This window comes from Pseudomonas sp. BGI-2 (genome assembly GCF_004310295.1).
GTDB lineage: Bacteria > Pseudomonadota > Gammaproteobacteria > Pseudomonadales > Pseudomonadaceae > Aquipseudomonas.
Genome location: NZ_SISB01000007.1, coordinates 1 through 57,201, shown reverse-complemented (window position 1 = coordinate 57,201; position 57,201 = coordinate 1). Strand labels below are relative to the sequence as shown.

Sequence of the window (57,201 nt, the reverse complement as noted above, 5' to 3'; positions counted from 1 at the left end):
CGTGGTGGCCGATGAAGTGCGCAGCCTGGCCCAGCGCACGGCGGCGTCGATCATCGAGATCAACCAGATCATCCAGACCGTGCAAACCGGTGCGGTGGACGCGGCTCAGGCGATTGAAAGCGGGCAGTCGCGCAGTGAAGAAAGCGTCGAGCAAGTGACCCAGGCCGGCGCGATGCTGGAGCGGATCACCCTCGCCGTGGAAGCCATTCGCGACATGAACCGCCAGATCGCCACCGCCGCCGAAGAGCAGACCTCGGTGGCCGAGGACATCTCGCGCAACCTCACCGAAATCACCAGCATCGCCAGTACCAATCTGGACAACGTGCAGCGCACAGAAGCGGCCGGCCGCAATTTGCACGGGTTGTCGGGGCAGTTGAATGAAGTCACGGCGCGTTTGAGCGCGTAATGGAAAGGGCTGTGTACCGGTTTGCTTGCCGAATCGGTACACAGTCGATCCAGTACGTCGGGGTCTCTGGTCAGCACGACCGCCTGAGTCTTGCGTGAATCCGACATGCAAAAAAGCCGCACGATCCGAAGATCGTGCGGCTTTGTTTTATACGGGTATCAGGTGTCTTGTTTGTCGCTCAGGACTTTGCCAGTGGTGGCATCGAAGTCCACGTCAAACTCTTTGCCGTCAGCGGTTTTCAGTTCCACTTCGTACTCGTAGTTGTTGAAGTGGTTGTCCAGGTCGGTGTCGGTGATGGTCGCACCCGGATGCAGTTTCAGAGCCGCCTGGTTCATTTCTTCCAGTGGCTTGATCTTCCCGCTCTTGACCAGCTCAGGGATCTGGTCGACGCGAACGTCAGCCTGCGCCAGGCCAGCAGTGAGGGTCAGGGCAGCGGCAGTGAACAGGGCAGTCAGGGTTTTCATGAGATTCTTTCCTTGGGGTGATCTGTTTAAGTGGGGCCAGATTAACGACGGCAACTTAATTCAGCCTTAATTCCAATGACCGTGTCGTTTGGAAGATTTCGCGGGCAAGTCGGATCGCCGCCCGCTCGCTCCTACAGGTTCCGGGTTTGCCACAAAAATATCGGCATCCAAAAATCCTGTAGGAGCGAGCGGGCGGCGATCCGACTTGCCCGCGAAGAAGTCGACGCGGTGTCGTGTCAGCGACCGATTAGTAGCCGTTGTTCTGCAGCAATTGCGCGACGGTGCCCGCCGCCGGGCGTTTATAAAACTTCAGCAATTCGCTGGCGCGGTTGGTGAAGATGCCATCGACGCCGGCCTCCATGACTTTCTGGTAATCAACCGCTTCGTCGATGGTGTAGACGTGTACCAGCAGGCCCTGATCGTGGGTGTACTGGTTCATCCACGGTTGCACCAGGTCCGAATAGCTCTGATCGCCACCCTTGGTCAACGCGGCCGAAGGGCCGGTACCGATTGCACCCTGGGCCTTGGCGTACTCGACCCACTGCTGGAATTCGGCTTTGTCTTTCGGTTCCTGTTTGGCGTAGTAAGTCGCCTTGTCCTTGTCGCCGGACTCGGCAAACGTCACGTTGGATTTCGGTTCGATACTGCCTTCGCCGACCCACAGCAACAGGATCTTCGGCACTTGCGGCATTTCCTTCTCAAGCAGTTCGAGGCTGCTCTTCTCGAAGGTTTGCAGCACGACTTTGCCTTTGCCCTGGCCGACGGCCAGATTGCTTTTCGCCAGTTTGGAACCGGCCGGGCTCAGCCAGCCGCGATCCTGCAATTTATCCTTGAGGTCGCTTTCGATACCGGGGAATTGCTTCGGCTCTTTGGTCTCGATGTACAGGCCTGGCTTGTGCAGCGGATTGCCCTGGGCGATGTCGATGATTTCGTCGAGGGTCAGAATTTTCAGGCCAACGTAGGAAGGACGCGCGCGATCCGGGTAGGCGGTGTTGAACCAGCTGCCGGCATCCAGGGTTTTCAGTTCGGCGATGGTGAAGGCGTTGGCCGGGCTGTCTTTGCGATCGGGGAATTTTGTGGCGACGTCGGTGGTGCGTTGCAGGTTGTTGTCGTGCAGGGCGAACAGCACGCCGTCCTTGCTGCGTTGCAGATCCATTTCCAGGTAGTCGACGCCCAGATCACGGGCCAGTTTGTAGGCCGCCGCGGTGGATTCCGGTGCATCGAACGAAGCGCCGCGGTGGGCGATGACCGCAGGATGCGGGATGCCCAAATGGGTCGCCAGAGCTGTGGGGCTGGGCTCGTTGGCGGCCTGTGCCTGGCCGAGGCCGAGCAGCATGCTCAGCAGCAGGGCGCTTTTGGTGAAGGTAACAGGCATGGTCGAGGTCCTTTCGCGTTGAGTTTTCAAAGACGTCTCTTTTAACAACTGAGCGCCGCCAGCGCTATCGCCAGACCGACATAAACGTGTTTAAAGCAGATTTTTTCAGCGCTTTTGTGCAGTTCTTTGCAGTACTCTTGGCCCTGGCGTTTCCCCGGCAGAGGGAAATCCGATTGCTCCCCTTGCGTGTAAACCATCGTTCACCGGTCGTTAACGACCTTTTGTGAGGTTTATATGCGCATCACTTCCGAGCTTATCTGCCAGGCCGCCGACCAACTCAAAGGCTTCGTCGGCCTCAATCGCAAGACCGGCCACTACATTGTGCGTTTCAGCGAAGACTCGTTTGGTATGGACGTGGCTGATGACGGGATTATTCCCACCAGTGAATTTGTCTGGTCAGAGGGGCCGGCGCAGGTCATGACGCTCAAGCGTGAGTTGATTCAGTTGTTGCTGGATCAGAATATTGATGACCGGATCAATGTGACCGAGCCGTTGCGGGTGTACATGAATCGGCGGGAAGTGCCGGAGATTTCGGCGGTGCGGAGTCTTGTTCAGGGCTGAGGTTTTTGTGGTGTTTGCTCTGGCCTCTTCGCGGGCAAGTCGGATCGCCGCACCGCTCGCTCCTACAGGTTATCGGTGCCCTCTGTAGGAGCGAGGCTTGCCCGCGAGACGGCCTAAAGAACACCGCATCATGTTGCTGTCTTGAACGCATACGCCCGCTCAACCCTGCACACCCGCGTATGACACGCCGAATACCACGTCGACCGCCCACGCTCGCGAATCTCACTGTGCTCGGGATGATGCTTCCACGCCAATATCGCCGCCTCGCTGGCCCAGTAAGACACCGTAATCCCCAGCCCATCCCCGCCCCGAGCCGATTCCACACCGAGAAATCCCGGCTGCTCACGGGCGAGTTCCACCATGCGTTCGGCGGCCTCGGCGTAACCGTGATCGCCGTCGGTGCGCAGCGAAGTAAAAATCACCGCGTAGTAAGTCGTCGATGGCGTATCGGCGATCATGATTTTTGCCTTTTGCAGGCTTCGATCAAGGCGCGGACCAGCGGCGGCAGCGTGCCTTTGAGCGCGGCGCGTTCAGGTTGGAACAGGGTGGCGACAAAGAACGGATGACCTATGAGTTCCACCGCCCGCAAGTCGCCGGTCGAGTCATGGCCAACGGCGTACAGTTTTTGCGTCAATAACTCACGTTCGAATTGCGGATTCACGCCATAGCGGCAGCGATATCCCTCAACGATATCAGCGCTTTCATACGCCTTGGCGATCAACGAGCTATCAACCAGGTGAATGCTGTCCGTCGCTTCCACCAATGAACAGGCCAGCGGCGTGAGTAACGGGCGCGTTGCATCGGGATGGGTTTCGCCGTGTTCGGCGTCTTCCCAACCCAGCACATTTCGAGCGAACTCAAGCACGGCGTGTTGAAACCCGCCACAGGTGCCGAGGAACGGTCGCTGCTGTTCACGGGCAAAACGGATCGCCCGTAACGCGCCGTCCATGTCGCGGTAAGGGCTGGCGGGCACGCACCAGAAGCCATCGAAATCCTTCAGGGGCGTGTCGGCATTGATGCTGTCGGTGGCCAGCCATTGGAATTGCACGTCCAGCTTCAGCCGTTCGGCAGCCATGCCGAGGGCCACGGGAATGGCTTGGTGGGCGGTGACCTGTGGGTCGTAGTCACCGATCAGGGCAATGCGGATTGCGGTGGTTTCCATGAGTGATCTCGACGCTTGTTGATTCCTGGCACCCACTATAGATTGGCGTTCACGCATTCAATATTGGCGTTATCCCAAGTGATTAATGCAGCGACGCACTATCGACTCGACTATCCAGACCTAGCGCTGATCCTCGCCTTGGTGCGCGGCGGCTCTCTGGCCCGGGCATCCGCGTTGTTGAAGGTTGACGTTTCGACGGTGTTTCGCGCCGTTCGCCGACTGGAAGCCGCGCTGGGCCAGCAACTGTTCGAAAAAAGCCGCGCCGGTTACCTGCCGACCACGCTCGCACAGACCTTGTCCGAACAAGCTGAGCGGGCGGAACAAGCGCTGGAAGCGGCGCGTATTGGCGTGGAGCAGGGCGGTGAAGTCATCAGTGGCACGGTGCGGTTGACCTGTACCGATTCTGTCCTGCAAGGGTTGTTGCTGCCGGCGCTGGCGCAGTTCATGCCGTCCTACCCGGCGCTGACCCTCGAGCTGAGCACCTCCAACGACTTTGCCAACCTCAGCCGTCGCGATGCCGACATCGCCTTGCGCCTCACCCGCACGCCGCCCGAGCATCTGGTCGGTCGACGTCTGGCGGATATTTCCTATCGGGTCTGTGCCAGCGCGGCGTACTTGAAATCGGTCGATCCTGAAGACTTGGCCTCACTGACCTGGATCGCGCCGGATGACTTTCTTCCCGACCATCCCACCATTGCCTGGCGGCGCCAGCAATTGCCCGGCGTGACGCCTGGTTATCGCTGCAACAGCATGCTGTCGGTGACCGAATTGGTGCGGGCCGGACTGGGCGTCGCGGCGTTGCCAGACTTTTTGATCGGTGACGAATTGCAACCATTGACTGGCCCGTTGCACGGTTACGACACCGCACTCTGGTTGCTCACCCGACCGGACTGCCGTGCGTTGCGCTCGGTGGTGACGTTGTTCGATGAGTTGGGGCGGGCGCTTCGATTGCCGTGACCGGGCGCTAAACTTTTGGCTGATCCTTGCGCACGAAATGCTGATGCATTTCCGACGTCAGGTTTTCGATGCGTTCAGTCAGGGTCTTGGTCATTTCCGTCAGCCGAGTGTTCTGCTCGAGCAACGCCATCAGTTGCGCGGTGTTCTGCGCCGCTTGTGCCAGGCGTCCGGTGTTGGCTACCGCGAGGGATTCCCGGTGTAGGGCGTCGGCGTCGGACTGGGCTTTGTCCCGCGCCGCCTGCCGTGTCTGGGCCAACAGAATCAGCGGGGCGGCGTAAGCCGATTGCAGGCTGAAGGCCAGGTTGAGCAGGATGAATGGATAAACGTCGAAGTGGGTCACGCCAAAGATGTTGAGACACACCCAAAGCACCACGATCAGCGTCTGGGCGCCAAGAAAGGTCGGCGTGCCGAAGAACCGCGCAAATGCCTCGGCGCGCAGGGCAAACTTGTCGTTGCCGAACGTCGGCGCCAAGTGAGCATGAGCGCGGTGAAAACGCAGGTGGTCGACGGGAGCGGCGGGGGCGGTTTCGTTGGTCGTCGTGGTCATGATGCTCTCTGCAGGGCGCTGGGACTGAGGCTCACTATAGCCCCAGCGTCAGTTTCATCCTGAAACACATTGCAGCGTTGTATTCAGAGCGACCCTTGACCGGTCAATCGGCAGACGTTGTCATTTATTGCAGATCGATTCAGCGCTGATAACAGGCGAGGAACATGTCCAGCGCCGACTCCACCACGGTTATCTGCATCTCGTCCGACAGCGCCGGGAGCCCCATGGAAATCTGCGGCCAGAACGCAAAGGATTTGAGCATTCCCTGAATTTGCTGCGCGGCAAACTCGGGATCGACCGGTTTCAATCGACCGTCTGACTGGGCGGCGCGGATCCACACGGTCAGGCCTTCTTCACGCTCACCCATTCGGGCAACCATGTTCTGCGCGCGCTCGGGAGAATGAATGGTGGCGGCGATCGCCACACGCGCCAGGTCGAGGAAGTTGTCATCGCCCAGCATCTGCAGTTTGGCCTTCAACATCAGGCTCATTTGATCGCGCAGCGGCAGGTCAGGGCGGTAGGACGTTTCCTGCTCTGCGGTCACTCGTGCCCACAATTGATTGAGGATTTCGGCGAACAACTCTTCCTTGCTGGGGAAGTGGTTGTACACCGTGCGCTTCGACACGCCGGCAGTGGCGGCGATCTTGTCCATGCTGGTGATGTCGAAACCGTTGGCGCGGAATTCGGCAATCGCCGCCTGGATGATGGCTTCGCGTTTACGGTCGGTGAGGCGCTGTGGAGCTGTCATAAGTACGCTTCGGCAGGAAGATAAAGAGAATTACACTCAGCAGTTTACTTGTGATCGGGTTTGATGCAACCTTGAAACTACACTGTGCAGTGTAATATTTTGTTAATCCTGCACAGGGAAAAATAGAATCTCCGGCTGATGCGTGCGTGCTTTGGCCATTTATTCCCACCGTGAAAAACCGCTTTGTGCGGTTTTTCTGGAGTTACTCAGTCATGGCCAACTCGATTTCCCCTACGGACAACGCCTCCACGCCTGAAGCATCCCGTCAGGCAGAAGGGCTCTTCCGCAATCATGCGCCCGTGCAACGTGAAGGCTTTCGGAAAATGGTGCGCATCATGTGGAGCATGATTTTCCACAAGCCGCGCAACACTCGCCCGACAGCGCCCGTCCCGGTGCAAGCCCTGACCCAGGCCGCGCTGATCGCTGCACCCAACCACAGCGTCTATCGCCTCGGCCACTCCACCGTCCTGCTGAAACTGCGAGACAAATTCTGGATCACCGACCCGGTCTTCGCCGAACGCGCCTCCCCAGTACAGTGGGCCGGTCCCAAGCGTTTCCACCAACCGCCGATCAGCCTCGAAGAATTGCCGCCGATCGAAGCGGTGATCCTGTCGCACGACCACTACGACCACCTCGATTATCAAGCCGTGCTCAAACTGGCGGACAAGACCAAGTACTTCCTGACGCCACTGGGCGTGGGCGACACCCTGATCAAGTGGGGAGTCGATGCCAGCAAAGTGCGCCAACTGGATTGGTGGCAGGGCACGGAAGTCGATGGCATGCAGTTCATCGCCACACCGTCGCAGCACTTCTCCGGTCGTGGCCTGTTCGATGGCAACAGCACGCTCTGGGCCTCGTGGGTGATGATCGACGGCGACACGAGGATCTTCTTCAGCGGCGACAGCGGTTATTTCGATGGCTTCAAACGCATCGGCGAACAGTACGGCCCGTTCGACCTGACCCTCATGGAAAGCGGCGCCTACAACGTCGAGTGGCCTCACGTTCACATGCAGCCTGAAGAAACCCTGCAAGCGCATATCGACCTCAAAGGGCGCTGGTTATTGCCGATTCACAACGGCACCTTCGATTTGTCGATGCACGCCTGGTTCGAGCCTTTCGACCGGATACTCGCATTGGCCTGGGAGCGCAATGTGTCGATCACCACACCGCAAATGGGTGAGGCGTTCAACGTGAAGTACCCGCAGAGGGGGAACGCATGGTGGTTGGAAATGGAAAGTACGGTGAAGGAAAAAGGGCATTTGGCTTGTAGCGGCTACAAGTATTGATGAAGTTTCCTACATAGGCGGTTCCTTGTAGCTGACAGCCGTTTCCTATGGCTTCGGTAGGCTTTGCAGCGGGTGAAATGACTCACTCGTGATTAGCCATAACAAGGAAGCTGTAAATGAAGGACTTTTTAAGAAACCGCATGACGGCACTGGCGCAGATCGTTCTGCTATCGGCCACCGGGTCTGCATTTGCAGACAGCAAAGGGGCAGTCACTGCTCAGACGCTCGAATATGCGAGCGTCAGCGAGCTCACTGAGCGGATGGAACGTAACGAACTTACCTCAGTAACGCTGGTGGAATATTTGCAGGCGCGCATCAGCACGCTGGATAAGCAAGGGCCGATGATCAACGCGATCATTGAGCTCAACCCTCAAGCCATCGACATTGCCACCGCGTTAGACCTGGAGCGTCAGGCTGGAAAAGTGCGTGGCCCGCTGCACGGCATTCCAGTTCTGCTCAAGGACAACATCGACACTGCGGACCAGATGCAAACGAGCGCGGGCTCATTGGCCATGGTCGGCCAGCCTGCGGCAAACGATGCGTTTGTCGTAAAACAACTGCGCGATGCAGGTGCCGTCATTCTCGGTAAAACCAACATGAGCGAATGGGCCTACGTTCGGGAAATGGGCTTGCCACATGGTTGGAGTGGCCGAGGTGGCCAAGGTAAAAATCCCCACGTGTTAAGTGGCGAAATCTGCGGGTCCAGCTCTGGTTCAGCAGCAGGTGTAGCTGCCGGTTTTGCACCGTTGGCCATCGGCACTGAAACCAACGGCTCGATCACTTGCCCTGCTTCGGCCAACGGGGTAGTTGGCGTCAAGCCGACACTGGGATTGTTCAGCCGATCAGGCATCATTCCCATCACACGTCTGCAAGACACCCCCGGCACCCTTACGCGCACCGTTCGTGACGCCGCACTGATGTTCAATGCCCTGCAAGGCGCCGATGTCACGGATGCCGCAACCGGCGATGCTCCGATGGGAGTCGACTACACCACGCTGCTCGCCACGGATACATTGAAAGGCAAAAGAATCGGTTACCCGACCGAGTACGTCGGTACGAACGGCTCTGTTCTTCAACCTGGCGTTAAGTTCCTGATGGCATTGGCCACACTGGAAGAGCAAGGCGCTACCCTGGTGCCGTTGAAAGTACGACTGCCGGATATCGATGGCTACTTCAACACCCTCATGGCTGGCATGAAACATGAACTGCCCGAGTACCTCGTCAGCCGGCAAGGATTGCCGATCCAGACCCTTCAACAGTTGATCGACTTCAACGTACTCAATCCGGGCACCGAAGGATACGGGCAGCAGATGCTGAAGGACATCAACGAACTGGACATGACCCACTCGCAGGCAACTGAGTTGTTCGGCATCCTCAATGCCAGTTTCAAGGCTGCCATTGATGAGCAATTGGCTGAACATAATCTGGATGCGTTGTTCGCCGATGCCGATGGCTATTCGCAATTCAGCGCCGCAGTGGCTGGCTACCCTGGCATTACCGTCCCGTCGGGCATGAACAACGATGAGTTGCCGACCTCTGTGTTCTTTTTCGGCCAGCGCTGGAGTGAACCTCAACTGCTGGCGCTGGCTTACAACTATGAACAAGCATCGTTAGAACGCCAGAATCCGGCGTTTAAAGAGCAGTAGGATCTAGTGATGTTGGCGATACGGGTCTGGCATCGTGCATGGGCAGGGAGGCCATCTCACCCTACTCATGGAGGCGTGATCAATTACGCCTCAGAACGCTTGATCCGCCGCCGTCGGGTCGCTCGCCATGGAGCGGCCCGCGATCTTCGCCACGGTCAGATCGCGCACGTTCCCATCGAGAATTTCATCCAGTTCACTCGCTGACAGCCCCAGCCTTTGCGCCGCTTCCGCCTTGCCCAACTGACCGGTGTCGAGCAGCATGCCAATCTTCATGAGGTATTCGGCCTTGGCCCTCATCTGCCCCGCATCGGCATCACCCAAAGACGGATTGCCGCGCCTGTCGCATTCATCGATTCCATTCATCAGTTGACCCCTCACTCGACCATCGCATAGTCCGCCCGACCCACCGGATCAGGCGTCGACCCTTTAATATTCATCCCCCGACCCGGCGCAAATCCCGGGAAGAACACCAACCCCTCCGATTCAAACCGATACGCCAACGCCAGTCGGGTGACATCCAGTACATCGCGTTCGTCCTCAAAACGCAGAATGGCGTCCACGGAGACCCCGGATTCCTCCGAGAGCTCTTCCACACTCCAACCCAGCATCGCTCGGGCCTGGGCGCAGTGGGCCGGGGTGAATTGGAAAAGGGCGATACGTTCCAGGGTGATTTTCATCGCAAGAGAGGCCATGGTGTTCTCCGGGTTCGAGAGTGCTAATCCAAAAAGTACTGTTGTTTTGTACAGTTGTTTTGCGCCCGGATCAAACTCATTTTTTGATTTTTGCTATGTCGCCCCCTCCATCCAGACGGACGGTGCCTGCCCCAGCACGCGGCGAAACATGGTCGAGAATGCCGCTGGGCTTTCATAGCCGAAATCCAGTGCAATTCGCGTCACCGGCGTCCCCGCCGCCAACCGCGCCAGGGCCAGCACCACGCAGGCCCGCTGGCGCCATTGGCTGAAACTCAAGCCAGTCTGATGACGGAACAGCCGATTAAACGTACGCAGGCTGATGTGCAGCTGATCAGCCCATTGCTGCGGCGATTGATGTGCATCGGGCCGCTGCAAAAAGCCTTGGCACAACCCCAGCAACCGCGCATCGACCGGTAAAGGAATGTGCAACGGCAAGTGAGCACTGCGCGCCAGTTCATGCAGCAGCAAGTCGATCAGCGCGCCATCGCGCCCGGCCTCGTCATACGCCAGCGGGATCTCCACCGCCTCCATCAGCAAGTGCCGCATCAACGGCGACACACTGATCACCTGGCAACGAACCCCCAGATCCACCCTCCCGGGTTCGATGTACAAGCTCCGCGTGCTCACCCCCAGCATCAACACCTCATGCGCCACCCCCGCCGGAATCCACACCGCCCGCTGCGGCGGCACCACCCAGTTGCCGTCGTGCGTGCTGACCTGCATCACCCCCGTGGCGCCGTACAGGAGTTGTGCCCGCCGATGTGTATGACGGGGCAACACGTGACCGTGGGAATAATCCGTACCGATCGCCACCACTGAGCGCGGTGTGTCATCCAGCAGATTGATCGAAATGTTGCGCATTGAGCAGCTTCCAGCAGTTGGCGTAAACGCGAACATTATTGGCTGACTTGCTGAAGCAGGCCAAGGCGCATCGCTCTATTGTCAGCGGCTCTCAATTAATGGACGACGCGTGATGTTTTATCTCTTGCTGGCATTTTTCGGGTGCATGACTGGCGTTACTGCGGTGTTGTTCGGCTTTGGCGGTGGCTTTGTTGTGGTGCCATTGCTTTACCGCATGCTCGTGGTTAGCCATGGTGCCGATGACCCGATCGGCCAATCGGCGATGCACATTGCCGTGGCGACTTCGACCTGCGTGATGATCGTTAACGCATTGGTCGCCACGGGAAAACATCACCGAGCGGGTAATCTCATTCGCCATTACCTGTGGCCGTTGGGTGGGTTTATCGGATTGGGCGCAATCGTCGGAGCGGTCGCGGCGATGTGGGTAAGTGGCGAGGTGATTCGTTATGCCTTCATCGCGTACTTGGGCGTGACCATTGCGGATTGCCTGTTCAGACGCGGTTTTCTGACAGCGTCCGACACCGCAATCCCACGGCGGTTGGGGAGGGCAGAAGTGTCTGGTGGTGGCGTAGGAATCGGCGCGATCGCGACGTTTCTCGGCGTGGGCGGCAGCGTCATGACCGTGCCGTTGTTGCGTCGTTGTGGGCTGAGCATGAGTCAGGCGACGTCCATGGCCAATCCGCTAAGCCTGCCGGTGGCGTTGGCCGGGACGCTGACTTACATGGCGATGGCGGGGTTCACCGCGTCTGATCTGGGGCCTTGGTTTATCGGCTATGTGGATCTGCTGGCGTTTGCGGTGTTGACGATGGGATCGTTGGTGGGGATTCGATTGGCCACCCCTTGGATCGGGCGGATTCCGGACCGAATACATGCGCGGGTATATGTGGGTTTGCTGGTGCTTGTGATGGTCAGCATGTGCCTGAATTGAACGCCTTCACTTCGCCTCCAACCCCGGCGCCTCACGAATAATAAAGTGATCCAGGTTCTCGATATTCGCACTGAACACCCCGAACGTCTGCTCTGGGTTTTTCTTGCTTGGTACCTGCTTCAACTCCGGCGTCACGCCATAAAAGAAGCAATACAACTCCGCTTCGCTGTCGATGGCATGCTTGATCTCTTCCAGAAACGCTTTGCGCTTGCGGTAGTTCTCGATCAACTTCTTGCTCAGGTAAACGTTGACTGAATACGGCTTCTTCTTCGCCTCGTCCACCTGCTTGAACCAGACCTTCTGCTCGAAATCGATGCGAAAGCTTTGCGTGTAATCCTTGATCTCCTTGATCTTGCCCCAGTAAATCAGCCCCTTGTTGTCCTGGAGATACTCAATCTTCTTGAAGAACGACCCATAAGGCGCCGTGTGCTCGCCAATCTTCAGCGGCATGCGCTTGAGCAGTTCCTTGTCCTCGAAGTTCGACACAAAACACTCCACCGGGTGGGCGAAGACACTGGTCTTGTCCGGCGCCGATTCACGGCTCGGATGCTCGACATCACTGGCCGATGAAGAGGGATTCGGATCGTCCCGCACCACATCCGCCGCCACCGCCGGGTTCGACGGCTTTCGCACATACTCACGCCGAGTCAGCAACAACTCCGACGGGAAATGCTCCTCGCGGCTGTCATCCATTTCCGCACCGTCCGCGTCCACACCTGACGCCGACGCCTTGAGACTGACATAAGGACAATCTGCCACATGCCGGGTGCTGGGCGTGTTCTTGAAGTGCGGGGTGCGCACGTAATTCACGTTCTTGGCGTTGAACGTGGTCAGCACATTCAACCCATCGAAGGCCGCCCTGCAGGCGTCATTGGGACATTGGAAGTGTTCCTTGGCGGAATCGAACTCCATGGTTTCATCGAAATTCAAATCGCGCACGTCATAGATCGACAGCTTGTCGTCGAGGCTGAGGCAGTAGGCGAGGTCGAATTTCATGGCGGGCTCGGGTCCTTGAGTGGGGAAGGGTATTAATAGCGGGAGGCGGGGCGGGTTGCACTGACTGTTTTCAACACACCGCAAAATCTGCGGCGACACACCAAACCTGTGGGAGCGAGCTTGCTCGCGAATTTCGGCAGTAACTCGGCTGATCTATCGAGCGCTAACTCTGCAGCAACGCAGCACACTGTGGCGAGGAAGCTTGCTTCCGCTGGGCTGCGCAGCAGACCCAAATCGGTAACGCGGTGCATCAGGTAGATCGAGCTGTTTGCATGGCGACTGCTTCGCAGCCGAACGGGAGCAAGCTCCCTCGCCACGAATTGCATTCAGCTCGATTACTCACGTCTCAGCCGTGCGACGTTGTCATAAAGCCAAGCAGTAAACTCATCCCTATCGCTTGAGTAGTGACAACGTCTATGACAATTAGGGCATAACGCCACGGCGTTCTTCGGACGATCCGAGCCTTTCTTGGCCAAATGCTTAACATGATGGACTTCAAGGTAAGGCAATCCGTCAGAGCGCAGAAACGGAGCTTTTTGCTTGCATCCTTCGCAGCGACCTTCGGATTGTTTCAATATCCAATCGGAAATCTTCTTCGCCCGTGCATACCTAATCGTTGCGGTGCTGATCTGTGTGGGATTCAGAATTCCTTCCGGCACGTCGTCAGCATGGGGTGGGGCAGCCTCTATCAGCCGATAAGTAACCTGCTGGTTCGCTGGCTCGGGTGTAAGACGGAAGCGGTCGATATTTTTCTCGGCAAGTATTTTTCGAACCCGGCTGCTGATTCCGGTGCCGACGTTCTTTGCAGGTACATAGCCAACTATGTGTCTCAGACCCATTTGCGCCATTACGGCCGAAATGTTTTGCATGCGGTACTCAACCGATGAAGCACTGCGCTTGCTCAACGGTCCTTCGCGCAAAAGACGATTCTCGTCAGCCTTTTTTATCGGTTGATTGCTCAATTCGAGACTCAGCATCTTTAGGTAAGCATCAACCGAAGCCTCTAGCTCTCGGTCATCCCAGCCAGTTCTTTCTTTTGGAGTGTCCATACAATCGCCGAGGGTTGAAAACCCTCGGACGATACTGAGTGGCCATTACGACGTCTACGAAAATTCCTACAAACAATAGCGACGAGTCTTGCGATTGATCCTACAGGCGCGTCACCTATCCCACCTGCTGCTTCGAAGACTGAAACACCTCCACAACCTTCCGCCACCAAGGCTTAACCACCGTGACCCGCCGCCGTGTGCGGTTGAGCAACAGATAAGGCATATCCCGCAGCCGAATCCAGCCTTCATCCTGCCAATGCAACAGGCTCAACGACATCTCCGGCCAATCCAGCAAACTCAACATTGGTTGATCAGAGTTCTTTGACTGCCCTGCATCGCGCAGGGCTGGCACCACTTGATGGGTCAGCCACTCGCGCAACAGCCGATTCCCCGGAACGTAGTGATAGACGAGCAACGCGTACACGCCGGACTCGCTGAGCATCAACCGCTTCTCAGGTTGGCCGTGATACTCAATCAAGAGTGTATGCCGCTGATCCTCGTCCAGTTTGCTAACCACCCGATCACTCAAATGGAAACCCATTAAGCGACCGAGATCACGGGCGCAAAACCACGGTTGGTTTTCCAAGAGCAGGGCGTTGAGGTGGAGGTTATGACGGATGAAGACCGTGGGAATGAAAGGATCAGGCATGATCGCGCTCCGCAGATACGGAGGATCTGAGCGATTTTTGTGTGCGCATATCGAATACCTCTACGAATAAATGGGAATGCCTTAACCCGACGTAGAGGATGTAAGAAATCCCAACGAGCAGTTTATTTGCACAGGAACGCGGATTTGTCTTAACGACATCCCGAGGATCTGTGCGAACAATTCTGCTTCTACGTTGGGCGTTTCTTAGGCACCTGCATTGAGCTTAGAGGTGCATGAACCGGGCATCAATCAGGAAAGGGATATGGGTGCTGTAGGAGTTTTAATAAAGTGGCGTAGGGTCGGTTAAAGATTATTCCAGGCAATAAAAAGCCCCGATAAAATCGGGGCTTTCAGGTTTTCGATTTGTCGATTTCTAACTCGTAATCGTCAAATCGCGGCTAGCGCCAGGAATCAATCCCAGCTCAACGCCCCACCAGTCTGATACTCGATAACCCGAGTCTCAAAGAAATTCTTCTCTTTCTTCAAGTCCATAATCTCGCTCATCCAAGGGAACGGATTCGTAGTCCCCGGATACTCTTCCTTCAACCCAATCTGCGACAGACGACGATTCGCGATGAACTTCAGGTAGTCCTCCATCATCGCCGCATTCATCCCCAACACCCCACGAGGCATGGTGTCCCGCGCGTATTCAATCTCCAGTTGAGTCCCCTGCAGAATCATCTGGCTCGCTTCTTCCTTCATCTCGGCATCCCACAAGTGTGGGTTTTCGATTTTGATCTGGTTGATCACGTCGATGCCGAAGTTCAGGTGCATGGATTCATCGCGCAGGATGTATTGGAACTGCTCGGCGACGCCGGTCATTTTGTTGCGGCGGCCCATGGAGAGGATTTGGGTGAAGCCGCAGTAGAAGAAGATGCCTTCCAGAACGCAGTAGTAGGCGATCAGGTTGCGCAGCAACTCTTTGTCGGTTTCAACGGTGCCGGTTTCGAACTTCGGATCGGAGATCGAGCGGGTGTATTTGAGGCCCCAGGTGGCTTTTTTCGCGACCGATGGGATCTCGTGGTACATGTTGAAGATCTCGCCTTCATCCATGGCCAGCGATTCGATGCAGTACTGGTAGGCGTGGGTGTGGATCGCCTCTTCGAAGGCCTGGCGCAGGATGTACTGGCGGCATTCCGGGTTGGTGATCAGGCGGTACACGGCCAGGACCAGGTTGTTGGCAACCAGGGAGTCGGCGGTGGAGAAGAAGCCGAGGTTGCGCATCACGATGCGGCGTTCGTCGTCGGTCAGGCCTTCCGGGTCTTTCCAGAGGGCGATGTCGGCGGTCATGTTGACTTCTTGCGGCATCCAGTGGTTTGCGCAGCCGTCCAGGTATTTCTGCCAGGCCCAGTCGTACTTGAACGGTACGAGTTGGTTGAGGTCGGCGCGGCAGTTGATCATGCGCTTTTCGTCGACGGCGACGCGGGCGGAGGCGCCTTCGAGTTCGGCGAGGCCTTCGGCGATGTCGAGGTTGTCCAGGGCAGCTTTGGCACGGGCGATTGCGGCAGAGTCGTTCGCGGTAACGGCGCGAGCTTCTTGAGCGGCGACACCACCAGCGGTGTCGAGTCGGTCCATGTTGGCTTCAGTCGCGTGGCCGGCGTTGGCGCCTTTTACCACGGTCTCGCCGCTGTCTTCTTTGTCGAATTCGTCCCAGCTCAGCATGACGTGTCGTCTCCTGCGTGAGGGCCAGTTGCCCGTGTGAAAACTGATTGGTTGTTTTTCACACGGCCGTACTGGCCGCGTTGGATAGCGTTTTTTGCAGCGGTACACGCAGGCAAATAAACATAATTTTGTACGGGGTTCTGAGAGCCACTGATGGGCGCAGTGAGCGACAAACGCTTCTGCGGGGCTTCAGACTGGCTTTCGTTCCTGTAAGGGAATATTGCAGGCCCGTTTAAGGCCGCATTATAAGGAAATTTTTGCCGGCGTGGTGCGGCGAATCGGCTCATGGAGTGGCCGAAAGTGATGGTTTTTGGAGCAAACCGAGGGATTACAGGGCTTTGGCCGGTACAGATTTTTTTTCGTTAATTTTGACGCTGAATCAAATTTGTTCAAAAAACAGCCAAAAACGGCGTTTTTCACTACATCTTGTGGTTTGCAAGGGATTTCGCCGCTTCAAAACACAACTGAGCCCGACCGAAGCCGGGCTGGAATCGACCATCAGCGATCAGCTGAAAGGGGCTGACTCGGTGCAGTCTCGATCAGCCATTGGTGCAGCCGTTACCCATGATGCTGTAGCGCAGGATGTGGCGTTGACCTTGGGAGTCGTCGTATTCCATTTTCACCGGAACAACTTCGCACACATTAGGGACTTCACTCATGGAGATAACTTTGGCGATGTCCAGGTGAGTGGAGTAAGTGTATTCCTCGATGGCTGGTTTTTGCTGTGCGACATCAGTCGGGACCTCGTCTGCCATGGCGGTTGCGCACAGGCTGGAGAGGGCCAGAACTAATAAAGCTTTCATTTCAGATTTACCTTTTAGAGGTCGAATGGGGTCACGCAACCTTTTCGGGGTTGCGTGTGGAGCTTGATTAAAAGTTTTGGATTAACGCCCTTCGTGGGGGCTGTAACTTGGTTAATCACGTTGCCTTGTTGGCGAGACGGATTTTAGGCGTGGGGTCTGCATTCATATAGGTGGGCTTTTGATAAACACCTTTGACAGATTCTGTAACAATCACCGAATAAGGTTGTGTTAACCGTTTGTTTGCGGTTTTGACGACGTGGTTTTTCGGGTGGACCGCGTTATCGTTCTTCGCGGTCAAGTCGGATCGCCGCACCGCTCGCTCCTACAGGGGGTTGCGTACGTTTAGACGGCGTATTCCAGGCTTATCACGATAATTTGTAGGGGCTTGTTACTACCATCGTCGAATGGTTCTATAGGCCCGGCCCGGCTACAACTGGGGTCATACAAAAACAACTATTCCACCGAGGTAAGAAAGATGAGTGCGGCTTCTCTGTATCCCGTTCGTCCCGAGGTAGCAGCCAACACGCTGACCGACGAGGCAACCTACAAAGCCATGTACCAGCAGTCCGTCGTCAACCCGGACGGATTCTGGCGCGAGCAAGCCAAGCGCCTCGACTGGATCAAGCCTTTCACCACGGTGAAGCAGACCTCCTTCGACGATCACCATGTCGACATCAAATGGTTCGCCGACGGCACCCTGAACGTTTCCTACAACTGCCTCGACCGTCATCTGGCCGAGCGCGGCGATCAAGTCGCGATCATTTGGGAAGGGGATGATCCTGCCGAAAGCCGCAACATCACCTACCGCGAGCTGCACGAACAAGTCTGCAAGTTCGCCAACGCCTTGCGCGGCCAGGATGTACACCGCGGCGACGTGGTGACTATCTATATGCCGATGATTCCCGAAGCCGTGGTCGCCATGCTGGCTTGCACCCGGATCGGCGCGATTCACTCGGTCGTCTTCGGTGGTTTCTCGCCGGAAGCCCTGGCCGGTCGCATCATCGACTGCAAATCCAAAGTGGTGATCACCGCTGACGAAGGCATTCGTGCCGGCAAGAAGATCCCGCTCAAGACCAACGTCGACGACGCGCTGACCAATCCGGAAACCAGCAGCATTCAGAAAGTCATCGTGTGCAAGCGCACCGGTGGCAACATCAAGTGGAACCAGCATCGCGACATCTGGTACGAAGACCTGATGAACGTGGCGGGCAGCGTCTGCGCGCCGAAAGAGATGGGCGCCGAAGAAGCGCTGTTCATCCTTTACACCTCCGGTTCCACCGGCAAGCCTAAAGGCGTGCAGCACACCACCGGCGGTTATCTGCTTTACGCCGCCATGACTCACGAGCGCGTGTTCGACTACCGCCCGGGCGAAATCTACTGGTGCACCGCCGACGTCGGCTGGGTCACCGGCCACACGTATATTGTCTATGGGCCGCTGGCCAACGGCGCGACCACGGTGCTGTTCGAAGGCGTGCCGAACTATCCGGACATCACCCGGGTGGCGAAGATCGTCGACAAGCACAAGGTCAACATCCTCTACACCGCGCCAACCGCGATCCGCGCGATGATGGCGTCGGGCAAAGCCGCCGTTGAAGGCGCCGATGGCAGCAGCCTGCGTCTGTTGGGTTCGGTCGGTGAGCCGATCAACCCGGAAGCGTGGGACTGGTACTACAAGAACGTCGGCCAATCCCGTTGCCCGATTGTCGATACCTGGTGGCAGACCGAAACCGGCGGCAACATGATGAGCCCACTGCCGGGCGCTCATGGCCTCAAGCCGGGTTCCGCGGCACGTCCGTTCTTCGGCGTGGTGCCGGCGCTGGTGGACAACCTGGGCAACATCCTCGAAGGCGTTGCCGAGGGCAACCTGGTGATTCTCGATTCGTGGCCAGGCCAGGCGCGCACCCTGTACGGCGACCATGACCGCTTCGTCGACACCTACTTCAAGACCTTCCGTGGCATGTACTTCACCGGCGACGGCGCACGTCGCGACGAAGACGGTTACTACTGGATCACCGGGCGTGTGGACGACGTGCTCAACGTGTCCGGCCACCGCATGGGCACCGCCGAGATCGAAAGCGCGATGGTTGCTCACCCGAAAGTTGCCGAGGCGGCCGTGGTTGGCGTGCCGCACGACATCAAGGGGCAGGGCATCTATGTCTACGTCACGTTGATCGGTGGCGAAGAGCCGAGCGAGCAATTGCGTCTGGAACTGAAAAACTGGGTGCGTAAAGAGATTGGTCCGATTGCTTCGCCGGATGTGATTCAGTGGGCGCCGGGGCTGCCGAAAACCCGTTCGGGCAAGATTATGCGTCGGATTCTGCGCAAGATTGCTACCGCCGAATACGATGGGTTGGGGGATATCTCCACCCTGGCGGATCCGGGTGTAGTGCAGCATTTGATTGATGAACACAAGATCATGAACGTCGCTTAATTCGCGTTCGGCGTCATCGAAGCCCCATCAGGTGTTGAGCCTGGAGGGGCTTTTTGTTGCCTGATGTTTTTGTGTGGGCAGTGCTGGCCTCTTCGCGGGCAAGCCTCGCTCCTACAGGTTTTGGTGTTGTTCACAAATTATTTGATCGACTCAATCCGTAGGAGCGAGGCTTGCCCGCGAAGGCGAACTGTCAGACACCCCATAAACAACGCCCAATAATTATCGGCTTCTTCCGTAGGCCAATTCCCACTGTTACCCGCCCCCATTCAAGTAACTGAATGTGTAACCGCCCATCCCGATACGGGGCATTGGGAAACGCATAGCCCCATTCCCGGGCCTCTCCGACCCCTGTAAAAAATAAGACATAACGCTGTGCTTGCCGGATTAGAAGGGTTTGCCAATAATAGGCCCGCAATTTGCAACATAGATCGGTTCACTGTCTTTTGCTCTTGCATGAATTTGCAAGGCTGTCAACGCGCTAAAGCGGCTTTCTCGGTGCTTCTGTAATTAGTTGTCGCATTGAAGAAATATCGGCTTCGGGCCTGTCGTTAGAATGCCGATCACTCGCTCGTTGTTGCTCGCGTTGAAAAAAGCGCGCGGTTCCTACGACGCAGCATCGCTTTGCGGTTCCACTCATTCGCATATTGGGCTGTCGCTCACTCTGCCGTTTTAGCCCTTTACCGATGGAGTCCCAACATGAAGAAACTCGTGCTGATCGGCGCCCTGGCACTGTCCGTGCTGTCCCTGCCAACCTTCGCCGATGAAAAGCCTCTGAAAATTGGTATCGAAGCGGCTTACCCTCCGTTTGCTTCCAAAGCACCGGACGGCAGCATCGTTGGTTTCGACTACGACATCGGCAACGCCCTGTGCGAAGAGATGAAGGTCAAGTGCGTGTGGGTCGAGCAAGAGTTCGACGGTCTGATCCCGGCGCTTAAAGTGCGCAAGATCGACGCGATCCTGTCGTCCATGTCGATCACTGAAGACCGCAAGAAGTCCGTGGACTTCACCAACAAGTACTACAACACCCCGGCACGCCTGGTCATGAAGGCGGGCACTCAAGTCAGCGAAGGCCTGGCTGAACTGAAGGGCAAGAACATCGGCGTGCAACGTGGTTCGATCCACGAGCGTTTCGCCCGCGAAGTCCTGGCCCCGCTGGGTGCCGAGATCAAGCCGTACGGTTCGCAGAACGAAATTTACCTCGACGTGGCCGCTGGCCGCCTCGACGGCACCGTGGCAGACGCTACGCTGCTGGATGACGGTTTCCTGAAAACCGACGCCGGCAAAGGTTTCGCCTTCGTTGGCCCGGCCTTCACCGACGTCAAATACTTCGGCGACGGCGTGGGTATCGCGGTTCGCAAGGGTGACGCGCTGAAAGACAAGATCAACACCGCGATCACTGCCATTCGCGAGAACGGCAAGTACAAGCAAATCCAGGACAAATACTTCGCCTTCGATATCTACGGCAAGTAACAGTCCCGGCGACAAGTCCGAAATGGCGCAAGCAACAGGATCTCTGAGGTTTGCGCCATTTTTTCATCCCAACTTTCGAGGACCTGAATCATGTTGAAAGGCTACGGGGCTGTCATCCTCGATGGCGCATGGCTGACGCTTCAGCTCGCCTTGTCGTCCATGGTCTTGGCCATTTTTCTGGGTCTGATCGGCGTCGCGCTGCGTCTGTCCCCGATTCGCTGGCTGGCCTGGCTGGGCGACCTGTATTCCACGGTGATCCGCGGTATTCCCGACCTGGTGCTGATTCTGCTGATTTTCTACGGCGGTCAGGACCTGCTCAACCGTGTCGCGCCGCTGCTCGGTTTTGACGACTACATCGACCTGAACCCGTTGGCCGCCGGTATCGGCACCCTGGGCTTCATCTTCGGTGCGTACCTGTCGGAAACCTTCCGTGGCGCCTTCATGGCAATCCCGAAAGGTCAGGCAGAAGCCGGCATGGCGTACGGCATGAGCAGTTTTCAAGTGTTCTTCCGGGTGTTGGTGCCGCAGATGATTCGCCTGGCGATTCCGGGTTTCACCAACAATTGGCTGGTACTGACCAAGGCCACCGCGCTGATTTCGGTGGTGGGTCTGCAAGACATGATGTTCAAGGCCAAGCAGGCGGCAGATGCTACCCGCGAGCCTTTCACCTTCTTCCTCGCAGTGGCGGCGATGTACCTGGTCATCACCAGTGTCTCGTTGCTGGCATTGCGTCACCTTGAGAAGCGCTACTCGGTAGGCGTAAGGGCGGCTGATCTATGATCTTCGACTACAACGTCATTTGGGAGGCCTTGCCGCTGTACTTCGGCGGTTTGCTGACCACCCTCAAATTGCTCGCGCTGTCGCTGTTTTTCGGCCTGCTGTGCGCCTTGCCGCTGGGTTTGATGCGCGTCTCCAAGAATGCAGTCGTCAATTTGACGGCTTGGCTCTTCACCTACGTGATCCGCGGCACGCCGATGCTGGTGCAGCTGTTTTTGATCTACTACGGTCTGGCGCAGTTCGAAGCGGTGCGTGAAAGCGTCTTTTGGCCGTGGCTGTCCAGCGCGACGTTCTGTGCGTGCCTGGCCTTCGCGATCAACACCAGCGCCTACACCGCGGAAATCATCGCCGGCAGCTTGCGGGCTACACCGAACGGCGAGATCGAAGCCGCCAAGGCGATGGGCATGTCGCGCTACAAAATGTACCAGCGCATCCTGCTGCCGTCGGCCCTGCGTCGGGCGCTGCCGCAGTACAGCAACGAAGTGATCATGATGCTGCAGACCACCAGTCTGGCGTCCATCGTGACCCTGATCGACATCACCGGTGCCGCGCGTACGGTCAACGCTCAGTTCTACTTGCCGTTCGAGGCGTACATCACGGCGGGTGTGTTCTACCTGTGCCTGACCTTCATTCTGGTGAAGCTGTTCAAACTGGCCGAGCGCCGCTGGCTGGGCTATCTGGCCCCGCGGAAGCACTGATATGGAACGCATCGATCATTCATTGCCGTGGAGCCACCTGGGCAGCGAACGCCAGATTTCGGTGTTCTGTTTCGGCAATAGGGAGCGCAGTGGCGGGCGCAAGGCTTACATCCAGGCCAGCCTGCACGCCGATGAATTGCCGGGCATGCGCACGGCCTGGGAGCTGAAAAAGCGCCTGACCGAACTCGAAGCCCAAGGCTTGCTGAACGGTGTGATCGAACTGGTGCCGGTGGCCAATCCGCTGGGCTTGGGTCAATTGCTTCAGGGCAGCCATCAAGGTCGTTTCGAAGCGGGCAGCGGCAAGAACTTCAACCGTGATTTCGTCGAACTGAGCGCGCCAGTGGCCGCAGCGCTGGAAGGGCGCCTGGGCGATGATACTCACGCCAATATTCAGCTGATCCGTCAGGCCATGAGCGATGCGCTGGCCGCGTTGCCGCCGGCTGCGAGTCAGTTGCAAGGCATGCAGCGCATTTTGCTCAGCCATGCCTGCACCGCCGATGTCGTCCTGGATCTGCACTGCGATTGCGAAGCGGCGCTGCACATGTACGCCTTGCCGCAGCACTGGCCGCAGTGGCGTTCGCTCGCCGCGCACCTGAATGTGAAAGTGGGTCTGCTGGCGGAAGATTCCGGCGGCAGCTCCTTTGACGAAGCCTGTTCGCTGCCGTGGTTGCGACTGTCGCGTCTGTTTCCTGATGCGCAGATTCCCCTGGCCTGCCTGGCGACTACTATTGAATTAGGTGGTCAGGCCGATACCGGTCGCGCCGAAGCCTGTGCTTACGCCGAAGGCATTCTGGCGTTCCTCGCCGAACAAGGCTTGATCAGCGGCGAATGGCCAAAACCTGCCCAGGACGCGTGCGAAGGCCTGCCATTCGAAGGCACTGAATTGCTGTTCGCGCCGCACCCTGGCGTGATCAGTTATTTGCGTAAACCCGGTGAATGGATCGAAGCCGGCGACGAGATTTTCGAAGTGATCGATCCGTTATCGGATCGGGTCAGCACGGTGTGTGCTGGTACGTCCGGGGTGCTGTTTGCCATTGAACGGCTGCGTTATGCCCAACCCGGTTTCTGGCTGGCCAAGGTGGCGGGGCGCGAAGCGCTGCGTCACGGGCGCTTGCTCAACGACTGACTGACTGTTTTTGTGAGAACCGACCGCATGTACAAACTTGAAGTCCAAGACCTGCATAAACGCTATGGCAGTCACGAAGTGCTCAAGGGCGTGTCCCTGAAAGCGGCGGCTGGCGATGTGATCAGCATCATCGGCTCCAGTGGCTCCGGCAAAAGTACTTTCCTGCGCTGCATCAATCTGCTGGAGCAGCCACACGCGGGCAAGATTCTGCTCAACAACGAAGAGTTGAAGCTGGTCGCCAACAAGGACGGCGCGCTGAAGGCGGCCGACCCGAAACAGCTGCAACGCATGCGTTCGCGCCTGTCGATGGTGTTCCAGCATTTCAACCTGTGGTCGCACATGACCGCGCTGGAAAACATCATGGAAGCGCCGGTCCACGTACTCGGCATGTCCAAGGCCGAAGCCCGCGAGAAGGCCGAGCACTACCTGAACAAGGTCGGCGTGGCTCATCGTAAAGATGCTTACCCGGGCCACATGTCCGGCGGCGAACAACAGCGTGTCGCGATTGCCCGTGCGCTGGCGATGGAACCTGAGGTGATGCTGTTCGACGAACCGACCTCGGCGCTCGACCCGGAACTGGTCGGCGACGTGCTGAAAGTCATGCAGTCCCTGGCGCTGGAAGGCCGGACCATGGTGGTGGTCACGCACGAAATGGGCTTCGCCCGTGAAGTGTCGAACCAGCTGGTGTTCCTGCACAAAGGTGTCGTCGAAGAAAGCGGCAACCCGCGTGAGGTGCTGGTCAATCCACAGTCTGAACGTTTGCAACAATTCCTCTCGGGCAGCCTGAAGTAAACCGAACTCCCGTTGCGCACCGGGATAGTGCATGCTTCGCAAGCTAAAGGCTGGCCCCGACCCCCTGTAGGAGCGAGGCTTGCCCGCGAAAGCGGTGGTTCAGTCAACATCATTGCTGTCTGAACCACCGCTTTCGCGGGCAAGCCTCGCTCCTACAGGGGATCTCTGCTGGTTTTGAGATTTGTGTTCATTTACGGGCTAGCATTGGCCCATGCCTTCATCACTGTTTTCGTTTCGGATTGCCCGCCATGACTGCCCATCGAATTGGTTTCCTGATTTGGCCCAGCACTAAAGCACTGACGCTTGCGCTGGCTGAGGAGGCCTTGCGTGTTGCCCAGCGTGTGCATCCGGACGTTGTCTACGAACTGTCGTTTTTGCAGGCCGAACCGCCGACCGAAGGCGCCTGGCAATTGCCGGGTGAGCCGTGGGCCGGCAAGCTCGAAAACTTCCAGAAGCTGTTTCTGCTCGCCGATGAGCCGCCGACCACCCTCGCGCCGGCGCTCAGCAGTTCGCTGAAGCAGCTGGTGCGAGCCGGTTGTGTGATCGGTGCTTTGTCCGCCGGTGTCTACCCGTTGGCGCAATTGGGTTTGCTCGACGGTTACCGCGCTGCCGTGCATTGGCGTTGGCAGGACGATTTCGCCGAGCGCTTCCCGAAAGTCATCGCCACCAGCCATCTGTTCGATTGGGATCGCGATCGCCTGACCGCGTGCGGCGGCCTGTCGGTACTCGATCTGTTGCTGGCGGTGCTGGCCCGTGATCACGGTGCCGAACTGGCCGGCGCTGTGTCGGAAGAACTGGTGGTCGAGCGCATCCGTGAGGGCGGCGAACGTCAACGCATTCCGTTGCAGAACCGCCTGGGCTCCAGCCATCCGAAGCTCACCCAAGCGGTGTTGCTGATGGAAGCCAACATCGAAGAGCCGCTGACCACCGACGAAATCGCCCAGCACGTGTGCGTATCCCGTCGACAGCTGGAGCGGATCTTCAAGCAATACCTCAACCGAGTGCCGAGCCAGTACTACCTGGAACTGCGCCTGAACAAGGCCCGGCAGATGTTGATGCAAACCAGCAAGTCGATCATCCAGATCGGCCTGTCGTGTGGCTTCTCCTCGGGGCCGCATTTCTCCAGCGCCTACCGCAACTTCTTCGGCGCCACGCCGCGGGAAGATCGCAACCAGCGGCGCAGCAGCAGTCCATTTGAATTGTCGTCGGTGCCGTCCGAGCGCGGCTGAATTACTCGTCGATCTCGGAGCCCTCAGAGGTGGAAACCTGCATTTCACCTCGGTTGATCACTTCTTCTACGCCAAAGTCAGCCCCTGTGTGTTCGAAGTAACTGATCAGCCGTAACAGGCTTTCCTCGGTAAACGGGTTGCCTCTCAACGTGATGTTCTCTGCAGTTTCAGCGGGCAGCTCCATCAGGTCACTGGGCACCTCGGTGATTGCATTCGTGCTCAGGTCTGCCCAGTCCAGGTCAGTCAGTTGGAACAGACCGTCCGGTAGTTGCGTGATGCCGGTGTCGTTGAGCAGGATCGTCGAGAGCTCCGGCGTCTGACTCAGATCAGGGGTGCGCCCCAGTGGGTTGAAGCCCAGGTCGAGGTAATCAAGCTGCTCCATTCCAGCCAATGCGTTTGCCGTCTCTGCTGACAGACTGACCCGGCAATCGGGAAGCGACAGTGAGCGCAGACGTCCCATCTTGAACACCGCGTCGGGAATGTTGCCAAGTTCACATCCGCGCAGCCTCAGGCTTTTGAGGTTGGGAAAGGACTCGAGGAAACGCCCGATGCGCGTTACGCCATCGGCACTGCGGACCTCCAGTGCGGAAACATGCCTGAAGCCCGCACTCAGGGTCGGCAGTTCTCCATTGATGACCGGGCGGACAGTGAGTTCGAAAGTCGGCTCAAGCGATTCATTGAAATCATCCAGTTCGGACTCATGCTGCCAGCACTTCTCAAGCGCCTGCTTGAATTCGTCACGGTTGGCTTGCTCGGCAAACAGTTGGTCGGCGCTGAAAAGTTCGCCGGTATCGGGATGCCGGTCCGGAATGTCGGCGGTCCAGGCAGACAGATCATTTCGCAGTTGGGTGAGCTCTTCCTCAAGGCGCGTCAGATAGGTGCGGCCATCCTCCAGCGTTCCCGGCAACTCATACACGAACTCGCTGGCCTGTTCGACTTCCATGCCGGGGTACAACGCCTTGACGCGATCAATATCTGCCTCGGGGGCATAGACGCCCATGTCATAAGCGGTCTCGAAGTGGTGTTGCTTGATCAGTTCCCGAGACCTGATCGAAAGCGGATTGTGCGTGAGGTGTACGCCGCGCTTTTCGTACAGCGAGCTCTCGAATAACCCGGCAGGCAACTCGCTGATGCGGTTGTTCATCAGCAGGAGGGCGTCGAGCTTTGGGTGTTGCAGAACGCTGGCCGGAATCTCTGTCAGGTGGGTGTCGCTCAGATCCAGATGCGCCAGCTCGCTCATCGTGTCGATGCGCGGCAGGGTTTCAAACGGATTCTTGTACAGGTCCAGCATGCTCAGCTTGTTCAATGACGTCAGTTTCGACCACGTGGCCGCGTCGACCCTGATGCCGCAATCGCTTAACACTAAGGCACGAAGGTCTGGCATTCGGCTAACGGCGTCGGGGAGGGTGGCCAGGGAGAAGCGGCGTAATTCCAGACGGCGTAGTCCACTGAAGCCCTGTAGAAAACCCGGAATACCCTGCGCGGCACGATTGCCTTCCAGGGACAGCAGCGATACGTGACTGAAATCGGCACTCAATGATGGCAAGTCACCGACGATCGGCTCTGCAAACCTGAGCGTGTACCGGCTAATCCCATCCGGCGTGTCGAAGTCCCGGTCGGACTGCCGCCGCCAGCTGCGCTGGATTTCCTGAGCCAGCAATCGGCGATTGTTTCTCTCGGCCTGTTGATCCAGCTCGCTGAGTGGGCGGCCGGTTTCAGGATGAACAGTGGGTGCGTCATTTACCCACGCGTGCAGATCCTTATGCAGTCGGGCCAACTCCCTGCTCAAGCGTGAAAGTTCTACGCGAGCGCCATCGGGATGAAGTTGCAGCGCCTGGACAAAGGACTGCATTTCCTCTTGAGGCAGGTTGGGGTAAACCTCGCGAACCCGATCGTTGAGCGTAGGTGTCTCGCGGTTGACTCGACTGTAACCCTGCGTACCACCGGGCAGGCGCATGGTGGTGGGGTCATAAAACGGTTTTCGACGGGGATTTTTTGCGAACAGCGTGCGTAATGCCGGTTGCTCCAGCGCGTGTTCGGCGATGCGCTGTTTAAGTGCCCGGGCGTCTGTGATCGAAGGGTTCAGCTTATTGCGCTGTGCATCCGGCAGCGCCTGGAACAGGGCGTGGTAAAAATCACCGGACGTCGATTCATTGTCTGGGTGAACCTGGTAAGTCCCGTCTTCAGCGCGAACCAGTGTTTTTAGCATTGGCGCATTGGGCAGGCCAATGCTGTCGCGCACGGCCCCCTCGGCAGAGTAATCCCTCACTTCGAGACGCAGCTCGGCTGGCAAACCGGGCAGTGAGTTCAGGCTATGCAAGGCCAGTCGGTGGGTGTCGGTGTTGTCCAGCGCTTCGGAATAAAAACCTTCACAGGCTCGGGTTGCACGCACGGCCTCCATGGCTTTCAGTGCCGCGTCCTTGAGTCGCTGGGGCGTGCTGCCGTTGTGCAGCTGTTTTAATTCAGTGCCGCAGGCATTGCTCACCAGTTCCTGGGCGATATCGCTCGGTAACCCCGGCACGTCGTCGAGCAGTCGCTGAACCCGCGGATCGTTGGTTTTTTCCTCTGCTCGATAACGCAAATCGAACAGCGATTTTTGGTGGTTCCGGGCGAGTTCGACGGTCCGTTGTCTGAAGGCTGGCGTTTGGGCTTGCGGTGTCGGCATGGGGGTGTCGACAGGCCAGTCGTCGTAACCGCTCAGGAGTTGATGTTGCAGGGCCGTGTCAGCCTTTCGATAGTGCTCGGGTTGATCACTGCCGATCTGCTCGATAAAGGTTTCAATGTCCCGATTGATCCTGAAGCGTTTGATCGTGTCGGTCAGCAACGAAGGCGGGCGATAATGCTCGACATGCATTTCGCGCACGGCATTGTCGTGGAAACCGCTGACCCGCAGGATCTGTTCGCGCTCGGCGCCGCTGAACGACTCGACACCCTGGCCGAGACGACGCATGACCGTTTCCCGGTCCCAGTTCAGCGGCTGTTCCATTTCTGTGTGCCAGGCACCGTGATTGTTATGCAGCAGAGACGGCTGGTAAGCATCGGCCCGGGTCGGATGCTCAATCTGAAACGCGCCCGAGGTGCCATCGGATTTCACGGCGTACAGTTTTCCTTCCAGCGGCAGCAGCATCTTGCCCCCGTGGTGATAGAGGCCATGCTGATCGGGTTTTGCGCCTTCGGGCAGCTTGTGTGCCTGTTCGTAAGGTGTGAGATCCGGCTTCCAGTAGCGGGTTTTCCCATCTGACGTTGCGACGGGTTTGAGCGGGTCGACCAGCGCGACAGCTTCGCGCGAAAGCAGGCGGCTAAAGGCGCCGGCAGCGATAGCGCCGCCGACCGCGAATGTGCCCACCTCAACCACTGTTTCGACAAACGTCATCAGATGCCCGAAAGCTTCTGTTTTCAGCCCTTCGGCCAAATCCACAATGCCTTCGAAGGTTTCGTCGAGTAACTGGTAAGCCATGTAGCCCAGCATCAATTCGCCGAGAAACGGGACGAACGGCAATGCAACGAACGTCGCGATTTCAAGGAGTGTGGAAGCCACTTTGCTGAAGGCGTCCCACAAGGCCCATCGCGCGTTTCGGTCGGCAGCGGCGGTGGAAACGGCAAGCGTACTTGCATCGTTGAGGATCTTGTTCAGCTGTCGCTGATAAAGATGATTCCACAGGTCCGCGCTGAACGGCGTCATCGAAAACCGCAGATTGGGCCTGTCGACGGGCGTTTCGCGCCAGCTCGGCAGTGGGTCGCCACGCTTGTGTTGATGCCAGGTCACGCTCTGGAGACGACGGTTGAGATCAGCGAAGAAATGGCCCCTTTCCTCGTGTTCGACGAAGCGGCTGAAGAACGTCTGATAAGCAGACGTGCGCAGCTTTCGGGTCAGTTCGGTCATGAACGCCAGGGTGTTCGGGTATTCCTTGAGCGGATGCTCTGGATCGTCGGGAATGTAGGCGATGATCCGTGTTCCCTTGCGTGCGCGCTCTAGGCTCGCTGCGAAAATGACAATCCCGGTCAGAGAGGAGGACATTAGGGTCAGGTCATGACCGTACAGCGGCTGGCCATCCAGTCGCGCACCCGAACGTCCTTCCAGAATGCGCAGGATCGAGAGATGGGCATCCTCTGGAATGTCCTTGCGGATATAAGCCATTTGCAGCGCAGCTTTGAGTGCCGCTTTGTGCGAGCTGATTACCTTCGATCTCACCACCGCACCGGCGACCGGGTTGGTCAGTCCCAGATTGTCTTTGAGGTACGTGTTGTACCGGGCGCCGATATCCAGTTCCCGGCACAGCCGCGCAAAGGCCGCGACGGTAAGCTTCTGTTTGACCGCGGGCAGCGTATCGAACTGCCCTGTGGGCGACGGTTCGGTAATGAACGTCGAGGCGGACTCGTAAGCATCAGACGCCGTTTCCGATTCCTGAAAGTTATGCAGGACGGCGTCGAGCAGCGACACGGTCCAGGTGCGCGCGGCGCCGGTCTTGATCCCGAACCAAGGCACGGTTTGTGGGATGTACAGGCGCAGGAAAGTGGTTTTAACGTCCAGTTCCAGATCAAACCGGGTTTTCAGGGCGGCGCTCAGCAGTGGTTCGGCAAAGGCTCGTGCGCCTTGCAGTTTCGACAGCGTTGCGTCCAGGTAATTTCGATGGGTCCAGTGTTCCTGACTGAGCTTTTTCAGCGACTGGTGTTGCAGAGATGTCGCAGTGCTATGCCCGCTCGACTTCGTAAGCTTGGCGTTTTTCAGGGCACTGCGGGTGCCGGACGATGCTTCTAAAACCCAAGCCGGCAAATTGTTGAACAGGTGATGGTAGTGATCGTCCGGCTGCGTGGCAGATTCACTGCCGGCAGCATTAGAAGGACGATCGTTTTCGTGTCGACTCATGCGCTATTCCCTTAGCGTTTGGATGAGTCGCCAGCAAAACAGACGATGATTCGTTCCGTGCGGTACATATTTACCGCACCGTTCCACAAGCCTGCCTATAACCTGTGCTGGCGGTTTAAACTGCGCCTTTGCGACCCTATATGTCGCATTGCCGTAAACCCGGGGAAAACCGGGGTTTGCGCTATAAGAAGTTGTCGCTTGGCGGCAAGGCCGGGCTGAAAACTGTCCTTACAATCCCCCCATCGCTCGCCAGTTTCCGGCGAGTGTTCCTCATCAGGAGACTCCGATGTCCGTTGAGCACGCTGCGGTAGAACGCGCCGATTTCGACCAGGTAATGGTTCCCAACTACGCGCCCGCCGCCTTCATTCCTGTGCGTGGTGCCGGTTCCCGTGTCTGGGACCAGTCTGGCCGCGAGCTGATCGACTTCGCCGGCGGGATTGCCGTTAACGTATTGGGCCATGCGCACCCGGCGCTGGTCGGTGCCTTGACCGAGCAGGCAAACAAGCTGTGGCACGTGTCCAACGTGTTCACCAATGAGCCGGCCTTGCGCCTGGCGCATAAGCTGATCAACGCCACCTTTGCCGAGCGCGCCTTCTTCTGCAACTCCGGCGCCGAAGCCAACGAGGCCGCCTTCAAGCTGGCCCGTCGCGTCGGCTTCGATCGTTTCGGCAGCGAGAAGTACGAAATCATCGCCGCGCTCAACAGCTTCCACGGTCGTACCCTGTTCACCGTGAACGTCGGTGGCCAGTCGAAGTATTCCGATGGCTTCGGTCCGAAGATCACCGGTATCTCCCACGTGCCGTACAACGATCTGGCCGCTTTGAAAGCCGCCATTTCCGACAAGACCTGCGCCGTGGTGCTGGAGCCGATTCAGGGCGAAAGTGGTGTCATCCCGGCCGAACTTGAGTACCTGCAAGGTGCCCGCGACCTGTGCACCGCGCACAACGCGCTGCTGATCTTCGACGAAGTGCAGACCGGCATGGGTCGCACCGGCCATTTGTTCGCCTACCAGCATTACGGCGTGGTCCCGGACATCCTGACCAGCGCCAAGAGCCTGGGCGGCGGTTTCCCGATCGCGGCGATGCTGACCACCGAAGACCTGGCCAAACACCTGGTCGTCGGCACTCACGGCACCACCTACGGCGGCAACCCGCTGGCGTGCGCTGTCGCTGAAGCCGTGATCGACGTGATCAACACTCCTGAGGTGCTGGCCGGGGTGAATGCCAAGCACGACAAGTTCAAGGCTCGCCTGGAGCAGATCGGCGAGAAATACGCCATCTTCACCAAGGTCCGCGGTATGGGCCTGTTGATTGGTTGTGTGCTGAGCGATGCCTGGAAAGGCAAGGCCAAGGACATCTTCAACGCCGCCGAGCGTGAAGGCCTGATGATTCTGCAGGCCGGCCCGGACGTGGTGCGTTTCGCGCCAAGCCTGGTGGTTGAAGACGCAGACATCGATCAGGGCCTGGATCGTTTCGAACGCGCCGTGGCCAAGCTGACGCAAGCCTGATAGACCCTTCGACGCCTGACATTTCAGGCGCCGAACCCAATTTTCATGCCGGACCCGCTTTTCTGTAGGAGCGATGCTTGCCCGCGAAGGGGTCGTGTCAGCCACCATCATCATCGGCTGACACACCGCCTTCGCGAGCAAGCTTCGCTCCTACAAGGGTTCGGCTTATTTTCCCCAAAAGAGTTACGAGAAAGGAGTGACACCATGCTGGTGATGCGCCCCGCGCAAATGGCTGATCTGGGCGAGGTACAGCGTCTGGCTGCGGACAGCCCGATTGGTGTCACTTCCTTGCCGGATGACGTTGAACGCCTGAGCGACAAGATCGCGGCAAGCGAAGCGTCGTTTTCTGCTGAGGTCAGCTTCAACGGTGAAGAGAGCTACTTCTTCGTCCTCGAAGACTCGGTCACCGGCAAATTGGTCGGTTGTTCGGCCATCGTTGCCTCCGCCGGTTATTCCGAGCCGTTCTACAGCTTCCGTAATGAAACCTTCGTGCACGCCTCCCGCGAGCTGAAGATTCATAACAAGATTCACGTGCTTTCGCAGTGCCACGACCTGACCGGCAACAGCTTGCTGACCAGTTTCTACGTGCAGCGCGAGCTGGTGGGTTCGCCTTGGGCAGAGCTCAATTCCCGTGGTCGTCTGCTGTTCGTCGCCAGCCATCCGGAGCGTTTTGCCGATTCCGTGGTGACCGAGATCGTCGGTTACAGCGACGAAAATGGCGACTCGCCGTTCTGGGATGCCATCGGTCGCAACTTCTTCGACCTCAACTACGCCGCGGCCGAGCGCCTGTGCGGTCTGAAGAGCCGGACGTTCCTCGCTGAATTGATGCCGCATTACCCGATTTACGTGCCGTTGCTGCCGGACTCCGCGCAAGAAGCGATGGGCCAGGTGCATCCACGGGCGCAGATCACCTTCGACATCCTGATGCGCGAAGGCTTCGAGACCGATCACTACATCGACATTTTCGACGGTGGCCCGACGTTGCATGCCCGCGTCTCGGGGATCCGTTCGATCGCCCAGAGCCGTGTAGTACCGGTGAAAATCGGCGAGCCGGTCAAAGGCGCCGGTCGTCAGTACCTGGTGGCCAACGCCCAGTTGCAGGATTACCGCGCCGTGTTGCTTGAGCTCGATTACGCGCCGGGCAAGCCAGTGACCCTGGATCTGGAAGCGGCCGAAGCCCTGGGCGTCGGTGAAGGTGCGAGCGTGCGCCTGGTGGCGGTTTAACGCCTGCTTTAATTCCTGGATAGAAATGTCTGGAAAGCAGCGAAGTTTCACGGGTGGCGTCAGCGGCCCGTTTGAGGAGATAGCATGATCGTTCGTCCCGTACGCAGCAGCGATTTACCCGCTCTGATCGACCTGGCCCGCAGCACCGGCACCGGCCTGACCACTTTGCCGGCCAACGAAGAACGTCTGGCCCATCGGGTCGGCTGGGCCGAGAAGACCTTCCGCGGCGAAGCCGGGCGGGGCGATGCGGACTACCTGTTCGTACTCGAAGACGATGACGGCCGCGTGGTGGGCATTTCCGCCATTGCCGGCGCCGTCGGCCTGCGTGAGCCTTGGTACAACTTCCGGGTTGGCCTGACCGTCAGCGCCTCGCAAGAGCTGAACATTTACCGCGAGATCCCGACGCTGTTCCTGGCCAACGACCTGACCGGCAACTCCGAATTGTGCTCGCTGTTCCTCCACGCCGATTACCGCACGGGCCTCAACGGCCGCATGCTGGCCAAGGCGCGGATGCTGTTCATCGCCGAGTTCTCACAGCTGTTTGGCAACAAGATCATTGCCGAGATGCGCGGCGTGTCCGACGAAGCCGGGCGCTCGCCATTCTGGGAAAGCCTGGGCCGCCACTTCTTCAAGATGGAATTCAGCCAGGCCGACTACCTGACGGGCGTGGGCAACAAGGCGTTCATCGCCGAACTGATGCCCAAATTCCCGCTGTACACCTGCTTCCTGTCGCCAGACGCGCGCAATGTCATCGGCCAGGTCCACCCGGACACCGAGCCGGCGCTGGCCATGCTCAAGAGCGAAGGTTTCAGTTATCAAGGCTATGTCGACATCTTCGACGCCGGCCCAGCGGTCGAGTGCGAAACCGGCAAGATCCGCGCCGTTCGCGACAGCCAGGCGCTGGTGTTGGCCATCGGCACGCCGGGTGACGACGCTACACCGTTCCTGGTTCACAACCGCAAGCGTGAAGACTGCCGGATCACTGCCGCGCCAGCACGCTTCGCCGCCGGCACGTTGGTCGTCGATCCGCTGACCGCCAAACGTCTTCAACTCAACGCCGGCGATCAAGTGCGCGCCGTTCCGTTGTCTGCTGCCAGGGAGTCGAAATAATGAATTCGCTATACATCGCAGGTGAATGGCTGGCCGGTCAGGGCGAAGCGTTCCAGTCGCTGAACCCGGTGACCCAGCAAGTGCTGTGGACCGGCGAAGGCGCTACTACCGCTCAGGTCGAGTCGGCCGTGCAGGCTGCACGTCAGGCGTTCCCGGGCTGGGCCCGTCGTACCCTGGAAGAACGCATTGCTGTGCTTGAAGCCTTTGCCGCCGCGCTGAAGAACCACGCTGACGAACTGGCCCGCACCATTGGTGAGGAAACCGGTAAACCATTGTGGGAAGCGGCGACCGAAGTGACCAGCATGGTCAACAAGATTGCGATCTCGGTGCAGAGCTACCGCGAGCGTACCGGCGAGAAGAGCGGCCCGCTGGGCGACGCCACCGCCGTGCTGCGCCACAAGCCACATGGCGTGGTGGCGGTGTTCGGGCCTTACAACTTCCCGGGTCATTTGCCGAACGGGCACATCGTGCCGGCGCTGCTGGCCGGTAACAGCGTGCTGTTCAAGCCAAGCGAACTGACCCCGAAAGTCGCCGAGCTCACGGTTAAATGCTGGATCGAAGCCGGCCTGCCGGCGGGCGTGTTGAACCTGCTGCAAGGCGCTCGCGAAACCGGTATCGCCCTGGCGGCGAACTCGGGCATCGACGGTTTGTTCTTCACTGGTTCCAGCCGCACCGGCAATCACCTGCACCAGCAATTCGCCGGTCGCCCGGACAAGATCCTCGCGCTGGAGATGGGCGGTAACAACCCGCTGGTGGTTGATCAGGTTGCAGATCTCGATGCTGCCGTTTACACCATCATCCAGTCGGCATTCATTTCCGCTGGCCAACGTTGCACCTGTGCCCGTCGCTTGCTGGTGCCGCAAGGCGCCTGGGGCGACACGTTGCTGGCGCGTCTGGTGGCGGTCAGTGCGACGATTGAAGTGGGTGCATTTGATCAGCAACCGGCACCGTTCATGGGCTCGGTGATTTCCCTCGGCGCGGCCAAAGCGCTGATGGATGCGCAAGAACACTTTCTGGCCAATGGCGCCGTGGCGCTGCTGGAAATGACTCAACCTCAGGCACAAGCCGCGTTGCTGACCCCAGGCATTCTGGACGTGACGGCAGTCGCCGATCGTCCTGACGAAGAGCTGTTCGGTCCGCTGCTGCAAGTGATCCGCTACGCTGATTTTGAAGCGGCGATCGCTGAAGCCAACGACACCGACTATGGCTTGGCGGCCGGGTTGCTGTCGGATTCCGAAGCGCGTTATCAGCAGTTCTGGCTGGAAAGCCGTGCCGGCATCGTCAACTGGAACAAGCAACTGACCGGTGCCGCAAGCAGCGCGCCATTCGGCGGCGTCGGCGCCTCGGGCAACCACCGCGCCAGCGCCTACTACGCCGCGGATTACTGCGCGTACCCGGTGGCCTCGCTGGAAACGCCGAGCCTGGTGTTGCCTGCCTCGTTGACGCCCGGCGTGCGAATGGCGTAACGGCCATTCGCGGGCAAGCCTCGCTCCTACGGGATTTGTGGTGTGTGCCGATCATGCGGACGACACAAAACCTGTAGGAGCGAGGCTTGCCCGCGAAGGCCGCGACTCGCTCTTACTGAACAGTTACCAGATGCCTATAACAACAGATTCTCGTGGAGCCCTCGCTGATGAAATCCTATGAAGTCAATTTTGACGGTCTAGTGGGGCCGACCCATAACTACGGCGGTTTGTCCTACGGCAACGTCGCTTCCCAGAGCAACAGCCAGCAGTCTTCGAATCCGAAGGAAGCCGCGCTGCAAGGCTTGGCGAAAATGAAAGCGCTGATGGAAATGGGCTTCCAGCAAGGCGTTCTGGCACCCCAGGAACGTCCTGACGTCGCCGCCCTGCGCCGCTTGGGTTTCAGCGGCACCGACGCGCAAGTGATCGAACAAGCCGCCAAAGATGCGATGCCATTGCTGGTCGCCAGTTGCTCGGCGTCGAGCATGTGGGTGGCCAACGCCGCCACAGTCAGCCCGAGTGCCGACACTGCCGACGGTCGAGTGCATTTCACTGCCGCCAACCTCAACTGCAAATACCACCGCAGCATCGAACACCCGACCACCAGCCGCGTGCTGGGGGCGATGTTCGCTGACCAGAAGCACTTCGCTCACCACGCCGCTTTGCCGGCAGTGGCACAGTTCGGCGATGAAGGCGCGGCCAACCACACCCGTTTCTGCCGTGAATACGGTGAAGCCGGCGTCGAGTTCTTCGTGTTCGGTCGCAGTGCGTTCGACACCCGCTACCCGGCGCCACAGAAGTACCCGGCGCGCCAGACCCTCGAAGCCTCTCAAGCCGTTGCTCGCCTGCACGGCTTGAGCGATGACGGCGTGGTCTACGCCCAGCAGAACCCTTCGGTGATCGATCAGGGCGTGTTCCATAACGACGTGATCGCGGTGGGTAACGGTGAAGTGCTGTTCTATCACGAGGACGCGTTCCTCGACACCGACCAGATGCTCGCTGAACTGCAAGGCAAACTCGCAAAATTCGGTGGGAAATTCCAGTCAATCTGCGTACCGCGTTCGGCCGTAACCGTCGAAGACGCCGTTCGTTCCTACCTGTTCAATAGCCAGTTGTTGACGCGTCCTGACGGTTCGATGCTGTTGATCGTGCCGGAAGAGTGCCGTGGCAACGAGCGCGTCTGGCAATACCTGCAAGGCCTGACCAGCTCCGGCGGCCTGATCCGCGAAGTGAAGGTTTTCGATCTGAAACAAAGCATGCAAAACGGCGGTGGCCCGGCGTGCCTGCGGTTGCGTGTCGCACTGAACGAAACCGAACTGGCGGCCGTCAATCCAGGGGTTATCATGACGGCACCGTTGTACGGCACGCTGACCGAGTGGGTCGACAAGCACTACCGCGACCGCATGACCGAAAACGATCTTGCGGACCCGCAATTGCTGCTTGAGTGCCGGACGGCACTGGATGAACTGACGCAAATCCTTAAACTGGGCGCGGTTTATCCATTCCAGATCAATTGAACGTCGAGAGCGTAAAAACATGAGCGATACCCTGCAGCTGATCCTTGAAGACACCGACGGCACGCAACTGGAAACCTCCTGCACCCGCGTCGCGGTCATGTGGCAAGGTAAAGAGCTGTGGATCCAGCAGGACGGCCGCGGCCAACTGCTGATCGGCGTGGATGTTGAAGAAGGTGACGCTGAATACGCCAACCTGCTGCTGCGCCCATTGGCGACTAATCTGGTAAGTCTGCAACTGGAAATGGAACCGGCTGAAGTCGGCGACGAAGACCACGTGCATGGCCCGGATTGCGCACACGACCACTAAGGAAACCGCTCTATGCTCGCCCTCGGCAAACTGCTTGAACTGACCCTCGCCGGCCGCGAACCGGCGGAGAAGACTCAACTGACTGTCGAAGGCGTGCGCATGCGCTGGTTGAGCGAAGGTGCGCTGGAAGTCCGGCCACCTGAAGCTCGCAACAACGGCCAGGACCTGCTGCTATCAGCCGGTATCCACGGCAACGAAACAGCGCCGATCGAGCTGCTCGATCGCCTGTTGCATGACATTGCCCGCGGCGACTTGAAGCCGCGCGCACGTATTCTGTTCCTGTTCGGCAATCCGGAAGCGATTCGCAAAGGCGAGCGCTTTATCGAACAGGACGTCAATCGGCTGTTCAACGGCCGTCACGAACAAACCAGTGGCTCTGAAGCCCGGCGCGCGTGTGAGCTTGAGCGGCTGGCGGCGAGTTTCTTCAGCCTGCCGGACCGCAACCGTCTGCACTACGACCTGCACACCGCGATTCGTGGCTCGAAAATCGAACAGTTCGCGTTGTATCCCTGGAAAGAAGGGCGCCAGCATTCACGCCTGGAGCTGGCCCGCTTGCGTGCTGCCGGCATGGAAGCGGTGCTGTTGCAGAACAAGTCGTCGATCGTTTTCAGCTCTTACACCTACGACAAACTGGGTGCCGAGTCTTTCACCCTTGAGTTGGGTAAGGCGCGGCCATTCGGGCAGAACGACGGGGTTAACGTCTCACTGCTCGAGACCCGCCTCAAACAGATCATCGAAGGTAGCGAGCCAGCGGTGACTGAAGAATGCCTGGACGGTTTGCAGTTGTTTAGCGTGGCGCGGGAAATCATCAAGCACAGCGATAGCTTCCGCCTGAACCTGCCGGCGGACATCGAGAACTTTTCGGAGTTGGATGTAGGTTACGTGCTGGCCGAAGACATCGCCCAGACCCGCTGGATCATCGAAGAGAAGGGCGCCCGGATCATCTTCCCGAACCCCAAAGTCAAAAACGGCCTGCGCGCCGGCATCCTGATCGTGCCGACCACCGACGAAAACCTGGCCTGAAAATTATCGCCGCCCCCTGTAGGAGCGAGGCTTGCCCGCGAAGGCGATTTCATAATCAACAGTGATGTTGAATTTACAATCGCCTTCGCGGGCAAGCCTCGCTCCAGGGGCTGGTTCGGTGTTTAGACGGCTACCGCACGCGGCTCGCTACGACACAACGCACGCATCTTGTGCAGCGTATCCGCACAGGTCTTCGCCGCTTCCTGGCCTTTATGCACGAAATGCTCGAAGAAGAACTTCTGATGTTCTTCGCCGGCATGGAAGTGGTGTGGGGTCAGGACTACCGAGAACACCGGCACTTCGGTTTCCAGTTGAACCTGCATCAGGCCGCTGATTACCGACTGGGCGACGAATTCGTGGCGGTAAATCCCGCCGTCGACCACCAGGCCTGCCGCGACGATGCCGGCATAACGACCGGACTTGGCCAGCAGTTTGGCGTGCAATGGAATTTCAAAGGCGCCGCCGACTTCGAAGAAATCGATGTCGGATTCCTGATAACCCTGAGCAATCATCTCGGCAACAAAGCCTTTACGGCTCTGATCAACGATTTCCTTGTGCCAGCAGGCTTGGATGAACGCAACGCGCTCGCCCTGATGGTGTTTGCTTTTGCTATCGATTGCGGTGGGTTGCATGTTCTGACTCCTGTTTATGAAAAAAACAGGGCATATGAATCGAATGGGATTTAAGGGTACGCACGCTCGCACGAATGCCCGCGGACGGCCCTTTGGCGCCAATCCCGTTCTCTCTTCATCCGGACTATGACCGTCGGCCCCGGGATCACACCGGGTCTGCTGACCTTGCCGCCAGTCACCGCCGAAGCCGTACTGTCACCAAGCGCTCGCGGGCTATGCGCATTGCGCGCAATTACCGCCGGTGGGGAGTTGCACCCCGCCCTGAGAACGTTTTGCCGCCAGATTGTCTGGCGGCGAAGCTTTTTAACACATATTTCCGAGCCGTGCATTGCTGCTATCTGATGATTGCTATCGACTTTTTTGCTCGCTTGACGCCTCTTTTCCTTCGTCCGGGGTTGATTAATCGTCGTCATGACCTCAGTAATTCCTGACTGAAAGGGATTTTCCCTGCTTACCGAGGCCAGATTCATGAGCGTTATCGATCTTCGCAGCGACACCGTTACCCAACCGACCGCCGGGATGCTCGACGTGATGGCCAGTGCGGCCACCGGTGACGACGTCTATGGCGAGGATCCGACGGTCAATCGTCTGGAAGCGGAATTGGCAAAACGACTGGGTTTTGCCGCTGCGTTGTTCGTGCCAACAGGCACCATGAGCAACCTGCTGGGGTTGATGGCTCATTGCGAACGCGGTGACGAGTACATCGTCGGCCAGCAGGCGCACACGTATAAGTACGAAGGTGGCGGTGCGGCGGTACTCGGCTCGATCCAGCCGCAGCCGCTGGAAGTGCAGTCCGACGGCTCGCTGGACCTCGCGCATGCCGCCGCCGCGATCAAACCGGACGACTTCCATTTCGCCCGTACGCGGTTGCTGGCGCTGGAAAACACTATGCAGGGCAAAGTCCTGCCGCTGGAGTATCTCGCCCGGGCGCGCAGCTTCACCCGTGAGCATGGGCTGGCCCTGCACCTGGACGGCGCCCGGCTCTACAACGCGGCCGTCAAGTTGGGTGTTGATGCCCGCGAGATCACTCAGCACTTCGATTCGGTCTCGGTCTGCCTGTCCAAGGGCCTGGGTGCGCCGATCGGTTCGGTGTTGTGCGGCTCGGAGGCGTTGATTGGCAAGGCACGTCGCCTGCGCAAGATGGTCGGTGGCGGCATGCGCCAGGCAGGTCTTTTGGCGGCGGCGGGGCTTTATGCGCTGGATAACAACGTTCAGCGTTTGGCCGATGATCACGCCAACGCGCAATTTCTGGCCGACGGACTGCAAAAGGCCGGTTACGAAGTCGAACCGGTGCAGACCAACATGGTTTATGTGCAAATGGGCGACAAGGCCGAGGCGATCAAGACCTTTGCGGCCGAGCGCGGCATTAAGCTGAGCGCTGCCGGGCGTCTGCGGATGGTCACGCACATGGACGTCAGCGGCGCTCAAATCGAGCAAGTGATCGCGGCATTCGTCGAGTTTTCACGCAACTGACAGCGTTAGCCGTCCAATTGACCGTTTCTATCGTATAAACACGCTGTACCCCGCGCGCTGGGCCGATATAATGCGGCCCTTTGCCGTCGCTTCGTCTGTTGACGTTTCGCACAGGCCTTTGGCCGCAGCCTCCGTGGAAGAACCTAATGAAAAGCGCAGAAATCCGTGAAGCCTTCCTTCGCTTCTTCGAAGAGCAAGGCCACACCCGTGTAGCCTCCAGCTCTTTGATTCCGGGCAACGACCCAACCCTGCTGTTCACTAACGCGGGGATGAACCAGTTCAAGGACTGCTTCCTGGGCCAGGAAAAACGTGCCTACACCCGTGCGACCAGCAGCCAGAAATGCGTGCGCGCCGGTGGCAAGAACAGTGACCTGGAAAACGTCGGTTATACCGCTCGTCACCACACGTTTTTTGAAATGCTCGGTAACTTCAGCTTCGGTGACTATTTCAAGCACGATGCGATTACCTTCGCCTGGACGTTCCTGACCGGCGTTCTGAAACTGCCGAAGGAAAAACTCTGGGTCACTGTCTACGCCTCCGACGACGAAGCGTATGACATCTGGACCCAGCAAATCGGTGTGCCAGCCGAGCGCATGATCCGCATCGGCGACAACAAAGGCGCGCCTTACGCGTCCGACAACTTCTGGACCATGGGCGATACCGGCCCGTGCGGACCATGCACCGAGATTTTCTACGATCACGGCGACCACATCTGGGGCGGCCCACCGGGTTCGCCGGAAGAAGACGGCGACCGTTACATCGAGATCTGGAACAACGTGTTCATGCAGTTCAACCGCACCGCCGACGGCGTGTTGCATCCGTTGCCAGCGCCGTCGGTGGATACCGGCATGGGCCTGGAGCGGATCAGTGCGGTGATGCAGCACGTGCATTCGAACTATGAAATCGACCTGTTCAAGAATCTGCTGAGCGCGTCGGCCGAGGCTATCGGTTGCAGCAATGGCGATCAGTCTTCGCTCAAGGTTGTTTCCGACCACATTCGTTCGTGCGGTTTCCTGATTGCCGACGGCGTGCTGCCGTCCAACGAGGGGCGCGGCTACGTATTGCGCCGGATCATTCGTCGCGCTTGCCGCCACGGCAACAAGCTGGGCGCAACCGGCAGCTTCTTCTACAAAATCGTCGCGGCGCTGGTCGCCGAGATGGGCGAAGCTTTCCCGGAGCTCAAGAAGCAGCAGAGCAACATCGAGCGCGTGCTCAAGGCTGAAGAAGAGCAGTTCTCCAAGACGTTGGAGCATGGCCTGAAGATTCTCGAGCAGGACCTGCTGGAACTCAAAGGCACTGTGGTGCCGGGCGACGTGGTGTTCAAGCTCTACGACACCTACGGTTTTCCGATGGACCTGACTGCGGACATCGCTCGCGAGCGCAACCTGACCGTCGACGAAGCCGGTTTCGAGCGTGAGATGGAAGCCCAGCGTGTTCGCGCGCGTTCGGCCAGCTCGTTCGGTCTGGACTACAACACGCTGGTCAAGGTTGACGTGGCCACCGAGTTCACTGGCTACAAGGCCACCAGCGGTTCGGCGAAAATTGTCGCCCTCTATAAAGAAGGCCAGTCGGTCGACGTATTGAGTGAAGGCGAAGAAGGCGTAGTCGTTCTCGATCAGACGCCGTTCTACGCTGAATCCGGCGGCCAGATCGGCGATTGCGGTTATCTGCAATCGAGCAACGGTCGTTTCGACGTGCGTGACACCACCAAGACCGGCGGCGCGTTCCTGCACCACGGCGTGTTGGCATCGGGTAACCTGACCATCGGCTCGCCGGTTGAAACCCACGTTGAAGCCGACGTGCGCCATGCGACCTCGCTGAACCACTCGGCGACTCACTTGCTGCACGCCGCGTTGCGTCAGGTGCTGGGCGATCACGTTCAGCAGAAAGGCTCGTTGGTCGACAGTCAGCGCCTGCGCTTTGACTTCAGCCACTTCGAAGCCATCAAGCCTGAGCAACTGAAGGCCCTGGAAGACATCGTCAACGCCGAGATTCGCAAGAACTCCGCGGTTGAAACCGAAGAAACCGACATCGAAACCGCCAAGCAAAAAGGCGCCATGGCGCTGTTTGGCGAGAAGTACGGCGACAACGTGCGAGTGCTGAGCATGGGCGGTGATTTCTCCGTCGAGCTGTGCGGTGGCATCCACGCCAACCGTACCGGGGACATCGGCCTGCTGAAAATCATCAGCGAAGGCGGTGTGGCCTCTGGTGTGCGTCGTATCGAAGCAGTCACCGGTGCCGCGGCACTGGCTTACTTGAACGCTGCAGAAGAACAACTCAAGGAAGCGGCCAACCTGGTCAAGGGCAGCCGCGACAACCTGATCGACAAGCTGTCGGCTGTGCTGGAGCGCAACCGTCTGCTGGAGAAGCAACTCGAGCAGTTGCAGGCCAAGGCTGCCAGCGCGGCGGGCGACGATCTGTCGGCTTCCGCGCTAGACGTCAAAGGCGTAAAAGTGCTGGCCGTGCGTCTGGACGGTCAGGACGGCAAGGCGCTGCTGGCGCTGGTCGATCAGCTGAAAAACAAACTCGGCCGCGCAGTGATCCTGCTCGGCAGTGTCCATGAGGAAAAGGTCGTTCTGGTTGCAGGCGTAACCAAAGACCTGACTGGCCAACTCAAAGCCGGTGATTTGATGAAGCAAGCCGCTGCGGCAGTAGGCGGGAAGGGCGGTGGTCGTCCAGACATGGCGCAAGGCGGTGGTACTGACGCAGGCGCACTGGATGCGGCACTGGCCCTGACTGTTCCATTTGTAGAGCAGGGTTTATAAGGCAGAGTGTCCGGCCCGCAGTAGTGGCGGGCCAGAACGCTGTTTGAGTGATTATTTTGGGCGCCCTTCATGGGCAGAGGCGGCTTTGAAATGGCTTTGATCGTACAGAAATTTGGAGGCACCTCAGTCGGCACTGTCGAGAGAATCGAGCAGGTCGCCGACAAGGTTAAGAAATTCCGCGATGCCGGCGACGACCTGGTGGTTGTCTTGTCTGCAATGAGCGGCGAAACCAACCGTCTGATCGATCTGGCCAAGCAAATCAGTGGCGACGGCCAGCCGGTTCCGCGTGAGCTGGATGTGATCGTTTCCACGGGCGAGCAGGTGACGATTGCACTGTTGGCCATGGCGCTGATCAAGCGCGGCGTGCCAGCGGTGTCCTACACCGGTAATCAGGTGCGGATTCTGACGGACAGCGCGCACAATAAAGCGCGTATCTTGCAGATTGATGACCAGAAGATTCGCGGTGATCTGAAGGCAGGTCGTGTGGTGGTTGTCGCCGGTTTCCAGGGCGTCGACGAGCACGGCAACATCACCACCCTCGGTCGTGGCGGTTCCGACACCACCGGCGTGGCGCTGGCAGCAGCCTTGAAGGCTGATGAATGCCAGATCTACACCGATGTCGATGGCGTCTACACCACCGACCCGCGTGTGGTGTCCGTGGCTCAGCGCCTGGACAAGATTACCTTTGAAGAGATGCTGGAAATGGCCAGCCTCGGTTCCAAGGTATTGCAGATCCGTGCGGTGGAATTCGCCGGCAAGTACAACGTTCCGCTGCGCGTACTGCACAGCTTCAAGGAGGGTCCGGGCACCCTCATTACTATTGATGAAGAGGAAACCATGGAACAGCCGATCATTTCCGGCATCGCTTTCAATCGCGATGAAGCCAAGCTGACCATCCGTGGCGTGCCAGACACCCCGGGCGTTGCATTCAAGATTCTTGGCCCGATCAGTGCCGCGAACATCGAAGTCGACATGATCGTGCAGAACGTTGCGCACGATAACACCACCGACTTCACCTTCACCGTGCACCGCAATGACTTCCAGGCCGCACAAACCGTGCTGGAAAACACCGCTCGCGAGATCGGTGCCCGTGAAGTGGTGGGTGACATCAAGATCGCCAAGGTCTCGATCGTCGGCGTCGGCATGCGTTCCCACGCAGGCGTGGCCAGCCGCATGTTCGAATCCCTGGCGAAAGAAAGCATCAACATCCAGATGATCTCGACGTCGGAAATCAAAGTCTCCGTTGTGATCGAAGAGAAGTATCTGGAGCTGGCTGTGCGCGCTCTGCACACGGCTTTCGAACTGGACGCACCGGCCCGAACGGGCGAGTGATGCGTTTGCCAAAGGGCGCGGTCTGACCGCGCCCTTTGTCTTTTTTGAATAGCGCGACCCAGGAACTGTTCTTTTGCTCGCGCTGGTCAATACTCAGGCATGTAGGGCTGCGATCGTTCCGGTTGTAGGTCGAGTGCCTTTTTTTTGCAGACTGTTGTCCCTGAAATGAAATGCGTGAGGAGAAAGGTATGCTGATTCTGACTCGTCGGTGCGCAGAAAGCCTGATTATTGGTGATGGCGAAATCACCGTGACCGTGCTCGGCGTCAAAGGAAATCAAGTGCGTATTGGCGTTAACGCACCTAAAGAGGTTGCGGTTCACCGCGAGGAAATCTACTTGCGGATCAAGAAAGAGAAGGACGACGAACCAAGCCATTAATTTTTATCGTTTTTTATGTTTGCAAACGGGGAAGAAGCTGGTTAATATACGCCCCGTGTTGCGGAGAGCTGGCCGAGTGGCCGAAGGCGCTCCCCTGCTAAGGGAGTACACCTCAAAAGGGTGTCGGGGGTTCGAATCCCCCGTTCTCCGCCATTATTTGCGTAGTACGTTGTAATCTGGCTTTTTCGGTAAGTGTTTGAAATTACTAGAAAAAGTGCTTTACATAGAGATTAGACGGCCTATAATGCGCGGCAACAAATGCACTCGTAGCTCAGCTGGATAGAGTACTCGGCTACGAACCGAGCGGTCACAGGTTCGAATCCTGTCGAGTGCACCATTTAAGAGTTGTTTGCAGTAATGTGAATGACTTGGCTTCAACCAGTTGTGATCTGGTATAAAAACACAAATGCACTCGTAGCTCAGCTGGATAGAGTACTCGGCTACGAACCGAGCGGTCACAGGTTCGAATCCTGTCGAGTGCACCAAACACCAAAAAGCCCGCGTTTAACGCGGGCTTTTTGCCGTCTGGGATTTGGCTTTTCCCTTGGTACATCCTTTCTCATCGAACTCGACGTGTGCGCTACGACCTCGCTTGATGTCGTAGCGGTAGCTCGTTGCTGAATTCCTGATACTGATCTTGTCGGGCTTGCCCAGAGCACTCTCGACGTCCTGTTGTGTCATGCCGGCGACTATCCGTTGATTGATGATTGCTTCGCGACGTTCCTTGGCAGTCATCAGGTTTCCACACTTGTCCTCAGACTGGCCGACAACGGTTGGCTCCTTCCTTTTGATTTTCATTACGGGTGTTTCCCGGGCGTTAGCCTCCGGCATGAGCGCTACCGGGTTGCCGGGCATGAAGGTGCGCACATCCTGGAGAGAGAGACTTTCATCGTCCGTGCAGCTCAAGGTCGTGAAGGTGAGGCGGCCGTCGGGTGCTTCGCAGCGGTGAATGGTGGCTGCATGCAGCCGGGGCGAAAGGCAGAGCAGGCCAAGCAGTAAAAAATAAACAGTAATCGATGGCATCAAACGTCCTCCATGACGGTCCATGTCAGGGTAGCCGCTACATTTTTCGACGGGGGTGTGTTTTCTTTTCAGAATGAGTCGTCGCAGTTGGAGAGATCAGGACTGCACTCGGCTTTGTCTTGCAACCGCTTGTTTCAGCCACGATTTTTTAACGTTTAAAACCGTCGGGCGGTGTATCATTGCGCCCGTCAGCCCCGCCGGGGCTTGTGGAATACCTCCATGGACTTACCCAGTAGTTACTCAGTATCCCGTTTTTCCAATCATGAATTGACTGATTGATCCTTCCGGCGTGCCCCGCTGCTGGGAGTGGAGTTCGCCTATGTCTGAAGTTGAAGTAAAGAAAACGCAGGAAAGCTTGCAGGACCGCCTCGCTCAAGTCGTTGAGCTGCTGCAACGCCAGCGGGTGGTCGAAGACCTGACTCATCGTCAGGAAGGTCCGCATCACGAACGGGTCGAGAACCTGGTTCACCGGCAAAACCTCGTCGAGCTGCAACGCAAGCTTGATGATCTGCACTCCGCCGACGTTGCCTACATTCTTGAAGCCTTGCCGCTGGACGATCGTCTGACGCTCTGGCAATTGGTCAAGGCTGATCGCGACGGCGACATCCTCCTCGAAGTATCCGACTCGGTTCGTGAAACCCTGATCGCCGACATGGACGATCATGAGCTCCTGGCGGCGGCCAAGGACATGGACGCCGACGAACTTGCTGACCTGGCTTCCGAGCTGCCGCGAGACGTCGTCCACGAGCTGATGGAAACCCTCGATGGTCAACAGCGTGAGCGCGTGCGCTCCGCGTTGTCCTATGACGAGGAGCAGGTCGGTGCGCTGATGGACTTTGAGATGGTGACCATCCGTGAGGATGTCAGTCTCGAAGTCGTTCTGCGTTACCTGCGTCGTCTCAAGGAGCTGCCGGGCCACACCGACAAACTGTTTGTGGTCGACTACGACGGCGTGCTCAAGGGCGTGCTGCCAATCAAGCGTTTGCTGGTCAACGACCCGGAAAAACAGGTTTCGGAAGTCATGGCTAGCGACCCGGTGAGTTTTCACCCGGACGAGGACGCTTACGACGCCGCTCAGGCCTTCGAGCGTTACGACTTGATCTCGGCGCCTGTGGTCGACAAGAACGGTAAGCTGATCGGCCGCCTGACCATCGATGAAATGGTCGACCTGATTCGTGAAGAGAGCGAGAACGAAGTTCTCAACATGGCGGGTCTGCGTGAAGAAGAAGACATTTTCGCCTCCGTCTGGAAATCCCTGCGTAACCGTTGGGCCTGGCTGGCGGTCAACCTGATCACCGCATTCATCGCATCCCGGGTGATCGGCCTGTTCGAAGGCTCCATCGAAAAACTGGTTGCGCTGGCGGCATTGATGCCGATCGTGGCCGGTATTGGTGGCAACTCCGGCAACCAGACCATCACCATGATCGTTCGAGCCATGGCTCTGGACCAGGTAAGCACCGGCAATACGTCACGACTGATGCGCAAAGAACTGGCCGTCGGTTTGATCAATGGCTTGGTCTGGGGCGGCGTGATTGGCGTCGTGGCCTATCTGCTTTATGGCAGTTGGTCCCTGGGCGTGGTGATGACCGCTGCGATGACGCTTAACCTGCTGCTTGCGGCGTTGATGGGTGTTTTGATTCCGATGACCCTGGCGCGGCTTGGACGCGACCCTGCGATGGGGGCCAGTGTGATGATCACCGCCATGACCGACAGCGGCGGGTTCTTCATCTTCCTCGGGCTGGCGACGATTTTCCTGCTCTGATTTCCAACTGAAACCCGCTAATCGATTGGTAAAAACGACACTGTAGGAGCCTGGCTTGCCGGCGAAGGCGATCTCAAGCACGCCTTCGCCGGCAAGCCTGGCTCCTACAAGAGCAACTAACCCGCCCAATTGGCGGGTTTTTTATTGGCAAATTTCAGGCAAAAAAAAGCCAGCGATTATGCTGGCTTGAGCGTTCGGGTTGAATCAGGAAGCGTCTGCGGCCATTTCGGCGTCATGGGCAATCAGCGAAACAAGAGCATTTTGCTGACGGTGGGAGAGTTGGCGGAAGCGCTGCAGCAGTTCACGTTCGTGCAATGACAGCTCCGGGCTGTCCAGGCGCATGCTCAATTCTTCGCCCAGTGCACCTTCCTGAATAAGACTCTGCTCAAGGCGCGCAATGATTTCGGAGTTCATGCTGCGATGATGATTGCGAGCCACCTCGGCAATGCGTTCACGCATTCCGTCTGGCAGACGTACGACGAACTTGTCAGCCGTACGGCTGGAATAAATTGCCTGTTTCAATGGGCGCATATATTTAACCGGTTAGTTCAGGGGAGCGGTTCTCGGGATTGGCCGCAGGATGTCTGATACGACAAGGTCTCTGGCCAAATGTTCAACCTGAATTGATAGAGGCTCGCATCATGCCTCAAAGCAGCCATATCATTGGCGTCAATTCTGTGACAAATATTGAGCCGGGTAAAGGCGTTATGCCAGCACAATTTTCAGAAATGAGGACTGGTTTGAAAACTTTTCCCCACATCCGTATCGCTGACCGCGTTCTCTGTCCGTCAGGAGATGCCCGTAGACGCCTGAAGGTGCATGCTATGCGGATTCGATCTTTGGTCCTTACCTTATACAGGATAGTGGCAAATGGCCGATTTACTAGGGGCGGACCCGCAATGAGGGATGATTCAGGATGGATGGCAGGTTGATTTACTTGATGGGGCCTTCCGGATCCGGCAAGGACAGTCTCATCGAAGCGGCACGACTACCTTTACGCTCCATGAGCGGCGAAGTGGTGCGACGTGTCATCACGCGTTCCGCCGAATCCGTGGGCGAAGACGCCATCGGAGTTTCCCCCGAGGAATTCGCGCAACGTCGAGACAAGGGTGACTTCGCGATGTCGTGGCACGCCAATGGCCTGGATTACGGTATTCCGATCCAGATCGACCATTGGCTGAAGGACGGCCGTCATGTGTTGGTCAACGGTTCTCGGGGCCACCTCGCGCAGGCGCTAAAACGCTATCCCACGCTGTTGCCGGTGCTGTTGACGGTCAAGGATGAAGTGTTGCGCGAGCGCTTGCTGCGACGTGGCCGTGAGAGCGTTGAGGAAATCGAAGCGAGATTGCGCCGTAACGGGCTATTTGTGGCCGACGACTCACTCGGTGACACGAACATCCATCAACTCGACAACTCTGGCGAACTTGCTGTCACCGTTGAACATCTTCTGAATGTGCTGAAGCTCAGCGTAAAACCGGATCGAATTTGATTTTGCGCCCGACAATCAGCGCCAGCACGAACAGCGCGCCGAAAACGCCGCAGGCAATCAGGGGCGGGGTGGCGACCGCATCCGGGACCCATGACAAATGAACAATGCCGCTCAATAGGGCAAGGATCAAAAATCCTGCGGCTGATTTGGACATGCTGTGCTCCTGATAGGGTGATTCAAAATACCAAGCGTTCCGAAGGCTGCGACACCAGCGGGTAATTGTGCTGACTTGCATCCTGGCCAACAAAGCCGCGCTGATCGTTCATGACGGCCAATTGCGGGGCTTTTTGCAGCTGGAGGTAATGGGGCATCCGTTGCGCAACCTGCACAGCGCCATTCTCGGGAGCAAAATGAGAACCGAGCAGAACGGTAAGCGCGATCGCATTCGAGAGTAAAAGGACGCTGTTCATGAGGCTGGCCTCGGTTGTTCGTGAGAACAGCTAAAGCAGCCCGCGTGCCAAGAGTCTAACGGCTATTAAATCCTTTAAAAACAAAGAATTAACTTATTATTTAAAGAGGCCGTCGTTGCAAATTGCAATGGTGGGATTTTGAGAGGGTGCAATTTGCACGGTAAATTAAGCCACGGTGACGAGGGGCGTCTGCCTACACTTAAAAAGCACTACGGACGACATGACAAAAGCAGGCCTGCCCGTTAACATGCACGCCGTCCATCGCACTGCATTCCTTGCGGGCGATTTGTGTCTCAGTAGCTCAATTGGATAGAGCATCCCCCTCCTAAGGGGAAGGCTGGCAGTTCGAACCTGCCCTGGGACACCATTTAAATCAATGAGTTAGCGATTTTCCAGTTTGGTTCTTCGCTCATGCTTTCCATTTAGCCCCCACTTTAGCCCCCACTTCTTTACGTGTTCAGCTTTACATTTGAGGTTGAGCCTCTTTCGTTCTCCCAAACTGGAGCCTTGCTCTTTCTCACGGTCATCTGCACCTTCCCCGCGAGCAACATCACTGACGTATCGATTTTTCCGACAAGCAGATGTATTGGAAATGACCGGTACGACAAAACGTGACGGTCATTTACGCCGCTGCTGTTTTACTTTTTGATGGTCACAATTGTGGCTTTGCCGCCCTCTAGCCGAAACGAAAATGTCACGCGATCTCCCGTCGTCAGCCCTGTTAGCTGTTCTTCCGTTGCAGAAAAACCCATGGTCATCGGTGGCCATTGAACAGCTGGAACAGCGCCGTGAGAGATAGTCACCGTATGCTTCGTAGAATCGATAGCCTTAATCGTTCCGTCGGCGGTAGCGACTGGAGCCTGCTTTGTTTCCTGCTTCATCTGCATGCCCTCCATTTCGTCCATTTTCATGCCAGGCATATCCTCTGCGTGCGCCGAAAGAGATAACGTGAATAGGGTGCTTGCAACTGCAATCAGGGTCAGTTTCATACGACTTTTCCTTGAGGGTTGACGGGTTCAGATGAGAGGTGCCGGCGACGCATCAGGCGATAGGCTGCCGGAATGACAAACAGGGAAAGCAAGGGTGCCGTGATCATGCCGCCGACCATCGGCGCGGCGATGCGGCTCATCACTTCGCTACCAGTACCGCTGCCTAACAAAATGGGTAGAAGGCCGGCAATGATCACGGCCACGGTCATGGCTTTGGGTCGAACACGCTGCACGGCGCCTTCTCGAATGGCCTCAACGAGCCCGCGCTCAGTGTTGTCGCCGAGGTCTTCACGTTCGGCCCAAGCGTTCTTCAGGTAGAGCAGCATAATCACGCCAAATTCGGCAGACACTCCGGCCAGTGCGATAAAACCGACCCCGGTGGCGACTGACAGGTTGAATCCCAACAGATAGAGGAACCATGCTCCGCCAGTCAGTGCGAATGGCAGAGTGGCCATTATCAGCAGGGCCTCATCGAAGCGAGCAAAAGTCAGGTAGAGCAACACGAAGATGATCAACAGCGTGGCAGGCACCACTAGTTTAAGTCGTGCGTTGGCCCTTTCGAGAAACTCGAACTGCCCTGAATAACTCAGGCTCATGCCGGGCTGCAACTTGACCTGTGCATTGACGACCTGGCGTAGATCGGCGACTACCGAGGCAATGTCCCGGCCACGCACGTCGATATACACCCAGCCTGAAGGTCTTGCGTTCTCGCTCTTGAGCATCGGTGGACCGTCCGTGACCTTGACCTTCGCCACGGTGCCGAGGGTGATCTGGCTCCCCAGAGGGGTATAGATCGGCAATTGCTCCAGGGCGCCGAGTGAGTCACGCCATTCCCGTGGGTAACGTACGTTGATCGGGAAGCGTGCGAGCCCTTCAATGGTCTCGCCGACGTTTTCACCGCCGATAGCGCCGGCCACAATGGATTGCACATCGGCGATGTTCAGTCCGTAGCGGGCGGCGGCTTTGCGGTCGATATCCACATCGATATAGCGGCCACCGGTCAGTCGCTCGGCCAGAGCCGAACTGACACCGGGCACGCCCTTGGCCACTCGCTCGACGGCCTGAGTCGCGGCATCGATCTCCGATAGGTTGGTGCCGGCAACTTTTACTCCGATAGGACTCTTGATCCCCGTGGCAAGCATGTCGATACGGTTGCGAATCGGTGGTATCCAGATGTTCGTCAGCCCAGGGACTCGTACCACTCGATCCAGTTCTTCCACCAACTTTTCCGGGGTCATGCCTGGACGCCACTGCTCATGTGGTTTGAACTGGATCGTGGTTTCGAACATTTCCAATGGTGCCGGGTCGGTGGCGGTTTCAGCACGCCCCGCTTTACCGAAGACATGTTCGACCTCTGGAACGGTCTTGATCAGGCGGTCAGTCTGTTGCAGCAGTTGCGCGGCTTTCTGCGCCGATAATCCCGGCAGAGCAGAAGGCATATAGAGCAGGTCACCCTCGTCCAGCGGGGGGAGAAACTCGCCACCCAGTTGAGACATTGGCCATAGCGCACTGACAAAAACCAATAGCGCCACCAGCAGCGTGATCTTTGGTCGACGCAAGACTGCGTCCAGGGCTGGCTGATAAATCCGAATCAACCACCGGTTCAACGGGTTCTGTTGTTCACTGGGGATGCGCCCTCGAATCCAGTAGCCCATCAGCACCGGCACCAAGGTCACTGACAATCCCGCCGCTGCGGCCATGGCGTAGGTCTTGGTGAAGGCCAAAGGACCGAACAGCCGTCCCTCCTGAGCTTCCAGCGTGAACACCGGAATGAACGACAGGGTGATGATCAACAAACAGAAGAACAGCGCCGGGCCAACCTCTGCGGCTGCTTCGGTCATCACGTGCCAATGACGCTCACCTTTCAGTTCTTCCCCCGGATTGGCCGCGTGCCAAGCCTCAATCTTCTTGTGGGCGTTCTCGATCATCACTACGGCCGCATCGACCATGGCGCCGATGGCGATGGCTATCCCGCCCAAGGACATGATGTTGGCGTTGATGCCCTGGTAGCGCATGACGATGAAGGCAATCAGCACCCCCACCGGCAGCGAAATGATCGCCACCAGGGATGAGCGCAGGTGCCAGAGAAAGATCCCGCAGACCAGCGCGACAACGATGAACTCTTCGATGAGCTTGTGGCTGAGGTTTTCCACGGCGCGGTCGATCAGCTTACTGCGGTCGTAGGTGGTGACGATTTCCACACCAGCCGGCAGACTGCTTTTCAGTTCGTCGAGCTTGGTCTTGACCGCTGCAATGGTCTCGCGAGCATTCTTGCCGCTGCGCAAAATCACCACGCCGCCGACGGTCTCGCCTTCGCCGTCGAGTTCAGTAATGCCACGCCGCATTTCCGGTCCCAACTGAATCGTGGCGACATCGCCAAGGGTTACCGGTACACCGCCCGAACCCAGCTTGAGTGGGATCGCCCGAAAGTCATTGAGCGTCTTCAGGTATCCGGAAGCACGCACGATGAATTCGGTCTCTGCCATCTCCAGCACGGCACCACCGGTTTCCTGGTTGGCCTTGCCGATAGCTTCAGTCACCTCAGCCTGAGTGATACCGAGGCTGGCCAATTTGAGCGGATCGAGCTGCACCTGGTACTGCTTGACCATGCCGCCCACGGTGGCCACTTCCGCAACGTTTGGCAGGGTCTTGAGTTCGAACTTGAGGAACCAGTCCTGAAGTGCGCGAAGCTGTGCCAAATCGTGTCCGCCACTGCGATCCACCAGTGCGTACTGAAAGATCCAACCCACTCCAGTTGCATCCGGCCCCAACGCCGGCTTGGCACTGGAAGGCAACCGACTTTGTATCTGACTCAGGTATTCCAACACCCGCGAGCGGGCCCAATACAAGTCTGTGCCGTCCTCGAACAGCACGTAAACGAAGCTGTCACCGAAGAAGGAATAACCACGCACAGTCTTGGCGCCCGGCACTGAGAGCATGGTGGTGGACAACGGATAGGTCACTTGGTTCTCGACAATCTGCGGCGCTTGTCCCGGATAAGGAGTACGGATGATCACCTGAACATCGGAGAGATCCGGCAGCGCATCGATGGGCGTGCTCCGCACCGACCAAATGCCCCAAGCTGTGACAAACAGCGTCGCCAGTAGCACCAGGAATCGGTTGGCCACTGACCAACGAATCAGGGCAGCGATCATGGCTGGCTCCCCGATTTATCCAGACGCTCAACACGCAAACCATCATCGGTCTGGCTCACCGCAATCCGAACCTTATCGCCCGTTTTGAGGCCCTGCATCAGCGCCGGACTAGCGAGTGGGAACGTCATCGTCATACCCGGCATGCCCAGCGTCTTGAAGGGGCCATGGGCAAGTGTGACTTCTTTATCGTTGATCTCAACGATCTGCCCATCTGCTTCATGAAAGCTGGAGGCTGCTACACGGGGTGGTGACTCTTCCTCTGAGCGGGCAACAATGCCCTTTAGACTGGCCTCCGAATCGAGCAGGAACTGGCCAGAGGTAACCACCTTCTGTCCTTCTTCCAGACCTTTCAATATCGCCGTCTTGCCATCGCTTTCCTGCCCGAGTTGCACTTCCACGGGACTGTAGCGACCCGCATCTTCGGCGAGCATCACCAAGGCACGTCGGCCAGTGCGAATGACGGCCTCGCTCGGAACCCACAACACACTTTGCCCGGTCGAGCGGTTCAGGCGGACCTGCGCCGTCAAACCCGGCCTGAGGCGCCCGTCCGGATTGGGTAGTTCCACCCGCACACGAAGGGTGCGGCTGTCCGGATTGGTCTCGGGCAAAATCGCGCTGACCTTGCCATTAAGCATTGTCCCTGGGAAGGCCGGCAGACGCGCTTCGACCGCCTGTCCCACGGTGATCGATCCGGCATCCGATTCTGGAACAGCCACGGCTAACCAGACACTACTCAAGCCATTGACACGTGCCAGGGTGTCGCCGGTCGCCACGGTCATACCCGCGCGTACGTTCAGCTCTTGCAGCACACCGGCAATGGGACTGGTCAGAGTCAGGTACGGCTGAACCTTGCCGCCACGCTCCACCTGAGTAATCAGTGCTGCCGGCATCCCTGTGAGCCGCAGACGCTGACGCGCCGCAGCCAACAGGTCAGCATCACCGTTGCGCCTCAGGGCAAGAAACTCTGTCTGAGCAGCGGCCCACTCCGGCACCAGGATATCCGCCAACGCCGCATTGGCTTTGAGCACATCACCGGGAGCATGGGCATAGACCCGCTCCACAAAGCCAGTGGTGCGGGCCTGAATCACCGCGACATCACGTTCGTTGAACGTCAAGGCACCGGTCACGTCGAGGCTGGAATCAAAGATCCCACGGGTAACTGTCGCAAAACGCAGTCCGAGGTTTTGGGTGAGACTTGGATCGATACTGACGGCCGCCCGGTTCCCTGCGCTGCTGGCGTACTGAGGGACCAGTTGCATGTCCATGAAGGGGGACTTACCCGGCTTGTCGAACTTTTGTTGCGGGTACATAGGGTCGTACCAATACAGAGCCTTGCGGTCGTCCGGTGAATTGAGGCTCTGTTTCGGGGCGGTATTGGGTTCTTTGCTCATGCGCTGGTGAGCGAACCAGTAACCACCAGCAACACCCAATGCCAGCGAGATGCCTACCAGCAATGACCCGGTCCATTTTTTACCGATCATTGGCTGAACTCCCCATAAGCAAAATACAGACGCGCACTGGTCAGTGCTCGCTGCTCTTCGACGTCGATCTGTTTGAGGCGGGCTTCGATGAGTTCACGGCGGGCGGCAACAACAGCGTATAAATCGCCTTTGCCCGAGCGATAACTGGCCATGCTGAGTTCGACCTTTTCCTTGGCCAGCGGCAACAGACTTTCCTGGTTGCGACGCACGGCGCGATTCAGGCGCTCATAGTCAGCCAGTTCGTTTTCCAGTTGCTGGGTATGCTCACGTGACAGCGCTTCGCGCTCGGCCTCAAGCTGACTGAGTTCAGCCTGTTTGGCTGCAATTTTGGGGTTTTGGCGGGAGTCAGGAAACAGCGGCAGGTCCCAGGAAAATTGCACGCTGACCATATCGCCAAACTCCCGGCCTCGGCGCTGGTAATCCAGTTCCCAGCTCCAGTCCGACTGTTTCTCCGACACGGCTTCATGAACCTTGGCTTGCGCCTCTCGGGTCATCGGCGCAAACGCTGCCAACTCAGGGTGGTGTTGCAGTTTATGGAAGTAGCTTGAGGCATCGACGGGCCATTCTGGCAAGCTACCCACAGGCTTGTTGTTGGCGGCGGAGCCAATCCAGCGTTTGAGGGCTGCTCGGGCCTGCGCTCTCTGGAGAATCAGATCGTCCTGTTGCCCCGCCAGTTGTGCTGCTTCTTGCTTAGGTGTCACCGCGTCGGCGGGTTGAGCGCGGCCACCGGCAATCTGTGCCCGGACGATATCGCTCAGCAGGCGGTTTTCTTTGTAGAAGTCCTGGAACAGCGCATCTTTGCGCTCAATCGAGTAGCTACTGATCCAAGCTAACGCCGTGGACTGGCGTACCTTCAGACGTTCGACTCGACGCTCCGCAGCAGCGCGATCAACGGCCGCATCGGCGATCTCAATCCGTGCTTTGCGCTTGTCGCTGTTGGGCATCTCTTGCCTGACCCCGACCATTTGCATGGTCATGAAGTCCTGGTCAATGCTCCAGCGATCCGGACCGCCGATGGGGTAATTCTGCACCCCCAGCAGCAGCTTGGGGTCAGGTAGCTCACCGGCCGGAATAGCTGCGCTGCTGGCAGCCTGAATTTTGGCGTCTTGTGCGGTCAATGACGGTGCATTGTTTACGGCCAGCCGCAACGCTTCATCGAGTGTCAATGCGGCAGCGAAGCTTGGCAATGCCAGTACGCTTGCCGCCAGACCGGCCACGAGGGACCAGCCTGTGCAATAGCACTTAAAGTTCATGTTTACGATTCCTGTGATCATCCACTGCGTGCGTCAAAAGACATGCGCGCAGCTAGTCCATCCCGCTAATGCGGAATGAGGCTCAATGTGGGACAGGAATCAAACGCGAGGCGGGCGCCATACCCCGGACGGGGTCTGTACGGGCAGGGAATCACTAAAGAAGGAAAGCACTACGGGGCTGAATAAGGTTACAGGAGGTTTGAAGATCGAGACTTGCAGCATGCCGCCAGTCTTGCACTCCTGGCCCGGCTTGCAAGGTTTGCCGTGCTCGGAAGGGCTTTTCATATCGTTGCAACAGTCCATCTCCATGTCGTCCATCATCGCCATGCCCATCGTTTTCATTGGGCAAGGTTCTGTCGGTGCCTGAACGCCCGCCATCCCGCTGAGGGGAAGCGCCAGGCAGATCATGAAGATGAGGCAAAACCGCAAATAGCGTTTCATGGGCTGGAGTGTAGTCGCTGAAAATGGCTCATACAATTGGACGCACGGCGTAAACAATCTGCCGAAAGGCCTAACTCAGGCGATATCACCGAACCTGAATTAAGCCAGCATTACCGGCACAAAGTTAAAACAAAACCAACGAGTCTGATTCCAGGCTAGGCAGCACTCAAACCAATCCAGCCGTGAACCCCCACGTATAATCCGACCCCGATGATCAACACGCTGGACAAATAAGGTGCGCGACGCGCAACTGCGCCAAGCCAAGGCCAGCGATTGGAAGCTTGCT

General features: G+C 58.0%; 51 protein-coding genes, 4 tRNA genes, 1 pseudogene and 1 riboswitch (1 of these 57 only partly in view). Of the genes and pseudogenes, 30 read left to right on the top strand and 26 right to left on the bottom strand.

What is annotated here, in order from left to right; genetic code table 11:
* A protein-coding gene (locus EYC95_RS07080) for a methyl-accepting chemotaxis protein (protein ID WP_131059716.1) crosses the window boundary here: on the top strand, positions 1–406 show its 3' portion. Its footprint begins 1,217 nt before the window's first position; 406 of the gene's 1,623 nt are visible here — the last part of the coding sequence; its start codon lies off the left edge, out of view; its stop codon occupies positions 404–406.
* A 158-nt stretch (positions 407–564) separates the two neighbouring features.
* Here the strand turns inward: EYC95_RS07080 and EYC95_RS07075 are convergent, their stop codons facing one another.
* Positions 565–870 (bottom strand): PepSY domain-containing protein, encoded by a 306-nt coding sequence (locus tag EYC95_RS07075; protein WP_010457288.1) that lies wholly within the window; start codon positions 868–870, stop codon positions 565–567.
* Between the two features lie 247 nt (positions 871–1,117).
* On the bottom strand, positions 1,118–2,245 hold the full coding sequence (locus EYC95_RS07070) for a glycerophosphodiester phosphodiesterase (RefSeq protein ID WP_131059715.1): 1,128 nt from the start codon (positions 2,243–2,245) through the stop codon (positions 1,118–1,120).
* Positions 2,246–2,479: 234 nt separating this feature from the next.
* Between EYC95_RS07070 and EYC95_RS07065 the strand changes: the two genes are divergently transcribed.
* Entirely contained in the window at positions 2,480–2,806 is a 327-nt protein-coding gene (locus EYC95_RS07065; protein ID WP_131059714.1) for a DUF2025 family protein, read from the top strand.
* 128 nt (positions 2,807–2,934) lie between these two features.
* Here the strand turns inward: EYC95_RS07065 and EYC95_RS07060 are convergent, their stop codons facing one another.
* Both EYC95_RS07060 and EYC95_RS07055 read right to left on the bottom strand, forming a co-directional pair.
* Positions 2,935–3,264 (bottom strand): antibiotic biosynthesis monooxygenase, encoded by a 330-nt coding sequence (locus EYC95_RS07060; protein ID WP_131059713.1) that lies wholly within the window; start codon positions 3,262–3,264, stop codon positions 2,935–2,937.
* Positions 3,261–3,968: a CTP synthase gene (locus tag EYC95_RS07055; protein ID WP_131059712.1), complete on the bottom strand. Its 708-nt coding sequence runs from the start codon at positions 3,966–3,968 to the stop codon at positions 3,261–3,263. The genes EYC95_RS07060 and EYC95_RS07055 overlap by 4 nt, the downstream gene beginning before the upstream one ends.
* A gap of 15 nt (positions 3,969–3,983) precedes the next feature.
* Between EYC95_RS07055 and EYC95_RS07050 the strand changes: the two genes are divergently transcribed.
* Entirely contained in the window at positions 3,984–4,925 is a 942-nt protein-coding gene (locus tag EYC95_RS07050; protein WP_131059711.1) for a LysR family transcriptional regulator, read from the top strand.
* 7 nt (positions 4,926–4,932) lie between these two features.
* On the opposite strand, the gene EYC95_RS07045 is transcribed toward EYC95_RS07050, so the two are convergent.
* Positions 4,933–5,472 carry a DUF1003 domain-containing protein gene (locus EYC95_RS07045; protein WP_131059710.1) on the bottom strand — a complete coding sequence of 180 codons (540 nt, stop codon included), beginning with the start codon at positions 5,470–5,472 and terminating at the stop codon, positions 4,933–4,935.
* A 139-nt stretch (positions 5,473–5,611) separates the two neighbouring features.
* Positions 5,612–6,220: a TetR/AcrR family transcriptional regulator gene (locus EYC95_RS07040; RefSeq protein WP_131059709.1), complete on the bottom strand. Its 609-nt coding sequence runs from the start codon at positions 6,218–6,220 to the stop codon at positions 5,612–5,614.
* Positions 6,221–6,432: 212 nt separating this feature from the next.
* Here EYC95_RS07040 and EYC95_RS07035 point away from each other — a divergent pair, with 212 nt between their 5' ends.
* Together EYC95_RS07035 and EYC95_RS07030 are read left to right on the top strand one after the other, a co-directional pair.
* On the top strand, positions 6,433–7,506 hold the full coding sequence (locus EYC95_RS07035; RefSeq protein WP_131059708.1) for an MBL fold metallo-hydrolase: 1,074 nt from the start codon (positions 6,433–6,435) through the stop codon (positions 7,504–7,506).
* A 116-nt stretch (positions 7,507–7,622) separates the two neighbouring features.
* Positions 7,623–9,152 carry an amidase family protein gene (locus tag EYC95_RS07030; RefSeq protein ID WP_131059707.1) on the top strand — a complete coding sequence of 510 codons (1,530 nt, stop codon included), beginning with the start codon at positions 7,623–7,625 and terminating at the stop codon, positions 9,150–9,152.
* A gap of 90 nt (positions 9,153–9,242) precedes the next feature.
* On the opposite strand, the gene EYC95_RS07025 is transcribed toward EYC95_RS07030, so the two are convergent.
* From EYC95_RS07025 to EYC95_RS07015, 3 genes are all read right to left on the bottom strand, one after another.
* Complete coding sequence (locus EYC95_RS07025) at positions 9,243–9,515, bottom strand: XRE family transcriptional regulator (protein WP_131059706.1); 273 nt, start codon at positions 9,513–9,515, stop codon at positions 9,243–9,245.
* An 11-nt stretch (positions 9,516–9,526) separates the two neighbouring features.
* On the bottom strand, positions 9,527–9,844 hold the full coding sequence (locus EYC95_RS07020; protein WP_131059705.1) for a helix-turn-helix transcriptional regulator: 318 nt from the start codon (positions 9,842–9,844) through the stop codon (positions 9,527–9,529).
* Between the two features lie 93 nt (positions 9,845–9,937).
* Entirely contained in the window at positions 9,938–10,705 is a 768-nt protein-coding gene (locus EYC95_RS07015; RefSeq protein WP_131059704.1) for a helix-turn-helix transcriptional regulator, read from the bottom strand.
* A 112-nt stretch (positions 10,706–10,817) separates the two neighbouring features.
* Here EYC95_RS07015 and EYC95_RS07010 point away from each other — a divergent pair, with 112 nt between their 5' ends.
* Positions 10,818–11,633: a sulfite exporter TauE/SafE family protein gene (locus tag EYC95_RS07010; protein WP_131059703.1), complete on the top strand. Its 816-nt coding sequence runs from the start codon at positions 10,818–10,820 to the stop codon at positions 11,631–11,633.
* 6 nt (positions 11,634–11,639) lie between these two features.
* Here the strand turns inward: EYC95_RS07010 and EYC95_RS07005 are convergent, their stop codons facing one another.
* The 5 genes from EYC95_RS07005 to EYC95_RS06985 form a co-directional block, all read right to left on the bottom strand.
* Entirely contained in the window at positions 11,640–12,629 is a 990-nt protein-coding gene (locus EYC95_RS07005) for a hypothetical protein (RefSeq protein WP_131059702.1), read from the bottom strand.
* Between the two features lie 335 nt (positions 12,630–12,964).
* Entirely contained in the window at positions 12,965–13,678 is a 714-nt protein-coding gene (locus EYC95_RS07000; RefSeq protein WP_131059701.1) for an HNH endonuclease signature motif containing protein, read from the bottom strand.
* A 115-nt stretch (positions 13,679–13,793) separates the two neighbouring features.
* Positions 13,794–14,327, bottom strand: a complete 534-nt coding sequence (locus EYC95_RS06995; RefSeq protein ID WP_131059700.1) for a Bro-N domain-containing protein — start codon at positions 14,325–14,327, stop codon at positions 13,794–13,796.
* 411 nt (positions 14,328–14,738) lie between these two features.
* On the bottom strand, positions 14,739–15,989 hold the full coding sequence (locus EYC95_RS06990) for a ribonucleotide-diphosphate reductase subunit beta (RefSeq protein WP_017340233.1): 1,251 nt from the start codon (positions 15,987–15,989) through the stop codon (positions 14,739–14,741).
* Between the two features lie 539 nt (positions 15,990–16,528).
* Positions 16,529–16,792: a DUF2790 domain-containing protein gene (locus EYC95_RS06985; RefSeq protein WP_010457261.1), complete on the bottom strand. Its 264-nt coding sequence runs from the start codon at positions 16,790–16,792 to the stop codon at positions 16,529–16,531.
* Between the two features lie 475 nt (positions 16,793–17,267).
* Here EYC95_RS06985 and acs point away from each other — a divergent pair, with 475 nt between their 5' ends.
* From acs to argR, 7 genes are all read left to right on the top strand, one after another.
* Positions 17,268–19,223, top strand: coding sequence for an acetate--CoA ligase (gene acs, locus EYC95_RS06980; protein ID WP_131059699.1), 1,956 nt, complete (start codon positions 17,268–17,270; stop codon positions 19,221–19,223).
* Positions 19,224–19,919: 696 nt separating this feature from the next.
* The gene (locus tag EYC95_RS06975) at positions 19,920–20,693 is read left to right on the top strand and encodes an ABC transporter substrate-binding protein (RefSeq protein ID WP_131059698.1); all 774 of its coding nucleotides are present in this window, start codon (positions 19,920–19,922) and stop codon (positions 20,691–20,693) included.
* A 90-nt stretch (positions 20,694–20,783) separates the two neighbouring features.
* On the top strand, positions 20,784–21,473 hold the full coding sequence (locus EYC95_RS06970; RefSeq protein WP_131059697.1) for an ABC transporter permease: 690 nt from the start codon (positions 20,784–20,786) through the stop codon (positions 21,471–21,473).
* A complete protein-coding gene (locus tag EYC95_RS06965; protein WP_131059696.1) occupies positions 21,470–22,168 on the top strand; it encodes an ABC transporter permease in 699 nt (232 codons plus the stop codon). Before EYC95_RS06970 ends, EYC95_RS06965 begins: the two co-directional genes overlap by 4 nt.
* 1 nt (position 22,169) lies before the next feature.
* Positions 22,170–23,294, top strand: coding sequence for a M14 family metallopeptidase (locus EYC95_RS06960; protein ID WP_131059695.1), 1,125 nt, complete (start codon positions 22,170–22,172; stop codon positions 23,292–23,294).
* Between the two features lie 27 nt (positions 23,295–23,321).
* Complete coding sequence (locus EYC95_RS06955; RefSeq protein WP_131059694.1) at positions 23,322–24,086, top strand: ABC transporter ATP-binding protein; 765 nt, start codon at positions 23,322–23,324, stop codon at positions 24,084–24,086.
* A 248-nt stretch (positions 24,087–24,334) separates the two neighbouring features.
* The gene (gene argR, locus EYC95_RS06950; protein WP_131059693.1) at positions 24,335–25,315 is read left to right on the top strand and encodes a transcriptional regulator ArgR; all 981 of its coding nucleotides are present in this window, start codon (positions 24,335–24,337) and stop codon (positions 25,313–25,315) included.
* Position 25,316: 1 nt separating this feature from the next.
* Here the strand turns inward: argR and EYC95_RS06945 are convergent, their stop codons facing one another.
* On the bottom strand, positions 25,317–30,182 hold the full coding sequence (locus EYC95_RS06945) for a dermonecrotic toxin domain-containing protein (protein WP_131059692.1): 4,866 nt from the start codon (positions 30,180–30,182) through the stop codon (positions 25,317–25,319).
* A 286-nt stretch (positions 30,183–30,468) separates the two neighbouring features.
* Here EYC95_RS06945 and EYC95_RS06940 point away from each other — a divergent pair, with 286 nt between their 5' ends.
* The 7 genes from EYC95_RS06940 to astE all read left to right on the top strand — a co-directional run bounded on the left by EYC95_RS06940 (position 30,469) and on the right by astE (position 38,333).
* On the top strand, positions 30,469–31,689 hold the full coding sequence (locus EYC95_RS06940; RefSeq protein ID WP_131059691.1) for an aspartate aminotransferase family protein: 1,221 nt from the start codon (positions 30,469–30,471) through the stop codon (positions 31,687–31,689).
* A gap of 204 nt (positions 31,690–31,893) precedes the next feature.
* Positions 31,894–32,913 carry an arginine/ornithine succinyltransferase subunit alpha gene (gene aruF / locus EYC95_RS06935; protein WP_131059690.1) on the top strand — a complete coding sequence of 340 codons (1,020 nt, stop codon included), beginning with the start codon at positions 31,894–31,896 and terminating at the stop codon, positions 32,911–32,913.
* Between the two features lie 84 nt (positions 32,914–32,997).
* Positions 32,998–34,023: an arginine N-succinyltransferase gene (gene astA / locus EYC95_RS06930; protein WP_131059689.1), complete on the top strand. Its 1,026-nt coding sequence runs from the start codon at positions 32,998–33,000 to the stop codon at positions 34,021–34,023.
* Positions 34,020–35,489 (top strand): succinylglutamate-semialdehyde dehydrogenase, encoded by a 1,470-nt coding sequence (gene astD, locus EYC95_RS06925; RefSeq protein ID WP_165557437.1) that lies wholly within the window; start codon positions 34,020–34,022, stop codon positions 35,487–35,489. The genes astA and astD overlap by 4 nt, the downstream gene beginning before the upstream one ends.
* 167 nt (positions 35,490–35,656) lie before the next feature.
* Positions 35,657–37,003: an N-succinylarginine dihydrolase gene (gene astB / locus EYC95_RS06920; protein ID WP_131059687.1), complete on the top strand. Its 1,347-nt coding sequence runs from the start codon at positions 35,657–35,659 to the stop codon at positions 37,001–37,003.
* A gap of 19 nt (positions 37,004–37,022) precedes the next feature.
* Entirely contained in the window at positions 37,023–37,310 is a 288-nt protein-coding gene (locus tag EYC95_RS06915) for a hypothetical protein (RefSeq protein WP_033056735.1), read from the top strand.
* 12 nt (positions 37,311–37,322) lie between these two features.
* Complete coding sequence (gene astE, locus EYC95_RS06910) at positions 37,323–38,333, top strand: succinylglutamate desuccinylase (RefSeq protein WP_131059686.1); 1,011 nt, start codon at positions 37,323–37,325, stop codon at positions 38,331–38,333.
* A 122-nt stretch (positions 38,334–38,455) separates the two neighbouring features.
* On the opposite strand, the gene EYC95_RS06905 is transcribed toward astE, so the two are convergent.
* Positions 38,456–38,965 (bottom strand): 6,7-dimethyl-8-ribityllumazine synthase, encoded by a 510-nt coding sequence (locus EYC95_RS06905; RefSeq protein WP_131059685.1) that lies wholly within the window; start codon positions 38,963–38,965, stop codon positions 38,456–38,458.
* Positions 38,966–39,067: 102 nt separating this feature from the next.
* A riboswitch (FMN riboswitch) is annotated at positions 39,068–39,238 on the bottom strand.
* A gap of 195 nt (positions 39,239–39,433) precedes the next feature.
* Between EYC95_RS06905 and ltaE the strand changes: the two genes are divergently transcribed.
* From ltaE to EYC95_RS06870, 7 genes are all read left to right on the top strand, one after another.
* Positions 39,434–40,438, top strand: a complete 1,005-nt coding sequence (ltaE, locus tag EYC95_RS06900; RefSeq protein WP_131059684.1) for a low-specificity L-threonine aldolase — start codon at positions 39,434–39,436, stop codon at positions 40,436–40,438.
* A 146-nt stretch (positions 40,439–40,584) separates the two neighbouring features.
* Positions 40,585–43,203: an alanine--tRNA ligase gene (gene alaS, locus EYC95_RS06895; protein WP_131059683.1), complete on the top strand. Its 2,619-nt coding sequence runs from the start codon at positions 40,585–40,587 to the stop codon at positions 43,201–43,203.
* Between the two features lie 90 nt (positions 43,204–43,293).
* Positions 43,294–44,535 carry an aspartate kinase gene (locus EYC95_RS06890; protein ID WP_008033100.1) on the top strand — a complete coding sequence of 414 codons (1,242 nt, stop codon included), beginning with the start codon at positions 43,294–43,296 and terminating at the stop codon, positions 44,533–44,535.
* A 188-nt stretch (positions 44,536–44,723) separates the two neighbouring features.
* Positions 44,724–44,912 (top strand): carbon storage regulator CsrA, encoded by a 189-nt coding sequence (gene csrA, locus EYC95_RS06885; RefSeq protein WP_003178872.1) that lies wholly within the window; start codon positions 44,724–44,726, stop codon positions 44,910–44,912.
* 62 nt (positions 44,913–44,974) lie between these two features.
* Positions 44,975–45,065, top strand: a tRNA-Ser gene (locus tag EYC95_RS06880).
* 107 nt (positions 45,066–45,172) lie between these two features.
* Positions 45,173–45,249 (top strand) — tRNA-Arg (locus EYC95_RS06875).
* Positions 45,250–45,320: 71 nt separating this feature from the next.
* A tRNA-Arg gene (locus EYC95_RS06870) sits at positions 45,321–45,397 on the top strand.
* A gap of 19 nt (positions 45,398–45,416) precedes the next feature.
* Here the strand turns inward: EYC95_RS06870 and EYC95_RS06865 are convergent.
* Positions 45,417–45,935 carry a cell envelope protein SmpA gene (locus EYC95_RS06865; RefSeq protein WP_131059682.1) on the bottom strand — a complete coding sequence of 173 codons (519 nt, stop codon included), beginning with the start codon at positions 45,933–45,935 and terminating at the stop codon, positions 45,417–45,419.
* Positions 45,936–46,254: 319 nt separating this feature from the next.
* Here EYC95_RS06865 and mgtE point away from each other — a divergent pair, with 319 nt between their 5' ends.
* Positions 46,255–47,697 carry a magnesium transporter gene (mgtE, locus tag EYC95_RS06860; protein WP_131059681.1) on the top strand — a complete coding sequence of 481 codons (1,443 nt, stop codon included), beginning with the start codon at positions 46,255–46,257 and terminating at the stop codon, positions 47,695–47,697.
* A 204-nt stretch (positions 47,698–47,901) separates the two neighbouring features.
* Here the strand turns inward: mgtE and EYC95_RS06855 are convergent, their stop codons facing one another.
* Positions 47,902–48,228: an Arc family DNA-binding protein gene (locus EYC95_RS06855; protein WP_003178899.1), complete on the bottom strand. Its 327-nt coding sequence runs from the start codon at positions 48,226–48,228 to the stop codon at positions 47,902–47,904.
* A gap of 385 nt (positions 48,229–48,613) precedes the next feature.
* On the opposite strand from EYC95_RS06855, the gene phnN reads away from it, so the two are divergent.
* Entirely contained in the window at positions 48,614–49,186 is a 573-nt protein-coding gene (gene phnN / locus EYC95_RS06850; RefSeq protein WP_131059680.1) for a phosphonate metabolism protein/1,5-bisphosphokinase (PRPP-forming) PhnN, read from the top strand.
* On the opposite strand, the gene EYC95_RS06845 is transcribed toward phnN, so the two are convergent.
* A complete protein-coding gene (locus tag EYC95_RS06845) occupies positions 49,161–49,340 on the bottom strand; it encodes a PA3371 family protein (protein WP_131059679.1) in 180 nt (59 codons plus the stop codon). The genes phnN and EYC95_RS06845 overlap by 26 nt on opposite strands.
* 22 nt (positions 49,341–49,362) lie before the next feature.
* Positions 49,363–49,596: a hypothetical protein gene (locus tag EYC95_RS06840; RefSeq protein ID WP_131059678.1), complete on the bottom strand. Its 234-nt coding sequence runs from the start codon at positions 49,594–49,596 to the stop codon at positions 49,363–49,365.
* 290 nt (positions 49,597–49,886) lie between these two features.
* On the opposite strand from EYC95_RS06840, the gene EYC95_RS06835 reads away from it, so the two are divergent.
* A tRNA-Arg gene (locus EYC95_RS06835) sits at positions 49,887–49,963 on the top strand.
* A 271-nt stretch (positions 49,964–50,234) separates the two neighbouring features.
* Here EYC95_RS06835 and EYC95_RS06830 read toward each other — a convergent pair.
* The 6 genes and pseudogenes from EYC95_RS06830 to EYC95_RS06805 form a co-directional block, all read right to left on the bottom strand.
* Entirely contained in the window at positions 50,235–50,585 is a 351-nt protein-coding gene (locus tag EYC95_RS06830) for a copper-binding protein (RefSeq protein WP_131059677.1), read from the bottom strand.
* Positions 50,582–53,740 (bottom strand): efflux RND transporter permease subunit, encoded by a 3,159-nt coding sequence (locus tag EYC95_RS06825; RefSeq protein WP_131059676.1) that lies wholly within the window; start codon positions 53,738–53,740, stop codon positions 50,582–50,584. Before EYC95_RS06825 ends, EYC95_RS06830 begins: the two co-directional genes overlap by 4 nt.
* The gene (locus tag EYC95_RS06820; RefSeq protein ID WP_131059675.1) at positions 53,737–55,221 is read right to left on the bottom strand and encodes an efflux RND transporter periplasmic adaptor subunit; all 1,485 of its coding nucleotides are present in this window, start codon (positions 55,219–55,221) and stop codon (positions 53,737–53,739) included. Before EYC95_RS06820 ends, EYC95_RS06825 begins: the two co-directional genes overlap by 4 nt.
* Positions 55,218–56,474 (bottom strand): TolC family protein, encoded by a 1,257-nt coding sequence (locus EYC95_RS06815; protein WP_131059674.1) that lies wholly within the window; start codon positions 56,472–56,474, stop codon positions 55,218–55,220. Before EYC95_RS06815 ends, EYC95_RS06820 begins: the two co-directional genes overlap by 4 nt.
* A gap of 99 nt (positions 56,475–56,573) precedes the next feature.
* The gene (locus EYC95_RS06810; protein WP_131059673.1) at positions 56,574–56,915 is read right to left on the bottom strand and encodes a hypothetical protein; all 342 of its coding nucleotides are present in this window, start codon (positions 56,913–56,915) and stop codon (positions 56,574–56,576) included.
* 155 nt (positions 56,916–57,070) lie between these two features.
* A pseudogene (locus EYC95_RS06805) lies at positions 57,071–57,201 on the bottom strand (nickel/cobalt efflux protein RcnA); the annotation flags it as partial.

Coding starts and splice junctions, on each gene's coding strand:
- EYC95_RS07075 (WP_010457288.1), bottom strand. CDS start 870: ATGAAAACCCTGACTGCCCTGTTCACTGCCGCTGCCCTGACCCTCACT.
- EYC95_RS07070 (WP_131059715.1), bottom strand. CDS start 2,245: ATGCCTGTTACCTTCACCAAAAGCGCCCTGCTGCTGAGCATGCTGCTC.
- EYC95_RS07065 (WP_131059714.1), top strand. CDS start 2,480: ATGCGCATCACTTCCGAGCTTATCTGCCAGGCCGCCGACCAACTCAAA.
- EYC95_RS07060 (WP_131059713.1), bottom strand. CDS start 3,264: ATGATCGCCGATACGCCATCGACGACTTACTACGCGGTGATTTTTACT.
- EYC95_RS07055 (WP_131059712.1), bottom strand. CDS start 3,968: ATGGAAACCACCGCAATCCGCATTGCCCTGATCGGTGACTACGACCCA.
- EYC95_RS07045 (WP_131059710.1), bottom strand. CDS start 5,472: ATGACCACGACGACCAACGAAACCGCCCCCGCCGCTCCCGTCGACCAC.
- EYC95_RS07040 (WP_131059709.1), bottom strand. CDS start 6,220: ATGACAGCTCCACAGCGCCTCACCGACCGTAAACGCGAAGCCATCATC.
- EYC95_RS07035 (WP_131059708.1), top strand. CDS start 6,433: ATGGCCAACTCGATTTCCCCTACGGACAACGCCTCCACGCCTGAAGCA.
- EYC95_RS07030 (WP_131059707.1), top strand. CDS start 7,623: ATGAAGGACTTTTTAAGAAACCGCATGACGGCACTGGCGCAGATCGTT.
- EYC95_RS07025 (WP_131059706.1), bottom strand. CDS start 9,515: ATGAATGGAATCGATGAATGCGACAGGCGCGGCAATCCGTCTTTGGGT.
- EYC95_RS07020 (WP_131059705.1), bottom strand. CDS start 9,844: ATGGCCTCTCTTGCGATGAAAATCACCCTGGAACGTATCGCCCTTTTC.
- EYC95_RS07015 (WP_131059704.1), bottom strand. CDS start 10,705: ATGCGCAACATTTCGATCAATCTGCTGGATGACACACCGCGCTCAGTG.
- EYC95_RS07010 (WP_131059703.1), top strand. CDS start 10,818: ATGTTTTATCTCTTGCTGGCATTTTTCGGGTGCATGACTGGCGTTACT.
- EYC95_RS07005 (WP_131059702.1), bottom strand. CDS start 12,629: ATGAAATTCGACCTCGCCTACTGCCTCAGCCTCGACGACAAGCTGTCG.
- EYC95_RS07000 (WP_131059701.1), bottom strand. CDS start 13,678: ATGGACACTCCAAAAGAAAGAACTGGCTGGGATGACCGAGAGCTAGAG.
- EYC95_RS06995 (WP_131059700.1), bottom strand. CDS start 14,327: ATGCCTGATCCTTTCATTCCCACGGTCTTCATCCGTCATAACCTCCAC.
- EYC95_RS06990 (WP_017340233.1), bottom strand. CDS start 15,989: ATGCTGAGCTGGGACGAATTCGACAAAGAAGACAGCGGCGAGACCGTG.
- EYC95_RS06985 (WP_010457261.1), bottom strand. CDS start 16,792: ATGAAAGCTTTATTAGTTCTGGCCCTCTCCAGCCTGTGCGCAACCGCC.
- acs (WP_131059699.1), top strand. CDS start 17,268: ATGAGTGCGGCTTCTCTGTATCCCGTTCGTCCCGAGGTAGCAGCCAAC.
- EYC95_RS06975 (WP_131059698.1), top strand. CDS start 19,920: ATGAAGAAACTCGTGCTGATCGGCGCCCTGGCACTGTCCGTGCTGTCC.
- EYC95_RS06970 (WP_131059697.1), top strand. CDS start 20,784: ATGTTGAAAGGCTACGGGGCTGTCATCCTCGATGGCGCATGGCTGACG.
- EYC95_RS06965 (WP_131059696.1), top strand. CDS start 21,470: ATGATCTTCGACTACAACGTCATTTGGGAGGCCTTGCCGCTGTACTTC.
- EYC95_RS06960 (WP_131059695.1), top strand. CDS start 22,170: ATGGAACGCATCGATCATTCATTGCCGTGGAGCCACCTGGGCAGCGAA.
- EYC95_RS06955 (WP_131059694.1), top strand. CDS start 23,322: ATGTACAAACTTGAAGTCCAAGACCTGCATAAACGCTATGGCAGTCAC.
- argR (WP_131059693.1), top strand. CDS start 24,335: ATGACTGCCCATCGAATTGGTTTCCTGATTTGGCCCAGCACTAAAGCA.
- EYC95_RS06945 (WP_131059692.1), bottom strand. CDS start 30,182: ATGAGTCGACACGAAAACGATCGTCCTTCTAATGCTGCCGGCAGTGAA.
- EYC95_RS06940 (WP_131059691.1), top strand. CDS start 30,469: ATGTCCGTTGAGCACGCTGCGGTAGAACGCGCCGATTTCGACCAGGTA.
- aruF (WP_131059690.1), top strand. CDS start 31,894: ATGCTGGTGATGCGCCCCGCGCAAATGGCTGATCTGGGCGAGGTACAG.
- astA (WP_131059689.1), top strand. CDS start 32,998: ATGATCGTTCGTCCCGTACGCAGCAGCGATTTACCCGCTCTGATCGAC.
- astB (WP_131059687.1), top strand. CDS start 35,657: ATGAAATCCTATGAAGTCAATTTTGACGGTCTAGTGGGGCCGACCCAT.
- EYC95_RS06915 (WP_033056735.1), top strand. CDS start 37,023: ATGAGCGATACCCTGCAGCTGATCCTTGAAGACACCGACGGCACGCAA.
- astE (WP_131059686.1), top strand. CDS start 37,323: ATGCTCGCCCTCGGCAAACTGCTTGAACTGACCCTCGCCGGCCGCGAA.
- EYC95_RS06905 (WP_131059685.1), bottom strand. CDS start 38,965: ATGCAACCCACCGCAATCGATAGCAAAAGCAAACACCATCAGGGCGAG.
- ltaE (WP_131059684.1), top strand. CDS start 39,434: ATGAGCGTTATCGATCTTCGCAGCGACACCGTTACCCAACCGACCGCC.
- alaS (WP_131059683.1), top strand. CDS start 40,585: ATGAAAAGCGCAGAAATCCGTGAAGCCTTCCTTCGCTTCTTCGAAGAG.
- EYC95_RS06890 (WP_008033100.1), top strand. CDS start 43,294: ATGGCTTTGATCGTACAGAAATTTGGAGGCACCTCAGTCGGCACTGTC.
- csrA (WP_003178872.1), top strand. CDS start 44,724: ATGCTGATTCTGACTCGTCGGTGCGCAGAAAGCCTGATTATTGGTGAT.
- EYC95_RS06865 (WP_131059682.1), bottom strand. CDS start 45,935: ATGCCATCGATTACTGTTTATTTTTTACTGCTTGGCCTGCTCTGCCTT.
- mgtE (WP_131059681.1), top strand. CDS start 46,255: ATGTCTGAAGTTGAAGTAAAGAAAACGCAGGAAAGCTTGCAGGACCGC.
- EYC95_RS06855 (WP_003178899.1), bottom strand. CDS start 48,228: ATGCGCCCATTGAAACAGGCAATTTATTCCAGCCGTACGGCTGACAAG.
- phnN (WP_131059680.1), top strand. CDS start 48,614: ATGGATGGCAGGTTGATTTACTTGATGGGGCCTTCCGGATCCGGCAAG.
- EYC95_RS06845 (WP_131059679.1), bottom strand. CDS start 49,340: ATGTCCAAATCAGCCGCAGGATTTTTGATCCTTGCCCTATTGAGCGGC.
- EYC95_RS06840 (WP_131059678.1), bottom strand. CDS start 49,596: ATGAACAGCGTCCTTTTACTCTCGAATGCGATCGCGCTTACCGTTCTG.
- EYC95_RS06830 (WP_131059677.1), bottom strand. CDS start 50,585: ATGAAACTGACCCTGATTGCAGTTGCAAGCACCCTATTCACGTTATCT.
- EYC95_RS06825 (WP_131059676.1), bottom strand. CDS start 53,740: ATGATCGCTGCCCTGATTCGTTGGTCAGTGGCCAACCGATTCCTGGTG.
- EYC95_RS06820 (WP_131059675.1), bottom strand. CDS start 55,221: ATGATCGGTAAAAAATGGACCGGGTCATTGCTGGTAGGCATCTCGCTG.
- EYC95_RS06815 (WP_131059674.1), bottom strand. CDS start 56,474: ATGAACTTTAAGTGCTATTGCACAGGCTGGTCCCTCGTGGCCGGTCTG.
- EYC95_RS06810 (WP_131059673.1), bottom strand. CDS start 56,915: ATGAAACGCTATTTGCGGTTTTGCCTCATCTTCATGATCTGCCTGGCG.